General features: G+C 64.9%; 53 protein-coding genes (1 of these 53 running past the window's edge). 23 read left to right on the top strand and 30 right to left on the bottom strand.

Annotated elements, in window-relative coordinates:
* A protein-coding gene (locus AC5Y7D_RS10990) for a peptidoglycan-binding protein (RefSeq protein WP_499923844.1) crosses the window boundary here: on the top strand, positions 1–416 show its final stretch. Its footprint begins 736 nt before the window's first position; the window shows 416 of its 1152 coding nt (coding positions 737–1152); its start codon lies beyond the left edge, outside the window; it ends in the stop codon at positions 414–416.
* 88 nt (positions 417–504) lie between these two features.
* Here the strand turns inward: AC5Y7D_RS10990 and AC5Y7D_RS10985 are convergent, their stop codons facing one another.
* Positions 505–1185, bottom strand: coding sequence for a PE family protein (locus AC5Y7D_RS10985; protein ID WP_499923843.1), 681 nt, complete (start codon positions 1183–1185; stop codon positions 505–507).
* Here AC5Y7D_RS10985 and lipY (AC5Y7D_RS10980) point away from each other — a divergent pair.
* Positions 1106–2251 (top strand): triacylglycerol lipase LipY, encoded by a 1146-nt coding sequence (gene lipY, locus AC5Y7D_RS10980; protein ID WP_499923841.1) that lies wholly within the window; start codon positions 1106–1108, stop codon positions 2249–2251. The genes AC5Y7D_RS10985 and lipY (AC5Y7D_RS10980) overlap by 80 nt on opposite strands.
* A 20-nt stretch (positions 2252–2271) precedes the next feature.
* On the opposite strand, the gene AC5Y7D_RS10975 is transcribed toward lipY (AC5Y7D_RS10980), so the two are convergent.
* Both AC5Y7D_RS10975 and AC5Y7D_RS10970 read right to left on the bottom strand, forming a co-directional pair.
* Complete coding sequence (locus AC5Y7D_RS10975) at positions 2272–4023, bottom strand: serine/threonine-protein kinase (RefSeq protein ID WP_499923839.1); 1752 nt, start codon at positions 4021–4023, stop codon at positions 2272–2274.
* Positions 4024–4096: 73 nt separating this feature from the next.
* Entirely contained in the window at positions 4097–4429 is a 333-nt protein-coding gene (locus AC5Y7D_RS10970) for a hypothetical protein (RefSeq protein ID WP_499923837.1), read from the bottom strand.
* A 142-nt stretch (positions 4430–4571) separates the two neighbouring features.
* Between AC5Y7D_RS10970 and AC5Y7D_RS10965 the strand changes: the two genes are divergently transcribed.
* On the top strand, positions 4572–5735 hold the full coding sequence (locus AC5Y7D_RS10965; protein WP_499923835.1) for an NDMA-dependent alcohol dehydrogenase: 1164 nt from the start codon (positions 4572–4574) through the stop codon (positions 5733–5735).
* Between the two features lie 7 nt (positions 5736–5742).
* Here the strand turns inward: AC5Y7D_RS10965 and AC5Y7D_RS10960 are convergent, their stop codons facing one another.
* The 3 genes from AC5Y7D_RS10960 to AC5Y7D_RS10950 form a co-directional block, all read right to left on the bottom strand.
* On the bottom strand, positions 5743–6318 hold the full coding sequence (locus AC5Y7D_RS10960; protein ID WP_499923897.1) for an N-acetylmuramoyl-L-alanine amidase: 576 nt from the start codon (positions 6316–6318) through the stop codon (positions 5743–5745).
* On the bottom strand, positions 6305–6478 hold the full coding sequence (locus AC5Y7D_RS10955; RefSeq protein WP_499923901.1) for a hypothetical protein: 174 nt from the start codon (positions 6476–6478) through the stop codon (positions 6305–6307). Before AC5Y7D_RS10955 ends, AC5Y7D_RS10960 begins: the two co-directional genes overlap by 14 nt.
* 97 nt (positions 6479–6575) lie before the next feature.
* Positions 6576–8294 (bottom strand): PE family protein, encoded by a 1719-nt coding sequence (locus AC5Y7D_RS10950; RefSeq protein WP_499923833.1) that lies wholly within the window; start codon positions 8292–8294, stop codon positions 6576–6578.
* Positions 8295–8500: 206 nt separating this feature from the next.
* On the opposite strand from AC5Y7D_RS10950, the gene lipY (AC5Y7D_RS10945) reads away from it, so the two are divergent.
* The gene (gene lipY, locus AC5Y7D_RS10945) at positions 8501–9880 is read left to right on the top strand and encodes a triacylglycerol lipase LipY (protein ID WP_499923832.1); all 1380 of its coding nucleotides are present in this window, start codon (positions 8501–8503) and stop codon (positions 9878–9880) included.
* Between the two features lie 8 nt (positions 9881–9888).
* Here the strand turns inward: lipY (AC5Y7D_RS10945) and AC5Y7D_RS10940 are convergent, their stop codons facing one another.
* Positions 9889–10752, bottom strand: a complete 864-nt coding sequence (locus tag AC5Y7D_RS10940) for a phytanoyl-CoA dioxygenase family protein (protein WP_499923831.1) — start codon at positions 10750–10752, stop codon at positions 9889–9891.
* 82 nt (positions 10753–10834) lie between these two features.
* Here AC5Y7D_RS10940 and AC5Y7D_RS10935 point away from each other — a divergent pair, with 82 nt between their 5' ends.
* Positions 10835–12346 (top strand): serine hydrolase domain-containing protein, encoded by a 1512-nt coding sequence (locus AC5Y7D_RS10935; protein ID WP_499923829.1) that lies wholly within the window; start codon positions 10835–10837, stop codon positions 12344–12346.
* A 4-nt stretch (positions 12347–12350) separates the two neighbouring features.
* Here the strand turns inward: AC5Y7D_RS10935 and AC5Y7D_RS10930 are convergent, their stop codons facing one another.
* From AC5Y7D_RS10930 to AC5Y7D_RS10910, 5 genes are all read right to left on the bottom strand, one after another.
* Complete coding sequence (locus AC5Y7D_RS10930) at positions 12351–13043, bottom strand: M15 family metallopeptidase (RefSeq protein ID WP_499923827.1); 693 nt, start codon at positions 13041–13043, stop codon at positions 12351–12353.
* On the bottom strand, positions 13040–13897 hold the full coding sequence (locus AC5Y7D_RS10925; protein ID WP_499923826.1) for a VOC family protein: 858 nt from the start codon (positions 13895–13897) through the stop codon (positions 13040–13042). The genes AC5Y7D_RS10930 and AC5Y7D_RS10925 overlap by 4 nt, the downstream gene beginning before the upstream one ends.
* Before the next feature lie 71 nt (positions 13898–13968).
* Positions 13969–14340 (bottom strand): DUF4345 domain-containing protein, encoded by a 372-nt coding sequence (locus tag AC5Y7D_RS10920; protein WP_499923823.1) that lies wholly within the window; start codon positions 14338–14340, stop codon positions 13969–13971.
* A gap of 7 nt (positions 14341–14347) precedes the next feature.
* Positions 14348–15415 (bottom strand): DUF2855 family protein, encoded by a 1068-nt coding sequence (locus AC5Y7D_RS10915; RefSeq protein WP_499923821.1) that lies wholly within the window; start codon positions 15413–15415, stop codon positions 14348–14350.
* Between the two features lie 73 nt (positions 15416–15488).
* Positions 15489–16118 (bottom strand): hypothetical protein, encoded by a 630-nt coding sequence (locus AC5Y7D_RS10910; RefSeq protein ID WP_499923818.1) that lies wholly within the window; start codon positions 16116–16118, stop codon positions 15489–15491.
* Between the two features lie 142 nt (positions 16119–16260).
* On the opposite strand from AC5Y7D_RS10910, the gene AC5Y7D_RS10905 reads away from it, so the two are divergent.
* From AC5Y7D_RS10905 to AC5Y7D_RS10895, 3 genes are read left to right on the top strand one after another with little or no spacing between them, the layout of a single operon-like run.
* Positions 16261–16707, top strand: coding sequence for an SRPBCC family protein (locus tag AC5Y7D_RS10905; RefSeq protein ID WP_499923816.1), 447 nt, complete (start codon positions 16261–16263; stop codon positions 16705–16707).
* On the top strand, positions 16691–17242 hold the full coding sequence (locus AC5Y7D_RS10900) for a TetR family transcriptional regulator (RefSeq protein ID WP_499923814.1): 552 nt from the start codon (positions 16691–16693) through the stop codon (positions 17240–17242). Before AC5Y7D_RS10905 ends, AC5Y7D_RS10900 begins: the two co-directional genes overlap by 17 nt.
* Before the next feature lie 59 nt (positions 17243–17301).
* The gene (locus tag AC5Y7D_RS10895; protein ID WP_499923812.1) at positions 17302–19473 is read left to right on the top strand and encodes a hypothetical protein; all 2172 of its coding nucleotides are present in this window, start codon (positions 17302–17304) and stop codon (positions 19471–19473) included.
* Here AC5Y7D_RS10895 and AC5Y7D_RS10890 read toward each other — a convergent pair.
* Both AC5Y7D_RS10890 and AC5Y7D_RS10885 read right to left on the bottom strand, forming a co-directional pair.
* On the bottom strand, positions 19438–20271 hold the full coding sequence (locus tag AC5Y7D_RS10890) for a mycofactocin-coupled SDR family oxidoreductase (RefSeq protein WP_499923895.1): 834 nt from the start codon (positions 20269–20271) through the stop codon (positions 19438–19440). The two genes, AC5Y7D_RS10895 and AC5Y7D_RS10890, sit on opposite strands and share 36 nt — an antisense overlap.
* Positions 20272–20360: 89 nt before the next feature.
* Positions 20361–21005, bottom strand: coding sequence for a TetR/AcrR family transcriptional regulator (locus AC5Y7D_RS10885; protein ID WP_499923810.1), 645 nt, complete (start codon positions 21003–21005; stop codon positions 20361–20363).
* 145 nt (positions 21006–21150) lie between these two features.
* Here AC5Y7D_RS10885 and AC5Y7D_RS10880 point away from each other — a divergent pair, with 145 nt between their 5' ends.
* The 5 genes from AC5Y7D_RS10880 to AC5Y7D_RS10860 all read left to right on the top strand — a co-directional run bounded on the left by AC5Y7D_RS10880 (position 21151) and on the right by AC5Y7D_RS10860 (position 24316).
* Positions 21151–21939, top strand: a complete 789-nt coding sequence (locus AC5Y7D_RS10880; RefSeq protein ID WP_499923809.1) for a spirocyclase AveC family protein — start codon at positions 21151–21153, stop codon at positions 21937–21939.
* 105 nt (positions 21940–22044) lie between these two features.
* Complete coding sequence (locus AC5Y7D_RS10875) at positions 22045–22533, top strand: LppP/LprE family lipoprotein (RefSeq protein ID WP_499923807.1); 489 nt, start codon at positions 22045–22047, stop codon at positions 22531–22533.
* A gap of 243 nt (positions 22534–22776) precedes the next feature.
* Positions 22777–23607 carry a lytic transglycosylase domain-containing protein gene (locus AC5Y7D_RS10870; protein ID WP_499923894.1) on the top strand — a complete coding sequence of 277 codons (831 nt, stop codon included), beginning with the start codon at positions 22777–22779 and terminating at the stop codon, positions 23605–23607.
* A gap of 38 nt (positions 23608–23645) precedes the next feature.
* Positions 23646–23930 (top strand): ArsR/SmtB family transcription factor, encoded by a 285-nt coding sequence (locus AC5Y7D_RS10865; RefSeq protein ID WP_499923804.1) that lies wholly within the window; start codon positions 23646–23648, stop codon positions 23928–23930.
* Positions 23927–24316 (top strand): VOC family protein, encoded by a 390-nt coding sequence (locus tag AC5Y7D_RS10860; protein ID WP_499923803.1) that lies wholly within the window; start codon positions 23927–23929, stop codon positions 24314–24316. The genes AC5Y7D_RS10865 and AC5Y7D_RS10860 overlap by 4 nt, the downstream gene beginning before the upstream one ends.
* Positions 24317–24326: 10 nt before the next feature.
* Here the strand turns inward: AC5Y7D_RS10860 and AC5Y7D_RS10855 are convergent, their stop codons facing one another.
* Positions 24327–24791 carry a winged helix-turn-helix transcriptional regulator gene (locus tag AC5Y7D_RS10855; RefSeq protein ID WP_499923801.1) on the bottom strand — a complete coding sequence of 155 codons (465 nt, stop codon included), beginning with the start codon at positions 24789–24791 and terminating at the stop codon, positions 24327–24329.
* An 80-nt stretch (positions 24792–24871) separates the two neighbouring features.
* Here AC5Y7D_RS10855 and AC5Y7D_RS10850 point away from each other — a divergent pair, with 80 nt between their 5' ends.
* The 4 genes from AC5Y7D_RS10850 (at position 24872) to AC5Y7D_RS10835 (ending at position 30603) form a co-directional block, all read left to right on the top strand.
* Positions 24872–25999, top strand: a complete 1128-nt coding sequence (locus tag AC5Y7D_RS10850) for an acyl-CoA dehydrogenase family protein (protein WP_499923799.1) — start codon at positions 24872–24874, stop codon at positions 25997–25999.
* Positions 25996–26961: an LLM class F420-dependent oxidoreductase gene (locus tag AC5Y7D_RS10845; protein ID WP_499923797.1), complete on the top strand. Its 966-nt coding sequence runs from the start codon at positions 25996–25998 to the stop codon at positions 26959–26961. Before AC5Y7D_RS10850 ends, AC5Y7D_RS10845 begins: the two co-directional genes overlap by 4 nt.
* Complete coding sequence (locus AC5Y7D_RS10840; RefSeq protein WP_499923795.1) at positions 26958–27980, top strand: NADP-dependent oxidoreductase; 1023 nt, start codon at positions 26958–26960, stop codon at positions 27978–27980. Before AC5Y7D_RS10845 ends, AC5Y7D_RS10840 begins: the two co-directional genes overlap by 4 nt.
* Before the next feature lie 238 nt (positions 27981–28218).
* The gene (locus AC5Y7D_RS10835; RefSeq protein ID WP_499923793.1) at positions 28219–30603 is read left to right on the top strand and encodes an arylsulfatase; all 2385 of its coding nucleotides are present in this window, start codon (positions 28219–28221) and stop codon (positions 30601–30603) included.
* A gap of 26 nt (positions 30604–30629) precedes the next feature.
* Here the strand turns inward: AC5Y7D_RS10835 and AC5Y7D_RS10830 are convergent, their stop codons facing one another.
* Both AC5Y7D_RS10830 and AC5Y7D_RS10825 read right to left on the bottom strand, forming a co-directional pair.
* Positions 30630–31520: an alpha/beta fold hydrolase gene (locus tag AC5Y7D_RS10830; protein WP_499923791.1), complete on the bottom strand. Its 891-nt coding sequence runs from the start codon at positions 31518–31520 to the stop codon at positions 30630–30632.
* Positions 31521–31543: 23 nt separating this feature from the next.
* The gene (locus AC5Y7D_RS10825; RefSeq protein ID WP_499923789.1) at positions 31544–31930 is read right to left on the bottom strand and encodes a DUF1330 domain-containing protein; all 387 of its coding nucleotides are present in this window, start codon (positions 31928–31930) and stop codon (positions 31544–31546) included.
* A 258-nt stretch (positions 31931–32188) separates the two neighbouring features.
* Here AC5Y7D_RS10825 and AC5Y7D_RS10820 point away from each other — a divergent pair, with 258 nt between their 5' ends.
* Positions 32189–33220 (top strand): AraC family transcriptional regulator, encoded by a 1032-nt coding sequence (locus AC5Y7D_RS10820; RefSeq protein WP_499923787.1) that lies wholly within the window; start codon positions 32189–32191, stop codon positions 33218–33220.
* Between the two features lie 2 nt (positions 33221–33222).
* On the opposite strand, the gene AC5Y7D_RS10815 is transcribed toward AC5Y7D_RS10820, so the two are convergent.
* From AC5Y7D_RS10815 to AC5Y7D_RS10800, 4 genes are read right to left on the bottom strand one after another with little or no spacing between them, the layout of a single operon-like run.
* The gene (locus AC5Y7D_RS10815) at positions 33223–34446 is read right to left on the bottom strand and encodes a serine hydrolase domain-containing protein (RefSeq protein ID WP_499923785.1); all 1224 of its coding nucleotides are present in this window, start codon (positions 34444–34446) and stop codon (positions 33223–33225) included.
* 46 nt (positions 34447–34492) lie between these two features.
* On the bottom strand, positions 34493–36016 hold the full coding sequence (locus AC5Y7D_RS10810) for an acyl-CoA synthetase (RefSeq protein ID WP_499923783.1): 1524 nt from the start codon (positions 36014–36016) through the stop codon (positions 34493–34495).
* Entirely contained in the window at positions 36013–37431 is a 1419-nt protein-coding gene (locus tag AC5Y7D_RS10805; protein WP_499923780.1) for a WS/DGAT/MGAT family O-acyltransferase, read from the bottom strand. The genes AC5Y7D_RS10810 and AC5Y7D_RS10805 overlap by 4 nt, the downstream gene beginning before the upstream one ends.
* Positions 37432–37436: 5 nt before the next feature.
* Positions 37437–38873 (bottom strand): WS/DGAT/MGAT family O-acyltransferase, encoded by a 1437-nt coding sequence (locus AC5Y7D_RS10800; protein ID WP_499923778.1) that lies wholly within the window; start codon positions 38871–38873, stop codon positions 37437–37439.
* Between the two features lie 441 nt (positions 38874–39314).
* Between AC5Y7D_RS10800 and AC5Y7D_RS10795 the strand changes: the two genes are divergently transcribed.
* Both AC5Y7D_RS10795 and AC5Y7D_RS10790 read left to right on the top strand, forming a co-directional pair.
* Positions 39315–40367 (top strand): NAD-dependent epimerase/dehydratase family protein, encoded by a 1053-nt coding sequence (locus AC5Y7D_RS10795; RefSeq protein WP_499923776.1) that lies wholly within the window; start codon positions 39315–39317, stop codon positions 40365–40367.
* A gap of 68 nt (positions 40368–40435) precedes the next feature.
* On the top strand, positions 40436–41044 hold the full coding sequence (locus tag AC5Y7D_RS10790) for a TetR/AcrR family transcriptional regulator (RefSeq protein WP_499923774.1): 609 nt from the start codon (positions 40436–40438) through the stop codon (positions 41042–41044).
* Between the two features lie 16 nt (positions 41045–41060).
* Here the strand turns inward: AC5Y7D_RS10790 and AC5Y7D_RS10785 are convergent, their stop codons facing one another.
* The 5 genes from AC5Y7D_RS10785 to AC5Y7D_RS10765 all read right to left on the bottom strand — a co-directional run bounded on the left by AC5Y7D_RS10785 (position 41061) and on the right by AC5Y7D_RS10765 (position 47024).
* Positions 41061–42167 carry an NDMA-dependent alcohol dehydrogenase gene (locus AC5Y7D_RS10785; protein WP_499923772.1) on the bottom strand — a complete coding sequence of 369 codons (1107 nt, stop codon included), beginning with the start codon at positions 42165–42167 and terminating at the stop codon, positions 41061–41063.
* 19 nt (positions 42168–42186) lie between these two features.
* The gene (locus tag AC5Y7D_RS10780) at positions 42187–43017 is read right to left on the bottom strand and encodes an SDR family NAD(P)-dependent oxidoreductase (protein ID WP_499923769.1); all 831 of its coding nucleotides are present in this window, start codon (positions 43015–43017) and stop codon (positions 42187–42189) included.
* On the bottom strand, positions 43014–43937 hold the full coding sequence (locus tag AC5Y7D_RS10775; protein WP_499923768.1) for an alpha/beta hydrolase fold domain-containing protein: 924 nt from the start codon (positions 43935–43937) through the stop codon (positions 43014–43016). The genes AC5Y7D_RS10780 and AC5Y7D_RS10775 overlap by 4 nt, the downstream gene beginning before the upstream one ends.
* A 49-nt stretch (positions 43938–43986) precedes the next feature.
* Positions 43987–45465 carry a flavin-containing monooxygenase gene (locus tag AC5Y7D_RS10770; RefSeq protein ID WP_499923767.1) on the bottom strand — a complete coding sequence of 493 codons (1479 nt, stop codon included), beginning with the start codon at positions 45463–45465 and terminating at the stop codon, positions 43987–43989.
* Between the two features lie 119 nt (positions 45466–45584).
* Positions 45585–47024 (bottom strand): aldehyde dehydrogenase, encoded by a 1440-nt coding sequence (locus AC5Y7D_RS10765; RefSeq protein WP_499923766.1) that lies wholly within the window; start codon positions 47022–47024, stop codon positions 45585–45587.
* Between the two features lie 162 nt (positions 47025–47186).
* Here AC5Y7D_RS10765 and AC5Y7D_RS10760 point away from each other — a divergent pair, with 162 nt between their 5' ends.
* Positions 47187–48215 (top strand): AraC family transcriptional regulator, encoded by a 1029-nt coding sequence (locus AC5Y7D_RS10760; RefSeq protein ID WP_499923765.1) that lies wholly within the window; start codon positions 47187–47189, stop codon positions 48213–48215.
* A 60-nt stretch (positions 48216–48275) separates the two neighbouring features.
* Complete coding sequence (locus AC5Y7D_RS10755; protein WP_499923764.1) at positions 48276–51608, top strand: protein kinase domain-containing protein; 3333 nt, start codon at positions 48276–48278, stop codon at positions 51606–51608.
* Between the two features lie 415 nt (positions 51609–52023).
* Here AC5Y7D_RS10755 and AC5Y7D_RS10750 read toward each other — a convergent pair whose 3' ends face one another.
* From AC5Y7D_RS10750 to AC5Y7D_RS10740, 3 genes are read right to left on the bottom strand one after another with little or no spacing between them, the layout of a single operon-like run.
* Positions 52024–52173 carry a hypothetical protein gene (locus AC5Y7D_RS10750; protein ID WP_499923761.1) on the bottom strand — a complete coding sequence of 50 codons (150 nt, stop codon included), beginning with the start codon at positions 52171–52173 and terminating at the stop codon, positions 52024–52026.
* Positions 52174–53253, bottom strand: coding sequence for an NAD(P)H-dependent amine dehydrogenase family protein (locus AC5Y7D_RS10745; RefSeq protein ID WP_499923758.1), 1080 nt, complete (start codon positions 53251–53253; stop codon positions 52174–52176). It lies immediately after the preceding gene.
* Positions 53250–54281 carry a Rieske 2Fe-2S domain-containing protein gene (locus AC5Y7D_RS10740; protein ID WP_499923757.1) on the bottom strand — a complete coding sequence of 344 codons (1032 nt, stop codon included), beginning with the start codon at positions 54279–54281 and terminating at the stop codon, positions 53250–53252. The genes AC5Y7D_RS10745 and AC5Y7D_RS10740 overlap by 4 nt, the downstream gene beginning before the upstream one ends.
* 92 nt (positions 54282–54373) lie before the next feature.
* Between AC5Y7D_RS10740 and AC5Y7D_RS10735 the strand changes: the two genes are divergently transcribed.
* Positions 54374–55066: a TetR/AcrR family transcriptional regulator gene (locus tag AC5Y7D_RS10735; RefSeq protein ID WP_499923756.1), complete on the top strand. Its 693-nt coding sequence runs from the start codon at positions 54374–54376 to the stop codon at positions 55064–55066.
* A gap of 36 nt (positions 55067–55102) precedes the next feature.
* Here AC5Y7D_RS10735 and AC5Y7D_RS10730 read toward each other — a convergent pair whose 3' ends face one another.
* Complete coding sequence (locus tag AC5Y7D_RS10730) at positions 55103–55564, bottom strand: hypothetical protein (RefSeq protein WP_499923755.1); 462 nt, start codon at positions 55562–55564, stop codon at positions 55103–55105.
* Between the last annotated feature and the right edge of the window lie 153 nt (positions 55565–55717).

Below are 55717 nucleotides of genomic sequence, written 5' to 3'. Positions count from 1 at the left end.
TCACTACAAGAGAAACGCACGGGCTGGATCCTTACCGGCGGTTCGGTCTGCCTGGGTTCCCGATAAAGCCGGACAACTGGATGGACGTCTATCGCGAGGGTGACATCTTCGCCGAGAACGGTGACGACGACGCGGGCAAGGCCAAGGCGGCGGTCTATCAGGCCGTCGCTCGCAATGACTTTCTTTCGAATCCGATCTCGCTGGCCTTCCAGATCAGCAGGCTGTTCCGCAGGCCCGTGGAAGAGATCTGGGCGATCATCGAGGCGATCATCTCGGGCGTCGTGTTCTTGCACGACAAGCCGAACCCGCACTACTCGCCTTACGACATAAGCGGCGGGGTGAATTGGGCGCGGAGCCTGCTCTCGGGTCGCCTGGCGCCACCGGCCATAGCCCGTCCGGATAAACGCGTGACGTAGGCAACGAGAAAGACCACGCAGTTCAAACCGGATACCGTTGCGAAGGTATGAACTGGTTCCGCTGCGGGCTGAGGACCTCGCAGGAGCGTCAGGCGGCGCCGAGCACGATCTTGCTGAAGAGCATCGCTGCCCAGTAGGTGGCCAGCAGCGTCGATGCGAGGCCCAGCAACGCGAGGAAAATCGGCGGTGTCAGGACTAGCGCGCCCAACTGCACAAGGCCTACCCAGGGGTTGTCGTCGGCGGCGGGTGCGACGGACGACAACGCCGCGGCACTGGCCGCCTCCGCGCTCGCGTAGGCGTTCGCGCTCCCGGTGAGGGTCTTTGTGAACTGGTCATGAAAAGCCGCCGCCTGCGCGGAGACTTTCTCAAACTCCTCGGCATGTGAACCGAACAGGCCGGCGATAGCCGCGGATATTTCGTCGCCGGCGGCGCTGACGATATTGGTTGTGCGTGGCGCGGCTTTCAGATGGGCGAAATCGAGTTCGGATCCGATTACTCCCAAATCACGTGACGCGGTGATGAGACTTTCTGGCGCGATCTGCATCTTCGGCAGCATATCCACGACGGCAAAGGCGGACCGGGGTTTCCGGCAAACCGCTCCCTGAACATCAACCGCGGCATAAACTCCCGACAATCGGGCGATCGAAGGGTGGAGCGGCGCTGTGTCGTATGTTCTCGCATTACCTGAAATGATGTCCGCCGCCGCGACGGACGTTGCTTCGATCGGCTCGGTGGTGGCGACCGCTAACCAGGGCGTGGCGAGCGCCACCGTTGAGGTGTTGGCCGCGGCCGAAGACGAGGTGTCGGCGGCGATTGCGACGCTGTTTTCCGCTCACGGTCAGGGCTATCAGGTACTCAGCGCCCGGGTGGCCACCTTTCAGGAGCGGTTCACTGAGGCATTGACGAGCGCGGCCGGGAAATATGCCGCAGCCGAAGCCGCCGGCGCCGCGCCGCTGGCGGCCTTCGAGCAGGCGGCGTTCGTTGTGCAGCAACAGATTCAGCAGTTCCCCGCCACAGTGGCGGCCGGGTTCACCTCCCTGACGTCGGTGCAGGGTTCGCCGTTCCTGGCTTTGCTCGCCAGCGACCTCCCGCCCTTGTCCTGGGTCCTGGGCAACTCCCCGCCACCCTTGCTCAATGCGCTGCTCGGTCAGACGGTCCAGTACAGCAACTACGAGGGGATGAGCGTCGTACAGATCACGCCGGCCAACCCGACCGGCGAATACGTCGTTGCCCTGCACGGTGGGGCATTCATCTTCCCGCCCTCGCTGTTCCACTGGATCAACTACTCGGTGACGGCCTACCAGACCGGCGCGACCTTCCAGGTGCCGATCTACCCGCTGCTACAGGAAGGCGGTACCGCCGCCAACGTGGTACCCCGCACGGCGGGCCTGATCTCCTCGCTTATCGGTGAACATGGGGTGCAGAACGTCAGCGTGGTCGGCGACTCCGCGGGCGGCAACCTCGCTCTGGCGGCCGTCCAGTACATGGTCGGCCAGGGCGACCCGGTACCGGCGGCGATGGTGCTGCTATCCCCGTGGCTAGACGTAGGGACCGGCGGACTCGGCGCCGCATGGGCGGGAGGTCTGGCCGCCGACAACCCTATGGTGAGCCCACTGTACGGATCACTTGCCGGAATCCCGCCCACCTACGTCTACTCCGGGGCGCTGGATCCTCTTGCGCGCCAAGCGTCGATCCTTCAGCAGGCAGCCGTGACTCAGGGGGCCCCGGTCAGCTTCGTTTTGGAGATTTTCGGCATTCACGACTGGATCCTGCTCAGTCCGAACGGTCTGCCGTACTGGCCGCAGATCAACAACCAACTCGGTATCGCGGCTTAAGGCGGGGCGGGCGGCTGGCGCTACCCGGCCGCCTGCAAGGTGATGTCGGAGAGTTCCGTCCGGCTCTGGCCGTTTGTGGTGCCGAGGGTGGAGATCCACACCAGCACATTGGAGGTCTTGGTCCGGCTCTGCACGGTAATCCGGTTGCGTCCGGGTTGCAGCGACGCGGTGGGGGCCAGTTCGGTGGTGTCGGCCAATTTGGCTGGCTTCTCGGTGGGCGACGAGCGGATCTGCACTTGGGTTCCGGTGCTGGGCACCACAAGGGTCACGACGCTCAGCGCCGTCGGCTCGGGCAGGTGCAGCATCAGGCCCATGCCCTGGATGAACTTCGGGAACGGCACGGCGTCCTTGTAGGTGACGGTGGACCACCCCGTGTCTGGGTCGCCGTCGATCGCCAATTTGGCGTCCTGCGGATTGTCGGGGGCGCCGTCGGGTGCGAACACCGTGGCGCTCACCGGCTTGATGATGGGTCCCGGCCGCGCCTGGTGCCGGAAGGAGTGGGTGAAGTACAGGGCCGCGCCCGCGGCGAGCGCAACCACCACGACGGCGATGACCGCGAGTATCCAGACCTTGCGCCGCTTGGGCGCGGTAGCCGGCGGCGGCGTGTCGTGATGCTGGGCCGGGCGCCGTTTGGGACCTGCTGCGGCCGACAGATTGACGATCTTGTCCGCGTCCAGGGTGTCGCCGTCCCACATGCCGCTGACTTCGACTTCATCTCCGTCGGAGAGCTGACCCGGGACCAGATCGGTTTGAATTTCGACCGGAACGAGCCCGGGCAGGTCCGCCAGCGGCTCATGTGGGACCGCGTGGAATGTCAGGATCCCGACCTGATTCTGGGCGCCGACGCCGCCGGCGCGGACGCCGCGGGCTGTTCCGGTGAGCACCAGACGTTCCAGTCGCTGGGTTGCCGGGCGCTCCGAACCGCGGTTTTCGGCGGGACCTTGCTGGGTGAGGGCCCGGGCGAAGTCGCCACACGTCGGGTACCGGTCGCTCGGGTTTTTGGCCAGCGCCTTGGCCAGCACTGCGTCCAGGTGCGCGAGTTCGGGCCGGAGTTGCGATATCCGCGGCGGCGGCGAATTGAGATGGTGGCTCAGCACGACCGCGCGATTCGAGTCTTGAAACGGCGGCGCGCCGGTCAGGAGGTAGAAGGTGGTAGCGGCCAGTGCGTACTGATCCGCCCGCCCGTCAAGCGGCTTTCCCAGGAGCTGCTCGGGGGCCACGTAACTGATGGTCCCGATGGCGACGTTGGCCTCGGTGAGGTTGCTGACGTCGTCGATTTTCCGAGCGATGCCGAAGTCGGTCAACAACACCCGGCGGCGGTGGCCGTCGGCGGTGGTCACCATGATGTTCTCCGGCTTGACGTCCCGGTGGAGCAGGCGGCGATCATGCCCGAAGTCCAGGGCATCGGCCACCGCTGTGACAATCTCGCCCACATCGCCCACCGGCATGCCCTGCGGATGCCGTTCCCGGACCAGCTCGCCCGCATCAGTGCCGTCCACGTATTCCATGGATATCCACAGGCGGCCATTGAACTCGCCACGGTCGAGGACGCCGACGATGTGCGGGTGCCACAGCGTCGCCGCCAGTTCGGCTTCGCGTTTGAACCTCGCCTGAAACTCCTGGTCGGCGGTAGCGGCCAGGGACAAGATCTTCAACGCGTCGTGACGAGGCAGACGCGGATGTTGGGCAAGGTATACCTCGCCCATCCCACCAGTGCCGAGTAAGCGCTCGATCACGTAGCCAGCGAAGACCTCGCCGTTTTTGAACGGCATGCCCGAAAGCCTACAAACCGTCACCGCGGGGGAGCGAATTTCGCCTGCGGGAAGCGGAACCGGCGACCGGCGATTATTCAGCCGGCGGCTTGGCGTCGGCCTGCTTCTGTAGCGTGTCGTTTGCGCTGCTCACCACACTCCGGATGAACTCGTACTGGGTTTTGACGAGCTTGTCCGCCATGTCCAGGGCGGCGTCCACGATGGTGTTGCGTCGTGACGGGTGATCGTCGGCGTGCCCGGGCATCGAGTCTTCGACGGTGCCGACGAACTTGCGCACGGCATCGATGGCCGCCCGCTGTCCGGATTCCACCGACTTGAGGACTTCGTCGGACAGGCCGGCTGCTCGTTCGCCCAGGTCTGCCGCTCGTTCTGCAACGGTCTTATTCTCGGTGTCTGTCTCTGCCATGATGACGCTCCTCCAGGTTGATGCAGATCAGCATGCGCCCCGGCTTGGACCTTCTGTAGGGCCAATGGTCCCTGGCCGAGGGGAGCAATCTGCTGCAATGGCCCAAGCGTGTGGCGTAATGCGCCAGAAAGCAGGTGGTCCGATGAAGTGTCGAGGCGCGGTATTGCTGGACGCGGGCCGGAGTTGGGAGATATGCCAGATCACCCTGGACCCGCCGCGCGCCGGCGAGGTATTGGTACACATGGCCGTCGCCGGGATCTGCCACTCCGACGACCACTACGCGACGGGCGACGGCGTGGCCGGGCCGCGCCTGACGGCGATCATGGCGGCGAACGGTATTCCGGTGCCCGACCTGTACCCGATGCTGGGCGGACACGAGGGTGCCGGCGTCGTGGTCGAGGTAGGCCCGGGCGTTCGGTCGGTACAAGCCGGCGACCGCGTAGCGACATCGTTCATCCCGGCCTGCGGATCCTGCCGGTGGTGCTCCTCGGGTCTGAGTTATCTGTGCGACCTCGGCGCCGGGACAGTGTCGAAGGAGATGACGACCGACGGCACGCCGCGTCGTCACCTTGGTGATGAGCCCCTGACGGCGATGACACAGCTCGGAACCTTCGCCGAGTATGTGGTGGCCGCAGAGTCGTCGGTGATCAGGATTGACGACGACGTTCCCTTCCACGCCGGATCCCTGGTGTCCTGCGGGGTCATGACGGGATGGGGTTCGGCGACAGTCGCAGCCGGCACCGAGGCCGGTGACACCGTCGTGGTGATCGGCGTCGGCGGGGTGGGGATGAACGCCCTGCAGGGCGCGCGAGCGGTCGGGGCCAAATATGTGGTCGCGGTCGATCCCGTTGCATTCAAACGTGATTCGGCCGCCCTGTTCGGCGCCACTCATGCGGTGGCGGCCGTCGAGGAGGCGGCGGCGTTGGTGCGGGACTTGACGCGCGGTGTGATGGCCGACCGGGTCGTGCTGACGCCAGGGGTGGTGCCCACGGACCTGCCGTCGCCGGCGATGATGATGACCCGCAAGGGCGGCACGTGTGTGCTGACCGGGCTGAGCCGGTATGACGAGTTGTCGGTGCCACTCGTGCTCAACGACATGGTCTTGTCGGCCAAGCAGCTCAAGGGTGTGCTCGGTGGCGGATTGAATCCGCGCGCCGGCATGCCGATGCTGTTGTCAATGTATCGGGAGGGCAGGCTGAAGCTTGATGAGCTCGTCACCCGTCGTTACCGGCTCGAGCAGATCAACGAGGCAGTGGCCGACATGCGGGAAGGCCGAAATATACGCGGGCTGATCGACTTTCAGTGAGAGCGCGTCAATTGCCGGCTTCGATTGCCGCGACCCGGGCCGCGGCTTCCGGGCCGCAGAGAAGTGGAAGGTCCACCCCCCCGGCGGCCAGCAGATCGTCAATACGGTGCTTGAGCTCACCGGAGGAAAGGTAGGCATAAAGGTTCTTGCCGGGGCACGACGTGTCGGCCAGATCCCGGTGGCCGGCCAGAGTCGTGGTCGGGATGCCGAAAGTGGCTGCTGCCCAGGCGAATACCCGTGCGGCGCCCTGAACTTGAGCCGGCGGCACGACTTCGCGGTCGAAGTCACCCTCGCAGATGACGAGGAAGTGGCCGGTGGTGTCGTAGTCGGTGGCGGTGTCGCCGGCGATTGAGGGCGTCCGCAGCTGGTAGATGTTGCCATTGCCGTCGACTCCGACGTGATAGGCGATGTCGATCCAGCCCAGCTGGTCCTGGTGGTAGCGCTGGTCTGCGCGGAAGCGGGCCGGAGCGTTGCGGTTGTCGCCCAGCGCCACGGCGGCGTGGTGGAGGGTCATGCGGTTGACCGTTTGCGGTGTCCCGCCGGGGCGCGCGGGACGGGCCCCCCACGCTTCACGGCAGAGCATCGGGGCTGAAATGCCCGGCGCGGCTGCTGAAGTCGACGTTGTGGTAACCGAGGGCGTGGCCGTGAGGCTGACCGTGGCCGGTGCGGCTGCGTTCGGGTATGCGGTCAGAGTCGACGACATGGTCGAACGGGCCGCGTTCACGCCGGTTCGGCCGGAGCATGCATCGAGGGTGGTTGCCATGCCGAGACCGCCCACCAGGGAAATTAGCCGCCGGCGGGTGAAGGGGTGCTCGGGTGGGGGAAGGTCCATGCCAGCAGTCAGGGTAGCGGGTGCGGTGTCCCGGTGAGGATCGTGTCCAGTGCATACGTGATGACGATCAGCTGGAAACCGCCCGCGAGGGTGATCAGGCCGACGTTCGCGGCGAGTGGATATCCGATCGCGTTGAGTAGTCCTTCGACCGGCTGGCCATTGACCACCTGGATCATTCCGTCCAGGAAGAGATTGAGATCGTAACTCGGAAGGGTGAAGACGAGCTCGGATGCTATATCCGCGGTGGGCAGCAGTGTCGCGTACGCGGTCGAGAAGCCTTTGACGAAACCGCCGACGAGAGAGGTATTGGCCGCCTGCACGGCCAGAATGATGTCTTCGATTGTCCCTGCAGGGAATGTCAGCGGTGCCGGTGGTGAAAGCGATTCGAGCGGCAGCGAGGTGGGTAGCGGCGGTGGCCCCTGGGCCTGGAATTCCGCGGCGGCCGCGACAATTCCTTGTTGGGTACCGGCGGCCAGATGGTCGAACACCGTGATCGGACTGACCGGGGGGAACAATCCAAATGCTGTGGGCACGTTGGCGGGGCCGGTGGAATATCCATATGCCGGATCGCCGTAGCCCAAGTTCACCAGCACCCGCGCGTTCGGTTCCAGCAGTTCGGCGAGCGGATTGCCGACGTACGGGATCAGGCGGAGCGGCTCGAGCAACGGCAAGTTCTCGGTGGGAATGATGTAGTAGGTGCTCTGGGTGGTCCCGTCGGTGGGAAGTTGAATGGCCGCATCGATCTGGGCCTGCGTGAGCTGCTGATAGTCGCCGTGCACAAAGGGAATGCCCATGATGGCATTGAGATCGGCAAGCAGATTGAGCGGATACCGCGGAAAATCGGCGAAGCCGTCGTATTCCAGGGTGTAACTGACGGTGGGATACAGGTTGTCCGGCGTTGCGCCGTAGAACGTGAAGCCCAGGCTCGGCAGGCTGAGCCCCGGGAAGCGCGCGAGTACACCGCCATTGGGGTTCATGGGGTTGCCCAGCAATACGAAATTGACCTGCGAACTGGAGATGCCCCCGGCCAGCAGCTTCGGCATCACCAGGGAGGACACCACGGCGCTCTGGGAGTAGCCCAATACGGCAATCGAACTTCCGGGGTCAAGCGCGGCGAGCTGGCCCACGATTGCGTCGTTGAGGATCGTCACGCCCCGGGCAACGGAGATGTCGACGGTCAAGTCTTTGATTCCCGTGAACGGATACAACCCGTTCGGGGTGGACAAACCCTGCGGTGCGGTCGCGGACGGAAAATGCGGCGCGACATATTTGGTGTAGACGTCTTGGATGTAGTTTGCCGGAGGGGTCGGCACACCGCTCTCACTCAGGATCAGGGCAGCATCGACGGCAACCGGCGGGGGGTCGGCCAGCAGCGCATTCGCCGTTGTCGCCGCACCTTCAGCGCCGGCCATGAGCGGCGCGGCAAGCCCGGCGAGCGCCCGCGAGACAACCGCCTCGGTCTGCGCGTAGGCGGTGCTCGCGGCGGTCAGGGTCCGCACGAATGCATCGTGAAACGCAGCCGCTTGCCGACTGAGCATCTGATAGCCCTCGGCGTAGCCGTTGAACAAGGTTGCGATTGCCTCGGAAACCTCATCGGCGGCGGCCACCGTCACGCCGGTCGTCAGACCTGCCGCTGCCATGTCAGCCTGGTTCAACGCCATGCCGATATCGGCGACTTGCGCAGCCGCTGCGGTTACCAACTGCGGTGTGGCGAGTAAATGGGTCATCGCCGGTCCTTCCTAGGTGCTGAAAAGCGTACTGGCATCACCTGCATTCACCACCTAAGTGTTTGGGGGTGGGTCCGCGTTGATAGGTCGGAACAATTCGCGCAAACTGCTGGCCGATCGCCCGCCGTGGGCATAAGCTCCCGCTATTCGGCTATTGGTACTGGCTGGGCAGCGTGGGGGTGCCCGGAGGGGGTGTTAGCGGCGCGATGTCGTCTGTTCTTGCGCTACCAGAGGTGATGGCCGCCGCGGCAACGGATGTGGTTTCGATTGGCTCCGCGGTCGCGACAGCAAATAACAGCATGGCCGGCGCCACGACGGGATTGCTGGCCGCCGCGCAGGACGAGGTGTCTGCCGGGATCGCGGCGCTGTTCACGGCCCACGGCCAGAGCTATCAGGCAATCAGCGCACAGGTAGCGTTCTTTCACGAAGGGTTCGTGCAGGCACTGAGCGGCGCCGGTGGCGCGTATGCCGCCGCCGAGGGCGCCAACGGGGTACTGCTGGATTCACTCGAGTTCGTCGCGCTGGAAATTCAGCAAGCCCCCGCGGCTTTCGTCGACGGATTCAACCGGCTGGCCCAAGAGGTTGTCACGGGCATCTTCGGGGCGCCGGCCGCTCCGCCCTTCCCGGCGATCGTGGACGGCACTTTCACCGGGTCGCCGTCGCTGATAACCAGGCTGGAAGAGGCCGCGCTATACCCGGTGAAGCCCCTGTTGAGTTTGTCCGGGCTGGAGCCGCAACTGTCGATGACGGGGTCACCCATCCTGTCGCTGATCGCCAGTGACGTCCCACCGCTGTCATGGTTTATCGGTAACTCGCCGCCGCCATTCCTCAATTTGCTGCTCGGCCAAACGGTCCAATACAACACCTCCAATGGAATGAGCGTCGTACAGATCACGCCGGCTAACCCGACGGGTGAATACGTCGTCGCCATTCACGGCGGTGGGTTCATCTTTCCGCCGTCATTCCTGCACTGGATCCATTACTCGGTGATGTCCTACCAGACCGGCGCAACGGTTCAGGTGCCCATTTACCCGTTGCTGCAAGAGGGAGGTACCGCCGGCCTCGTGGTACCGGCGATGGCCAACCTCATCTCCGAGCAGGTAGGCCTGCACGGACCGGCCAACGTCAGCGTGATCGGCGACTCCGCGGGCGGCAACCTTGCGCTGGCGGCTGCTCAGTACATAACTGGCCAGGGTTTGAATCAACCCGGGTCGATGGTTCTGGTGTCGCCATGGCTGGACGTGTCGATGACCAACCCGAACATCGCATTCGTTGCCGATCCGCTGCTCCCGGTAGGTCCCGCCCAGCAAATCGGTCGGGCCTGGGCGGGCAATCTCTCCGTCACCAACCCGCTGGTGAGTCCGCTGTACGGGTCGATGAACGGCCTCCCGCAGACGTATGTCTACTCGGGCAACCTGGACATATTGTCACCGGACGTGTTCCGTCTGCAGGACGCAGCCAGAGCCGTCAACGCCCCGATCAGCTTCATCCTGGCCAACGGCCAGATCCACGACTGGATAATCCTTACCCTCGACGGCCCTCGGTACTGGCCGCAGATCAACCGTGAACTCGGAATCGCGGCCTGAGCCGCGGGCTAGCGGTCTTGCTCGATGCCCAACAGCCGCAACGGGTGCAGGCCGTCCACCGCGCCGACGAACGGTGGGTGGATGCTGTAGCCGAGCATCCGGCGGATGTCGTCGGAGACCGTCCTTGCGATGTCGCGCGACACCGAAAGAGTGAACGCCTCCATCGGCCGCAACCACGGTTGGCAGTACTGGGCGGTCACGGCCAATCGGTCGGCCGCACTGGTGTTGGCGCCGCCGCCGTGCCACAGCGTGCCCACGAAGAAGACGCACGAGCCGGCGGGCATCACGACAGGGACCGCGTCGTCGTCGGGGCCCGGAGGACGGTTGCCCCAGCGGTGGCTTCCGGGAATCACGACGGTGGCGCCGTTGTCCGCGGTGAAGTCGTCGATGGCCCAGATCGTCGCCGCCGCCAGCGGATCCCGCGGCCGCGGAACCGGATAGAACCCGTCGTCATGGTGAGCCAGCTGCGCCGCCTCTCCGGGCTGAATGTTGATGGCCTGCAATGCCGAAAGCAGGTAGTTGGGCATCAGCAGGCGATCCAGCACCGCGAGCACGCGCGGGTGGTCGACGAGCCGGTCGCACACCCGCGTCCTGGACAGCACGCTGTAGATGCGCTGCGTGCGCCGGCCCTCGAAGGAGTTGCGCCCGGTATGGCCCAGCCACGGGCGCACCACCTCGCGGATCTCTCGGCATTGGTCGGAGCTGAGCAGGTTCTCCCAGATGACGTAACCGTCGCGGGCCAGCGCTGCCATGTCGGCCTCGACCACCGCGCTGTCGACCGAGCCGCCACCGCTGGGCGTCCACTTGTACCGCTGCGCCAGATCGCCCCGCAGGTCTTCGAGCGTCGTGACGGACTCTTCGTCGGTGTTCATGCGGTCCGTGTCCTTCGGCTAGTACCTCTGACCACACTAAGCTGAAATCGCTCAGCTCTTAACCGTGAACACGGGGAATCACGTGAAGCAAATCGCCATCGCACTCGCAACATTGTTGCTGGCGGCCGTCCCCGCGTGCTCCCACGGCCCCACGGCTCAACCCGCGGCGAGCGGCCCGGGACAGCCCACGCAGGCCGCCGTCCGCGTCGAAGCTGCACCCCCTGAGCTGCCCGAAACGGCTGACGCACCGGCTTTTGCCCCCGTCTCCAAGCTGATCAACGATGCGATCGCCGCGAACGAGCTACCCGGAGCTGTGGTCGAGATCGGCCACGGCGGCACGATCGCGTTCCACCACGCGTACGGCTCACGCAAGAATGCCGGTGAACCCGGCCTGGACGGGTTGCCCGCACCCGCCGAGCCGATGACCGAGGACACGATCTTCGACCTGGCGTCGCTGACGAAAAGCCTGGCCACCGCGACTGCCGTCATGCAGCTGCACGAACAGGGCAGAGTCGCCTTCGACGACCCCGTGCAGCGGTATCTGCCGGACTTCAACCCGGCGAATGATCCCCGACGTGCCACGGTGACGGTCCGGATGTTGCTCACCCACACGTCAGGCGAACCGGGCGACGTCGAACTCAAAGACCCCTGGGGACTGAGCCGACCCGACAAAGCGGAAGGCGTGCACCGTGCACTCACCACACCGCTGCAGTCCGTACCGGGCGAGGGTTTTCGCTACTCCGACATCAACTTCATCGTGCTGGGTGTCCTGGTCGAACAAGTCACCGGCGAGCCCCTCGACGTCTATGCGCAGCAACACGTATTCGCGCCGCTGGGCATGGGTGACACCCGGTTCCTGCCTCCGGCCCGAGCGTGCGGTCCGCACGCCACGTATGGATCCGCGGTTGCCTGGGCTCCCGGGTCGGGGCAGTCGCCGCCGGCCTGTCCCGCGGCTACCTGGAGCACAGGTCTGCTACCGCGCATCGCACCGACTGCACGCGACGAAGAGGGCAGAGCCGATCCGGGCAAGAACCCCGACATCGATCACCTGCTTCGCGGCACCGTGCATGACACGACCGCACGGCGGATGGGTGGCGTGGCCGGCCATGCCGGAGTGTTCTCCACCGCCCACGACGTCAGCATCTTCGCCCAGGCGCTGCTTGACCGGCTGGCCGGCCGTCCGAGCGAATTTCCTTTGGCAACAACGACTTTGCAGCTTATGACGTCGCCGCAGCAGCCCGGTCACGCGGCCCAGCAGGTCGACACGGCCAACGACGCCGCCCGAAGGGCCGTTGCCCAGCGGCCGAATACCGCACATCCGCTGCTCGCTCCGCGCTATCCGGCCATTGCGGGACAGAACCTGCGCGGCTTCGGCTGGGACATCGACACGGGCCAGTCCACACCGCGCGGCGCGGTCTTTCCCATCGGCAGCTTCGGCCACACCGGCTTCACCGGAACGTCGCTGTGGATCGACCCTGGGTCTGACACCTTCGTTGTGCTGCTCTCCAATTCGATTCACACGCGGGGCAGTCCGCCGATGTCGAATCTGCGAGGCGAGGTTGCGACTGCGGCAGCATGGGCCCTGGGCCTGTGATGGGTCACGGCAGCTCGAAGTGCTGGTAGTCAATGGGCGTCCGCCAGTCGCCGCCCCACCGCCAGCCACGGTCTGTGAAGGCACGTACCGCCGGGTCGCCGCTGTGCAGAAGCCCGGGGTCGGTGCGACTGCGGTCCAGATAGGCTGCCGCATTGTATGGTTCGACCAGGCCGCTGGCGTACAGGCACGGGTTGACGAGCGGGTTGAGGTCGATGGCCCGACCGTACGCGTGCGGTGACCAGTCGTCGGTCCCCGGCACGAGTCGGCAGTTGAATCCCGAAGTGTTGTTGTCCTCCATGGACAGCTCGTCATCGGCGCCCGGGTAGCGCTCGACGGTATGCATTTTGTCGACCCGATAGCCCAGCCGGAAGAGTTGCTCGAAGATCTCGATGACCTCCGCGACCAGGTCTTCGTGCACGATCAGCTGCCCGCGGTGGGGCCGGCCGTCGAAACCCAGGTATCCGATATCGACCCGCCGCAGCTGCTCTGCCGCAACGGGGCAGCCCGGCTGCCAGGTCGTATCGAGTTCGGCGACAGTGACCGGCTGCACGATCGCAGCCGCAGGCGCTGTAGTCGCCGCCGACGACGACGGTGGGACGGCGGGCGGCGCAGCCGGATGCGGCGGCGGCGCGGGGGAGCACTGCACCAGCACGGCAAGCGTGGCCAGCACGGTAAGGAGTCGCCCGGATGGCGTCACGTCGGCTCGAGCAACAGCGTCGGTACACCGCAGGTGCCGTCTTTCACGCTGATCACCCGTGTGCCGGGCTTGCGCCCGGGCCGAACCTCGGAGACGTCGAGCCCTGCGTCGGCGAGCCGCGCTCGCGCCACGTCGGCATTCGGAACGCGCCAGGAAAGTCCCCACAGCTGATCGGTGTGCGCCGGCAATTGCGGCTCGCGCAGCGGCTGAGCGATCTCCACCGTCACGTGACCCACCCGCAGAAAGGCCAACCGCATACCCCAGTCGGGGAAGCTGCGGTCAAGCGCGAGACGCAGGCCGAGCCCGTCGCGGTACAGGGCGATCGCCGCATCGGCGTCGGACGTCTGCACGACCGCGTGGTCGATCCCGGTGACCACACCATCTGCCGGCCCGACAGGACCCGCCTCGGGAAGGTGCGCCGGGGATTCGTGCTCGATCGCGATGATCAGCACGCCGCGGGTGTGGGTTTGCGGTAGTAGCATGCTGCGCCAGTGCCGGACCATTCCCGTCTCGGTGTCGCGGCCCTGTGCCGGCGAGACAGGAGGCGGCTCAAGGCCGTTGGCGACGAGCCGGGCGCGCGCGGCGTCGAGATCAGCTGCGGCGAACGCGAGCCCGATCGGTCCGTCGCCTCGTAGGTTCAGCTGCGCGGTGACCGCGCGGCCAAGAGTCCCCTCTCCGTGTGGCGCAATCAGCTCGAGATAGGTGTTTTCGAGTTTGAACAGCGCGTTGGCCGTGCCCCAGCCCGGATGTTCGCCGCGCCAGGACGGGCTCCGGGACAGCAGCGTGGCGTAGCGGCGCGTGGCGTCGCTGAGGTCGCGCACGGCGACTATGACGTGGTCGAGCGCGTCGAACACGAACTCAGCATGCCTGATCGCCTGTCGGCGATCTGTTTGGGTCGCAGTTAGGCCGCCGCTAGCAGATCCAGTCACCCCTGGGCGGACAGCAGCAGTGCTCCGGCGACTACCGCTTCAACGATGAAGTAGAACCAGTTGGGATAGAACGGGGTCAAGCCATCGACGACGGCCGATACGATGCGACCGAACGCCATGCCGGCCAGTGCCAATCCAACGGTGATGACGATTCCCGTTCGCATCGGGCCTGCGCTGACCGCCGCAAACGCCAGCACGCCTGCGATTGCCAGACCGAATCCGCCGTATACGGCCCGCACTTCTGAGCGGGACTCACGCTCGGGCAACGTGATTGCGAACACCTGGATCATCCGGCCCGGAGCGGCCAACGCGTAGACGCCCATGGCAAGGAAGAACATCGCGGCTAACGCGATCACGGCGACGGTCAATGGAGCCTCACAAATCGACGATGGTGCCGGCCGTGGGATCGACCCTGCCGTCGAGTAGCTCGAGGTAGGCCCGCTGGATCTCGTCCTGGCTTGAGATTCGTTCGACGCGAAGCCATTTCGATGCCCACTCGGCGAATGGCGCCCATGACTCGGCGACGTTCTGGTCGAGTTGCGCGGTGCCCCAGTCGGCTCCGCGCTTCTTGATGCGGTCCGGGGCGAAGAAGAACACGGGCCTGGGACCGGCAAGCTCTTGGCTGTCCTGCCCCATCCGGGTCCAGTGCGTCATGCCGACCGCCGCGCTGTGGGCCAGGCGATCACCGTAGTGGGCGTGGACGTCTGCGCGGACCGCGGCGTCGCCGGAAATGTCGATGTATACGGCACGGTCGCCCGGCAATTGAGAGACGTTGTCGTACAGCTCAACTGAGTCGTAGGTGTGCAACCCCTCGACAAATTCGCGATTGCCCCCGGACGTCAGCCCCACCACTTCGATGCCGTCGCGCTTGGCGAGCAGGTAGGCGGCGATGATCGCGGTCTTCGAAGAGGCGCTGGAGATCACGATGGTGTCGGCGCCGAAGAATCCTTCGTCGGCGACGAAGTCGTCGATCAGGAACGAGGTGAAGAAGAGCGGAAAGAACAGGATGTGCGCGGCCTCCCGGTCGGCCGCATACACCGGATCGGTCGTGACGTCGCGGTAGCCCTGGTAAGCCGAGGGCAGCTGCTGCCGATGTGGCGCGGCGTCGATGAATCCCTTGTCATTGATGCGGTCCGGGACGACCAGTAGGTGACTTGCGCACGGCAGGTAGCCGTAGACGCGCATGCCCTCCGCCAGATCGGGGTGTCGCGATTCCTCGACGTGGGCGTACCCCCAGACGTTCAGCTTTCCCCAGTCCGGGTCCGATGCGGGGAAGAAATCCCAGTACCGCATCGCGTCGCCGAAGACGGCGTAGGTGATGTTGTTCGACGTCAGCCCGAAGGACTCGACACGCAGCACAGCCTCGCCGTCTGCAGGTGCCGGCGCGTCGGCGGAGAGGAAGCGGGTCTGGTGGAGGTCTCTGCGGAGCAACTCGAAGTCCATGGCCGAAGCCTAGGGGCCCGTCCGGCTTGTCGAAAGCATGCCCGGCTGAGCGCACTCGGTGGCGCCGGCGTTGTCACAACATCGAGTCGACCATCATTGTGCCCTGGCTGTCAGCCCGGCTGGTCGAGTCGCCGTTCTGTGCGAACACGATGAAGGCGGACTGGTGCGTCGAAGTGTTCAGCAGCTCGACGAACGTGCCCACGACCGGGATCGAGCCCATCGCCGATGTCCCGTCCGCGCTGTAGTCGATTGCGGCTTCCCGCTGAAAGTGCGCGCTCTGCAGAGGTTTCGAAGTGGGGACACTCAGGTCTCGGACGTTGGTCAAACCGGTTGTCGACACGTTGCTCAACTGATCGATATCGGCCTGCAAGATGGCTGCGGCGTCGGTGCCGTCGGCGGGTTTGATCTTGATCTCCATCTCCGCGGTGGCGAAGGTGTTGCGCAGCGCCACCCAGCCGGGCCCCTGGTCTCGGACACTCCAGCCGGGCGCGGGCGTGACGGAGATCCCCTGCCCCAAGTCGATGGCGCCGGCAGTGGTCAGTGTCACCGATGCTCGGTATGTGTTGGCGTACAGGGCGATTGCCAGCATCGCCGCGACCACGACCGCCCCGCGATGATGCCATTCCCAGTGGTGGTGGTGTGCCGTGGCAGGGGCCTGTGTCGGCAGCCGTTGCGCTGTGCGTTCGACTCCTGGAGACTGCATAGTCGGCATGTTCTCAGCTCCTCTACTCACCGGGGGCAGACGGGGTCGATCCCATTTCAGTCGGTGGGGCCGCAGATGTCCATGGCCGGCTTTCCGGTCGATCGCGTGCGCTCGACTCTAGTAATCATGTACCATCTGGTACATGATTACTGAAAGTGGCATCGAGATCGACGCACCGGCCGCCCTGGTGTGGGAGGTGTTCGCCGACGTCGAACGCTGGCCCGAGTGGACCGCCTCGGTAACCCGCCTGGTTGCGCTCGACGGGCCCGGCCTCGCCGTCGGCAAGCGGTTTCAGATCAAGCAACCCAAGCTGCCGACGCTCGTCTGGAAAGTCACCGATCTCGTGCCGGGGGTGTCGTGGACCTGGGTGCAGCGTTCTCCCGGCGGCAGCACCGCGGCTGTGCACTCGCTTACGCCGGTCGCCAATGACCGGACGCTGGTGCGACAGCGACTCGACCAACAAGGTCCGGTAGGTGCGCTCATCGGCCGACTCATGCTCCGCACCACGCGTCGCTACCTGGAGATGGAAGCCCAAGGCCTCAAGGCCCGCAGCGAGCAAGTGCGGCTTTCGCTTGGCCCGCACTCCTGACGTCAGGCGGCGCGGGCAGCTTCTCGATGCCTTGATCGAAGAGTTCGCTGGCGCCGGCATCGGGGACCGCCCGTTGCGCGAGGTGGCGGCCGCGGTGGGCACTAGCCACCGGATGTTGTTGCACCACTTCACCTCTCGAGATGAGATGTTGCTGGCAATCGTCGAGGAGGTGGAGCTGCGACAGATGGCGGTGCTGGCTGAGTTGCCTACCGGGTCGGCCGACGGGTTCGCTTCGATGTGGGCCACCCTGTGCCGACCGGAGTTGCGGCCTTTCGAGCGCCTGTTCTTCGAGTGCTATGCCCGCGGCGCCCAAGGCGAGGAGCCGTTCGCCCGCATGGTGCCGGGTGCCGTCGACGCCTGGCTGGCCGAGGCGGCGAAGGTGGCCGGTCCGGCAGACGACCCGGCACTGATACGACTGGGTCTCGCGGTCACCCGCGGGTTGTTGCTCGACCTGGCGGGCACCGACGACGACGCCGGGGTGAACACGGCGGCGCAAGCCTTCGTCGATCTCCTACGGCATGAGGGACGCAACTAGGGGTGCCGTGGCTTTCTCGTTGGGTTCACCGCGGTCCCTTTGTGGGTACAGCATCGGACATGGACCGCCCTGACACGATCATCGAAATCCATCGTGAACGCGTCCAGGACCAGACGGCCGAGATGTTCAGCGGTGAGACGTACACCGAGTCTGTGGAGGGCACCGGTTACTCCGCGACCGCCACTCTCGATCTCACCCTGGACCGGGTCTGGTTCATCACCGACTCCCACCAGCGAGCTTGGCAAGAAGAAGCTGGTGGCGAAAGACGCTATCCGCTAAGGCATTTCGCGATCGACCTGATGATCTTCGATTCGAGAATCGTCATCGATTCGGTGAGTTGCATCCCGTTGGTCGAGCTTCCCCCGGCGACGATCACCGTCCCGGACGGCCCGCGGGCGGGGGAGTCGCGGGAGATCCCCTACAACGAGATCCCGCTGTTCGGGCGCCTGACCATCCACGACCAGCTCGAACCGCACCAGACCGAGCCGGGCAAGCAGACCATCGCGCTGAACTTCACCGCTCAAGACGCTCCGGTGCTGGTGGCCGATGCGCTCTCCGGCCAGTGCGCGGCCAGGCTGTTCGGGCCGAACGTCGAACGCCGCGCCGACGGCACCACCGTGTTCACCGGACAAGACCCGCGGATCAGCTGGGAGCTGGATTACGCCGAGGCGTATTGGATAACCCACAGCATCGCGGGCCAATTGCTGGTGGGCATGGAAAAACTGCAACACCCCGGCATCTCCGACGACGATGCGAGAACCAGAGTGCTCGACTCGCTCGCCACGCAGATCGCCGACGCAGTCCGCCCACAGCTTGCCGACATGGGGGACGACGGCATCCAGAGCCTGTTGCCGGCTCCGCTGGACGTCGACCCGGCGGCCCGCGACGACAGCACGGTCAAAGCTCTCGACGCCGTCGTGCACCGCTTCCAGGTCGGCGAGACCACACACGAGGCGATGGTCGTTCAACTCCAGACGCTGCGTGAGCTGCCCGCCGGTGAGCAGCTGCCCGCGTCCATACTTGCGGAAAACCCCCGCGAGAAGACGGGGTTGGCGGTCACCGGATGGAGCGTCCTGCGGCAGGTGCGGGACACCGTGATGAACACCTTCGACCTCGACGAAAGCGACTTCGATCCGGATGTACCGTGTCTGTTGCGGGGTCCCAGGACCATCGACATCGGGGGTGAAGAGCGCAGCCTCGACGCCCTCGACGCCGACATCCTGCCGCGAACCGAGGATGGCCGGCTGGTGGTCGACGGCACCGTGAGCGCCGAGACGAAGCTCTACGATTTCAAGGCGAGCTTCAAGGTCACCTACGAGATGCGGCTGGACGAGATTCCGCGCGACCCGAAGGTGCAGGAGACCCGGCGAGCCAACTACAAGACCGTCGAAAGCCTGGAACAGGCACTGCAGTCGGCGGGACAGCGGAAACGCGCGGGTGAGCTCAGCGGCGAGGAGTACGAGGCGGAAGTCAAGCGGGTCAGCGAGCTGTTCGACGAGCTGCCGCGGACCGTCGGGGTACGACCGGTGCAGAATCCCCCAGAGCCCGAGGTGAATCCGGATTTCAGCCTCACGGCGGCCGGCAAGGTCGCCACCGCCGCGGGCGCCGCGGCCGTCGCCGGTCTCGTCGCGCTTCCCGTGACCGCCGCGGCGGGGGCCGCCGGTGTCGGGGTTGCCGGCGCGGGCGGGCTGCTGAGCCTGGCGATCGTTCAGTACCTCACTACGGTGCTGACGATCGACTGGTTCGGCACCGGAATCGGGTCCCGTCAGGTCAAGAAATCGCTGAACGACCAACCCGAAGGGACGTCCCTGCCTCCGATCGGCATTCCGGTCGACGTCGATCTCAACCGCCAGCGCCTCGCCGTGTACTTCCGTCCCCTGCCCGGCAAGCTGTGGGTGAGTTGCCTGCAGGCCGAGGAGTCCGAAGGCGCTGAGCATCAAGGTGTTCGGATTGTCGGCGGCCAATGGCCCACCGACGGGCTGCCGTGGAAGCTGTCCAACGACGACGCATTGATCTACGTCGGCTCCGGAGAGTTGGAACTCCTGGTGCAGCCCGACAGCCCCGGGGCCAACGAACTCCCAGTCGGTGTCGGCACGGCAGCGGACGGAAAGCCCTACCTGTGTGTGGAGGGCGACCGCGACAGGCTGCGCCGGCTTCCGCGCTGCTTGGCCGACGGCGCGAGCGACGACGAGCAGTCAGAACTTCGCGACGGCGCCCGCGTCGACAGGTAATGCCGCCCCGGTGATGTACTGCGCCTCGTCGGAGGCGAGGAAGAGCACCGCGTTGCTGACCGCGCGCGCTTCGATCACCGGCTTGGGCAGCATATGGAAATGCCCGATTACCGCCCCGGCGTCGGCCATGGTGGGTTCGGCCAGGTCCGGCCGCAAGGTGCGGCGGAACCAATCGTTGTCGATCATCGGCGTCAGGATGTTGCCCGGATGAATGGAGTTCACCCGAATCCATTGCGGTGCAAGTTCATTGGCCAGCGAGTTCATCAAGCCGACCACGGCGTGTTTGGCCGAGGCATAGTGGGCCATGTAACCGCCGCCGCGAATTCCCAACATCGAGCTGACCAGAATGATCGATCCGCCACCGTTGGTCATGTGCGGCAGTGCCACTTTGACGGTGTGCCACACGCCGGTCAGGTTGATGTCGAGCATCGTCTGCCACGCGGATTCCTCGATCAGCGCCGCCGGGGCGGGAGAGCCGCTGATGCCCGCGTTCGCCACCACGATGTCGAGCGGCCCCAACGCGTCCACACCTTGGGCCACCGCAGTGCGCAGACCCGCCACGTCCCGCACATCGGCTATGGCTGTGACGATGCGGCCCCCCGACTTCTCGACCAGGTCCGCGGTATCGGCGAGGTCGGTTTCGGTCGCGCCCGGATAGGCGACGCCGTCGATGTCTTCACACACGTCGACCGCGATGATGTCGGCGCCCTCCTCGGCGAGTCGGATCGCGTGTTCGCGACCCTGGCCACGTGCCGCTCCGGTGATCAAAGCGACCTTGTCAGCGACCCTGCCGACCATATTGCCTGCCATCGCGACCTTTCCCTGGGTCTGAATTCGCGATCAATCCTTGTGGTGTTGAGTATGCCCGCGCCAGGCGAACGGCGAACTCACCTTTGCCGGTGCAGGAATCCGTGCAGACTCGCTTGCACCAATTCGTCGATGATCGCGTCCCGCGACGGCTGCGAGTCGCCGAAGAAGGTCGAACGCAACGCCACCATGCCGACGATCATCGCCACCGTGGAGTGCGCCGGAAGCTCGGGCCGGGGCGAGCGTAGTCCACGCAACTGCATGCCTTCGCTGCTGATCTGTCCGAGCACCGCGATGGCCCGCCGGATGTCGGCGATACCGGCTTCGGCGATCTCGTCTTCGCTGAACGCCTCCGCTGCGGCCAGGGTCAGCAGCAAGCCGCGGTGTTCGACGATCACGTCGTACAGCTGCCCGACGAAATGCCGGGCCAATTCGTCTTCGTCGGTCTCCTCGGGTACCACCTCTCGCCAGGTCCGGCCGAATTCGTCGACGAAGCTGGTGAACGGAACGACGAGTGCCTCCCGGAAAAGGCCGGCCTTGGAGCCGAAGTTGCGGAACAAGAGGTATTCGGTGACACCGGCGGCGGTGGCGATCTCGCGTGTGGTGGTGCTGCGATAGTCCTTGCGGGCGAAGAGTTCTCGGGCCGCGTCGAGCAGGAGTCGGCGCGGCTCGCCCCGGGGCCGGCGCGCGGCGGCCTGCCTGCGCTCGGTTGGGTTCTTGCGCACGATCTTTCACCCTAGTCGGCTTGACCTGACACTTAAGATAGTGTCCACTATTAATTGTGGGCGCAGTCATCATGCTCGCTACCCTGATCGCGCTGATCGTCCTCATCTACGGCGTGGTCATCTATTTCGACCCCGAAGCCCGGCGATGAGCAGCGGGCTGACCCCATTGCTGACGGGCGCCGTCACCTTCGGCTGGGGTAGCGGCATCGTTCTCACCGCTGCCGGTGGATATCTGAGCATCCGTCGCCGTCGCCTGCACCCGTTACTGCTGCTGTGCATCTCGGCGATCTCGTTCTCCTGGATCGAGGCGCCCTACGACTGGGCGATGTACGCGCAGTTCCCGCCGGCGCTGCCGCGCATGCCGTCCTGGTGGCCGCTGAACATGACATGGGGCGGCCTGCCGTCGTCCGTTCCTGTCGGCTACATCGGCTATTTCGTGTTGCCCGCCACCGTCGGCGCCGCACTAGGGCAATGGGTGACCAAGCGGTTCGGATTGCGCAGACCGATCACCCTCCTGACGGTCGGCCTCGTCGTCGGTTGCTGCTGGGCCTTCGTTTTCAACGCGTTCATCGGCGCGCGGCTGGGAGTCTTCTACTACGGCTACGTGATCCCCGGGCTGGCCGTCTTCGAAGGGACCAAGCACCAGTACCCGATCTACGACTCGCTGGCGATGGGCGTGCAGATGATGGTGTTCACCTATCTGCTCGGACGCACCGATCCGGAAGGGCGAAATGTGATCGAGGCGTGGGCCGACAGGAAGTCGGCGGGCCGGCTCCAGGCGGCACTCCTGTCCATCGCCGCCGTGGTGATCATCGGAAACCTGACGTACGGGGCCGTATTCGCGCCACACCTGGTGACGAAGCTGGGCGGTTGGGTGACATCGGGTTCGACCGAACAGCTGTTTCCCGGGGTGCCGAACCAGCCCGCGCGATAGTCGGCCGCATTGGTCACTTCTTCGACACAATGTCATTGCGGTCCTATGGGCCGGGATCAAAACAGCGCGACGATTGACTGCAGCCGACAGGGAGGCAGAGTTTCGATGCGAGTAGTTGTCTTGAGCGCGCTTGTCGCCGCACTCTGCGTGTTGAATCCGCTGGCATCGCCCGCATACGCCGATCCGACGTGCGGGGTCAACCTGAATGCGCCTCAGATCGAGGCGGCGCTCGGCTCGCTACCGACGCTGCCGCAGGGCTCGGCGTGGGATCACAACGTGAAGAGTTTCGATCCGAGCAGCAACTACAACCCTTGCGCAACGCTGTCGACGGTGATCATCACCGTGGTCGGAGCCACCGGCAGTTCGCCCGACCTGGCGATGCTGTTCCACAAAGGCGACTACGTCGGTGTCGCCACCTTGAAGGCCTACGCGTTCACGACCGTGAATGCGGCCAAGACAACCGACGACACCGTCGCCCTCGACTACAAGGACGGCAGAGAAGTCTGTACGGCATGCCCGGGGCCGACCACCACCGTTCGGTACCAGTGGCAGAACGACCACGTCGTCATGCTGGACCCGGCGCCGGCGTGGTGAGTGGTGAAGATCGAGAAGGACACACCTGCGCCTGGGCCAAGACCTGCCCCCAGCTCGACGTCGCGGGATTATTGCTGCCTTAGCTTGGTCAATCGGGACTCAGCGGACAAGATGTAGAGCGGAATACCCACACGAGCCGACGGCGTCGGCCTGCATGTCTGCTTTGAGGTCGAGACTATGGATTTTCGGGGTGGTTCGCCGCAAACCTGGCTGCTGCGCTGGCATGCAGTCGTTTTCGCTGTCATGGCCACGCTGGTGCTTAATCCGCCGGGACAGTCGGCGGCGGCCCCCCTCCCTGCGCAGCCGGCGCTGGCGGCCGAACCGGCGCTGCTGGCCCGCGACCTGGTCGCCGACGAGCAGGCGCTGCGGGACCCGTCGTCGTCTGATGCGGTGTTGCAGGCGGCCGCGCTTCGCCAGCAGGCGGCCTACCGCGCTATTGGGCGACACCCCGAATGGGAGCCCACCATCCGGCCGATCATTCCGGCATCGCTGATCGGGATCTACGACCTCAACGTCGACGCCCGCCACCATCTGATGGCTTTGAACGCGGGGGAAGCAAAACCCACACTGCCTGCGTGGCGTATCGACGCCCCGGCGCCGGTCGGCGAACTCGTGGGCTACTACCAGGCCGCCGCCTCGGCTACCGGCGTGGACTGGAACTACCTCGCGGCGATCAACATGGTCGAAACCGCTTTCGGTCGCATCAACGGGGTCAGCACGGCGGGTGCTCAGGGGCCCATGCAGTTCCTGCCCTCCACCTTCGCCGCATACGCCGAGGGTGGTGACATCCACTCCCCGCGCGACAGCATCATGGCCGCCGGCCGGATGCTGGCCGCCAACGGCTTCGCCGGCAATCGCGACGGTGCCGTGTACAGCTACAACCACTCCAATCACTACGTCGGAGCGGTCAAGGATTACGCGGCGGCGATCGCCGCCGATCCGGCCGTCCTGCCCGGCTACCACCGGTGGGATGTGTACTACCTGACCACTTCGGGTGACGTGCTGCTGCCGGCCGGCTACTCGGCGTCTGAGCGAATTCCGGTCGGCGACTACCTGACAAGCCATCCGCAGTGACCTTGACAGGCAAGTCACCACTTGCCTAACGTGAGCCTGTGGGTGACGTCTTCAAGGCCCTGGCCGACCCCACGCGGCGCACCATCCTCGACGAGCTGACCGAGCGGAACGGGCAGACGCTCTTTGAGATCTGCGCTCGGCTGGCGACCAAGCACGGGCTCGGCTCGTCTCGGCAGGCGGTGTCGCAGCATCTCGACGTACTGGAGGGCGCGGGTCTGGTCGAGACCCGGCGCGAGGGCCGATACAAATTCCACGACATCAACACCGCGCCGCTGGAACCGATCGTTGAGCGGTGGCTCACCCGGGGGAAGGAATCACCATGAGAATCAATCTGGCCAGCATCCTGGTCGACGATCAGGACAAAGCACTGCGGTTCTACACCGAGATACTGGGCTTCACGCCGAAAAACGACATCCCGATGGGCGGGGCCCGCTGGATCACCGTGGTGTCACCAGAAGACCCGGACGGCACCGAACTCGTTCTCGAGCCGGACGGACATCCGGCGGTCCGGCCCTTCAAGGAGGCGCTGGTTTCCGACGGCATCCCGTTCACATCCTTCGCCGTCCAGGACGCCCAGGCCGAATACGAGCGGTTGACCGGTCTTGGCGTCCGCTTCACCCAGGAACCAGTCGCTATGGGGCCGGTGATCACCGCAGTGCTCGACGACACCTGCGGAAACCTGATTCAGATCGCGCAACTGACCGGCTGACCGAGGCGGCTCACAGAGACGAGAAGCCCGCACCCGGCTCGGGTGTCACGTTGCGTGCCGTGATTTCTTCGCTGCAATGGGCACAGATCAGCCGTGGATCGACGAGCTCGCCACAAGTCTGATGGCGCAACAGAATCGGCGGCCCGTCCGGGTTGGGCAGGTGCTCGTCGCCCCACCGCATCAACACCACGACCGCGCCGAACAGGTCGTGCCCCACCTCGGTGAGGCGGTACTCGTAGCGTTCCGGATCCCTCGAATAACGCACCCGCTCGAGCAGTCCCGCATCGACGAGCATGCGCAGGCGCGACGACAGCGTCGGCCGGGGAATGTTGAGGTTGCGGGCGAGCTGACCGAAGCGCTGCACCCCGAAAAACGCCTCACGCAGAATCAGCAGCGTCCACCGCTCGCCCACCAGTTCCAGCGCCCGGCCGACCGATTCGCCCTGGAAGCGGTGGGACAGATCGGCGGCAGACATAGTTCAGTTACTGTACCGGTTCAATAGCTGAACCGCAGGTGGTAACTTGACTGCACTGTCACCGTCACCGGGAGCCACCGATGAACCATGCAGACACCCCCGAGGTCCTCGCGGAGAAGATTGCGCTGTCGGCGCGCGACCTGGCGCCCGAGATCGATCGGGAGCGCAGGCTTCCGCCCGAACTCGTGGCGCGTCTCAACGAGGCCGGCATGCTGCGCGCCACCATGCCGCGCGAGGTGGACGCCCTGGAACTCTCGCCGCCGGCCGCGTTGCGGTGCGCGGAGGCGATCGCGCGGGGCGACGCGGCGACAGGGTGGTGTGTGTCGATCGCGATCACCAGCGCCCTGCTGGTGGCCTACCTTCCGGATGCTGCGCGTGACGAGATGTTCGGCGGCGGACGCGGCGTCGCGGCCGGGGTGTGGGCGCCGCGCGGCAAGGCGAAGTCAGTCGGCGGCGGCGTCGTCGTGTCCGGGCGCTGGCCGTTCTGCAGCGGAATCACGCACGCGGACATGCTCTTTGCGGGTTGCTTCGTCGACGACAGCCGGGTGCCGTCCGTTGTCGCGCTGCCGAAGGGGGATCTGCGGGTGCTCGACAACTGGCACACCCTGGGTCTGCGCGGCACCGGTAGTCACGACACCGTCGCCGAGGAGGTCTTCGTGCCCGCCGACAGGGTGTTCTCAGTGTTCGACGGGCCGGCCGTGGACCGGCCGCTGTATCGCTTCCCGGTGTTCGGGTTCTTCGCGTTGTCGATCGGCGCGGCCGCGCTGGGCAATGCCCGTGCCGCGATCGACGACCTGGTCGAGTTGGCCGGTGGCAAGAAGGGACTCGGCTCGACGCGCACCCTGGCCGAACGTTCGGCCACCCAGGCGGCGGTGGCCACGGCCGAGTCGGCGCTGGGCGCGGCCCGCGCGCTCTACTACGAGGCAACGGAAGCCGCATGGCAGGCCAGCCAGGAAGCCGACCCGGTACCCGTTGCAATGCGCAACCGGCTCCGACTGGCCGCCACCCACGCCGCACGCACCTCCGCCGACGTGGTGCGCACCATGTACGACCTCGCGGGGGGCACCGCCATCTACGACAGCTCGCCCCTGCAACGCCGGTTTCGCGATGCTTTCACCGCCACCGCCCACTTCCAGGTGAACGAGGCATCTCGCGAACTGCCCGGCCGGCTGCTGCTCGATCAGCCCGCCGACACCTCGATGCTGTGACGAAACTCGAAGTCGTCCTTCCGTTTTGGCTGGACCGGCCCGATCGGGAAGCGCTGGATGTCGCGCGGACGGCGGCCGAAGCCGGGTTCGGCGCGCTGTGGATCGGCGAGATGGCCACCTACGACGCGTTCGCCCTGGCGACCGCGGTCGGGATGGGTGCACCGGAGCTGACGCTGAAGATCGGGCCGCTGGCCGTCGGCGTCCGCGGCCCGGTGACGCTGGCGCTGGGTGTGAGCACCGTCGCCTCCCTTACCGGGAACCGCGTCGACCTCGCCCTGGGCGCATCCAGTCCCGCGATCGTGACCGGCTGGCACAACCGCAGCTGGGCCCACCACCTCTCGGTGATGCGCGAGACCATCGAATGCCTGCGGCCGATGCTGGCCGGCGAGCGCGTCGATTACGCCGGGCGGTACGTCAGCAGTCATGGGTTCCGGCTGCGCAACCCCGTCCCGGCAGCGCGAATTGCGTTGGGTGCGTTCGGTCCCGGCATGATCGCGCTGGGCGCGCGACACGCCGACGAGGTGGTGCTCAATCTCGCTTCGCCCGACCGCGTGGCCCAGGTGCGTCAGGCCATCGACCGGGCCGCGGCCGGCCGGCGCGCCCCACGTCTCACGGTGTGGGTGCCGGTCGCGCTCGACCCCGGGCCCGCCGCACACGCGCAGTTGGCCGGTCAGCTCGGCGTCTATCTGGCACCGCCCGGATACGGAGAGATGTTCAGCGCGTTGGGTTTCGGTGATCTCGTCCAGCGGGCCCGGGCCGGCGTCACCCGTCGCGAGTTGGCGGCCGCTATTCCGATCGAGCTGCTCGATGCGGTGTGCGCGCTGGGTTCTGGGACCCGGATAGCGCAGCGGTTACGCGCGTACCGGGAGGCGGGGGCCGACTGCGTCGCGGCGGTGCCCGGGACGGCCGAAGACCCTGGCGGCAAAAAGGTTCTCACCGCACTGAGTCAGGAGATGTCATGACGCTCACGAACACCGTATGCCGGTTGGCCGCCCGTCCGGTCGGCCTGCCGAAGGTTTCCGATTGGCAGATCGACGACGAACCCGCAGCAGCTCCCGCCGACGGTGAGTTTCTGGTGCACGTCGAGTATCTGTCCGTCGATCCGGCGATGCGTACCTGGATGAACGCCGGCCGGTCCTATGTGCCGGCGGTGGAGATCGGCGAGGTGATGCGCGCGGGCGGGATCGGGCGTGTCATCGAGTCGCGGCACCCGGATTTCGCGACCGGCGACGAGATGTTCGGCACCTTCGGGGTGCAGCGCTACGCGGTCTCCGACGGCCGCGACGTGACGCCGGTCGACACCACGCTGGCGCCCGCTCCGGTACACCTCGGCGCATTGGGCATCAGCGGGTTGACCGCCTACTTCGGACTACTCGACGTGGGGCGGCCGGAGGAGGGCCAGACCGTCGTCGTCTCCGGTGCCGCCGGATCGGTGGGCAGCATCGCAGGCCAGATCGCCCGCATCAAGGGTTGCCGGGCGGTCGGCATCGCCGGCGGGCCGGACAAGTGCCGCTGGCTGGTGGACGAACTCGGCTTCGATGCCGCCATCGACTACAAGGCCGGCGATCTGCGCAAGCAATTGAGAACCCACGCTCCCAACGGCATCGACGTCTTCTTCGACAACGTCGGGGGCGCCACCCTGGAAGCCGCGCTGTCCCGGCTGGCCCGCGGCGCACGGGTCGTCATCTGCGGGGCCATCTCGCAGTACAACGCCGATGGAGAACTTCGCGGCCCGGCAAACTATATGCAGCTGTTGGTGGCCCGTGCGTCCATGACCGGCTTCGTGATCTTCGACTATGCCGACCGTTACCGCGAAGGCGTTGTGCAGCTGGCAGAGTGGCTGCGCAGCGGTGAGCTGCGTTCGCGTGAACAGATCATCCACGGCGATGTCGGTGACTTTCCCGAGGTGCTGCTGGCGCTGTTCCGCGGCGACAACACCGGCAAATTGGTGCTGGCCCTCGATGGCGCCTCCGGTAGTTGATTTTCCGAACTTCTCATGCACAGCCATGTCTGCAGGAGGACGCCGGCGAGGAGTTGGCGAAGCATGTCGTTGACTTCCTGGGCTGAGTTGAGACGAGAAGCGTTGTAGCGCAGCGCATACCGCGCTACCCCGCTCTTCACCCCAAGCCGCGTATACGGTTGCCGCAGATAAAGAGCACAATGGGTCTGAGCGCCTCGGATCTGAGCCGCATCGTGCCAGACCTCTCGAGAGGACCGCTATGCCAAGCTCGTCAACTCCGAACAACGAGCATGATGCGTCGTTGTCGTCGGTCCGTCGTGACATCCTGCCGATTCCGGATCCCCAACACGTCGGCCTGACCACGTATGACGCGAAGGACCCCAACACCAAGTACCCGCCGATCACGACGCTGCGCCCGCCCGAAGGGGCACCGAACGTGCTCATCGTGTTGATCGACGACGTGGGCTTCGGCGCGTCCTCGGCCTTCGGGGGCCCGTGCAATACGCCGGTGGCCGAACGAATGGCGGCAAATGGCCTGAAGCTCAACCGTTTTCACACGACCGCCCTGTGCTCGCCCACGCGTCAGGCGCTGTTGACGGGCCGCAACCATCACTCCGTGGGGATGGGCGGGATCACCGAGATCGCGACGTCGGCGCCGGGTTACAGCAGTGTGCGGCCGAAGGAAAAGGCTCCGATCGCGGAGACGCTGCGGCTCAACGGCTACTCGACGAGTCAGTTCGGCAAGTGCCATGAAGTGCCGGTGTGGGAGGTCTCCCCGGTCGGGCCGTTCCATCAGTGGCCGACCGGTTCGGGGTTCGAGCATTTCTACGGTTTCGTCGGCGGTGAGGCCAATCAGTACTACCCGGGTCTGTACGAGGGCACCACGCCGGTCGAGCCGGAGACGACGCCCGAGGAGGGCTACACGCTCACCGAGGACCTGGCCGACCGAGCGATTACCTGGGTACGCCAGCAGCAGGCGCTCGCCCCCGACAAGCCGTTCTTCATGTACTTCGCGCCGGGCGCGACCCATGCGCCGCACCACGTGCCAAAGGAGTGGTCGGACAAGTACAAGGGCAAGTTCGACGGTGGCTGGGACGTGCTGCGTGAGCAGATCTTGGCGCGGCAGAAGGAACTTGGCGTGGTACCCGAGACCGCCGAACTGACGAGGCGGCACGACGAGATCCCCGCCTGGGACGACATGCCGGCGGAGCTCAAGCCGGTGCTGGCCCGGCAGATGGAGATCTACGCGGGCTTCATGGAGCAGACGGACTTCCACGTGGGCCGGGTGGTGGACGCGATTGAGGAACTGGGGGTCCTCGACAACACGCTCGTGTATTACATCATCGGGGACAACGGCGCTTCGGCCGAAGGCACGCCGAACGGTTGCTTCAACGAGATGTGCACGCTCAACGGCTTGGCGGGCATCGAGACGACCGAGTTCCTGTTGTCCAAGATCGATGACTTCGGCACGCCGAAGGCCTACAACCATTACGCGGTCGGTTGGGCCCACGCGCTGTGCGCGCCCTATCAGTGGACCAAGCAGATCGCCTCGCACTGGGGCGGCACCCGCACCGGCACCATCGTGCACTGGCCCAACGGATTCACCGATAAGGGACAGCAGCGCAATCAGTTTCACCATGTCATCGACATCGCGCCGACGATCCTGGAAGCCGCGAACCTGCCGGCGCCGATGGTCGTCAACAGCATCACGCAGGCACCGCTCGAAGGTGTCAGCATGATGTCTACGTTGCGCGACGGCAGCGCCCCCGAGACTCACGAGGTGCAATATTTCGAGATGTTCGGCAACCGCGGCATCTATCACAACGGCTGGACGGCGGTGACCAAGCACCGGACGCCTTGGCTGGCCGACCAGCCGTCGCTCGACAATGACGTCTGGGAGCTGTACGGACCCGACGACTGGTCACAGGCGCACAACCTGGCCGCCGACAATCCCGAGAAATTGGCCGAGTTGCAACGGCTTTGGCTTATCGAGGCGGTCAAGTACAACGTGTTGCCCCTTGACGACAGGTCGTTCGAGCGCTTTGACGCCGACATCGCCGGCCGCCCGAAGCTGATCAAGGGAACCTCGCAATTGCTCTTCTCCGGAATGCGGGTCAGCGAAAACTGCGTGGTGAACGTGAAAAACAAGTCCCACTCGGTGACCGCGGCGGTCACGGTGCCCGAATCCGGCGCCGCAGGTGTGATCGTCACCCAGGGCGGCGCCGTCGGCGGATGGGCCCTGTATGCGCATGAGGGGCGACTGAAGTACTGCTACAACTTCTTCGGAATCCAGTACTACTTCGTCGCCGCCGATGATCCCATCCCGGCAGGCAAGCACGAACTGCGGATGGATTTCAGCTACGACGGCGGCGGCATGGCCAAGGGCGGCGACGTCACGCTGTACTACGACGGGAGGGCGGTGGGCAGCGGCCGGGTGGAGCAGACCGAGCCGATGGCCTTCTCCGCCGACGAAGCATGTGACGTCGGCTCCGACAGCGGATCACCGGCCTCGCCCGACTACGGACCCAAGGGGAACAAGTTCTCCGGTGAGGTTCATTGGGTCAGGCTCGACATCGGCCAGGACAGCCACGACCACCTCGTCACCGCGGAGGACAAGCTCAACATCGCGATGTCGCGGCAATAGCAAGCGCCTGCAGCGCGGGTTCGAGATCAGACGGGTTCGCGCAGAAACGCGCGAAGTCTGGCCAATACCAAGTCCGGCCGCTGTTCGGCGATCCAATGTCCCACGCCGGGCGCCAGTTCGATGTCGAAGTCGTCGATCCGCCCGTGAAGTTCTCGCAGCAGGGTTGGTGTGATCACGGGGTCGGCGGTGCCGTGCAACCAGCGGACCGGAACCTTGACGCGTTCGTCGGCGAATTCTCCGCGCAGCCATTGCCGGAACTCCCGGCTGAGGAATGTGCGGTACCAGCGCGAGCAGGCTATCGCGTGGTTACGATCGCGCAGTGCGTCGGCATAGAGCCGGAAGTCGTTTTCCGGCAACATATATCCCGCGCCCACCCACTTCATCAGCAGTCGCAGGTAGCGCCCCCTGGGATCGGCAATGATGCGCGGTCCTACGACCGGAAGCGCCAACGGGATCTGGTACCAGAACCGCCAAAGATGCCGGATCAATGCCCGATCCAAGGCCAGCCAGGGTGCACCCGTGTTGAGCCCGAGGAAGCCGGTGACCTTCGCCGGGTGGCGCAGCATCATGATGAACGCCACGAAGCCGCCCCAGTCGTGGGCGACAAGCGTCACCGGGCCTACCTGTAACCGGTCGAGCACGGCGGCCAGGTCATCGGCCATGTCATTCTTGCGGTAGGCGCCTGCCGGTGCTGAGCTCCAGCCTGCTCCGCGCAGGTCGGGGCACAGCACCCGGTAGCCGTCGGCGGCCAGCGGGCCGATGAGTTCTCGCCATTCCCACCAGTGCTGCGGGAAACCGTGAACGAGCATCACGGGTGGCCCTTCGGGAGGCCCAGCCTCCGCGACGTGAATCGTGACACCGTCGCCAAGGTCGACGAAACGGTGTTGCACGCCATCGAGGTCGGGTAGCGCGGTCATGTTATCTCCGGTGAGCGCGGGGTTCAGTCGGCGAGTGACCATGCCGACGTCGCGATCAGGTCGCCCCGGACGAGGGCGGCCGCGCGGTGTTCGTGCACTTTGGCGTATGCCTCACTGGTCACCATGTCGACGAATGCGGCCGGCGTCGGGTACTCGACGATGAGAATCGCGTCCCACCAGGGTCGTTCGCCCTCGCCGAGGACGACGGCGGGCATGGTCCCGCCGTAGCGGATGGTCGCGCCAACGCGCTGAAGGTGCGGAGCGGCTTCCTCGCCGTACTGCTGGTAGCGCTCCAGCCCGCCGGGTTCGGTGAACTTCAACAGATTGACCATCACCACCGGTGCGTCGGCAGGTCGCGCCGCCAAGGCTGCGATGACCTGTTCGGGGGTGACTTCCAGCGTGGTGCTCATGTGTATCTCCTTGGTTGGGTTAGTGGTTGAGCATTCAGTTCGGCCGACTCGGCCATCACCGTGTCGGGTCGAGCAGGATTTTCGCGTGGGACGGTGAGTTCCTTGGTTCGCAACGCCTTTCGCCGAAGGGCGGCGGCGGGGCGGTGGTCTACCGCTGACTCAACAATGCGAGTGGACGACTGCCGAAGTCTTGACCGATCGGGACAACCTTTTAGCTTTTGGGGACATGGCGGTGCTGCGCGGTTAGCATCTTCGGACATGTTGCTGGTGCGCGGCACGGCGCTGTCGAACTATCCGGACCTGGTCACCGAACTTGGCGGTGACCCGGCAGCGCTGCTGCGCCGGGCCGGGATCCGCACCCAGGACATCGGCCGATACCACGTGTTCGTGCCGCTTCGGGGTGTGATCGACGCGGTGGAGTCGGCCGCCGAGGCAACTGGCACAGCGGATTTCGGCCGGCGCCTCGCGCAGCGGCAGGGCATCGAAATCCTTGGCCCGGTCGGCGTGGCGGCCCGTACGGCGGCCACCGTGGGCGACGCCTTCGGGATCTTTGCCAACTTCATGGCCGCCTACAGCCCGGCCTTGTCGGCTCACGTCGCGCCACTGTCCGAACGAGGAGATCTGTCGTTCTTCGAGTTCCGCGTTCTGCTGGACGGCTTGCCCGCGCACGCCCAGAGCATCGAGCTTTCCCTGGGCGTCACGCTGAAGGTGTGTCGGCTGTTGCTTGGGGCGCAGTATCGGCCGCTGTCGGCGCATCTGACTCATCGCCCCCTCGTGCCGGTCGACGAGTATCGCGAGTACTTCGGCTGTCGAGTCCGTTTCGCAGAGCCGCGCGCCGGCTTCACCATCCGGACCGCAGACCTGAGCCGACCTGTCAGCCACGACGAACTGGCACACCAGTCGGTCGTGGAATATCTCACCAGCATGGTCGGGTCACGCATGCCGGAGATGAGCCATTCGGTGCGCACCATCGCACGGCAGTTGCTGCCCACCGGCGCGGTGAGCCGGGAGGTGATCGCCGCGCAGTTCAATATGCACCCGAAGACGCTGCAGCGGCGGCTCTCCGATGAGGGCACAACGTTTTATCAGGTCATCGACGACATCCGGCGAGAAACCGCCGAGCACTATCTTCGCGACACCGACATCGACCTGTCGCACCTCACCCGCGAACTGGGCTACACCGAGCAGAGCGTGCTCACCAGATCGTGCAAGCGGTGGTTCGGGATTGGGCCCGCCGCCTACCGACGGGCGGCTCGGGGCGATCCGCCGGCTTCCCGTCGCGGTCGTTGAGTTCAGTGTTGTGGCCTGGCCCCGACGATGTCGCGGAACAGGACCTGACGAAGCGCGAGCTCTCGTGGATCGTTGTAGAGATGGAAGCCGGCTCTGTTCATCGCGTAGGCGAACCCAATGCCGGTATCGGGATCGGCGAACCCGAACGATCCACCCGCTCCGGGCGTTCCGAATGCTTTGTCGGACGAACCAAATCTGAACTTGGGGAAGGGTTTGATGTAGCCGAGCGAGAATGTTGTGTCGACATGGAGCACTCGGTCGCGCAACCCCTTGGCCGGCGGGATCGCGGGATTGGCCAGGGCGTCCAGGGTGCTCGCGGTGAGGGCGAGATCCGCACCGCCCGTTGCGACGCAGCCGTAGGCTTTTGCCACCGAGCGTGCGGTACCGATGCCGTTGGCGGCTGGTATCTCGACCGTGCGCACATCTTCTCGGTTGAAGGCGTGCAGGCCGCCGATGCCCCTGGCAGTAAAAAGTGCTCGGGCTGTCAGGCCGCGCGAATTCAATACTGCAGCAACAAATCGGGGCGGCATCGTTTTGAGGTGCAGCAGCAGCTCGGCTCTGGAGTAGCCGTGTAGGTGTGCGATGCGGTTGCGGTCCACGTGGGCGGGCAATCCGATGTAGAAGTCCAGCCCGAGTGGTTCGGCAACCTCCTGTGCGAAGAACTGTCCAAGAGAACGCCCCATTGGGTCCGCATGGCGGATTAGTTCCGATTCATACCAGCCGAGCGTGACGGCGTGGTAGCCGTGTCTGGTCCCGGGAGACCATGCCGGCGCCTGCGCCGCCAGTACCGCCGACATCTTCGCCGGGTCCGCCAGGTCGGGCAGGGTCAGGGCCGCGTCAAGGACCGGCAGCCCGGCCTGATGGGAAAGCAGCTGTCGCACCGTGATAGCGCCCTTCGACGCCTGCGCAAACTCCGGCCAGTATTGCGCCACCGGCGCGTCATATGAGATCAGTCCCTGAGCCACCGCGACTGCGATCGCAAGCGACGAAACACCCTTCGTGGTGGAGAACATGTTGACGATCGTGTCCTCTTCCCACGGCAGCCTGGTGATCCCATTGCGGTAGCCACCCCAGAGATCGACCACTTTGACCCCATCGCGGTAAACGGCGATGGCTGCCCCAACCTCTTTGCCGTCGAGCATGTTACGGCGAAAAACGTCGGCAACTCTGCCGTACCCCTCGTCGACGTCCCCGCCGATGAGATTGGATGACACTCTGAGGACCACGTTCTTCCTTACTGACTTGAGGTGACGTGCGACGGCGGGCTGCGCGTCAGGTCGGGACCGACGCCGAATACTGTTCACGCAATACAGTTTTGAGGATCTTTCCGGTTGGGTTGCGGGGAATGGCCTCGGCGAAGACCACCTTTTTCGGCAGTTTGAAGCGCGCGAGCCGTGTTCCGCAGAATTCGATGACTTGTTGCTCGCTGACTTCGCCCGGGTCGGCAACCACAATGGCGCAGGCGATCTCGCCCCACTTCTCGTCGGGCAAGCCGATGACCGCCACCTCGCTGACTCCGGGAAGGCCGATGATCACGCTCTCGAGCTCCGCCGGGTAGATGTTCTCGCCACCGGAAATGATCATGTCCTTCAGCCGATCCTTGATGTAAAGGTAACCCTCATCGTCGATTTCGCCGATGTCGCCGGTCCGGAACCAACCGTCGTCGAAAGCGTCGCGGGTGGCATCCGGGCGGTTCCAATATTCCTTGAGCAGGATGTCGGACTTGATCACTACCTCGCCTTCTCCCCGTGCGCGTATCACGCCATCGTCGCCGCGCACGCGAACGTCGGTGAACATGGTGGCGCGTCCGGCCGAACCGGCCTTGCGCAGGGCGTCTTCGCTGAGCAGCAGGGTGCCGCCGCCACACGACTCGGTGAGTGCGTAACCCTGAACGACCTCAATGTTTTTCGCGGCATACATGTTGATCAGAGCCTCTGGCATGGGTGCACCGCCGGTGATGAAATAGCGGAAGTCAGGCGCGTTGAGTTCGGCGAACTGAGGCACCTGGCGCATGAAGTTGAGGATCGCCGGCACGGCACCGCCGATGGAAACCCGTTCATCGACGATCAGCGACCACACCGTCATGGCATCGAATTGCGGCATCGAGATCAGGGTGGCACCGCGCATGGCGCAGAAGATGACCGTCGTCAGTGCTGCCACGTGGAACATCGGCAGCGGTAGCAGGAGTCGGTCCCGGTAGCGCACATCAATCGTCGAGCACCAGGAACTCGCCGCCGAGTGCACCGAGTCGTGGGTGTGCACCACCCCTTTTGGACGTCCGGTGGTGCCCGATGTGTACATGATGAACAGGTTGTCGGTGCCGCCGTATTCGCCGGCAGGTTCGTCGGCGGCCGCGGTCCTCATGCGTTCGCGCAGGCTGTCGTCGGTATCGCCTACCGGTACCCAGGCGGTGACGATGCGGGAAGAGTCGGTATCCGCCTTGATGGCGTCGACTACCGTCGCCGACCCCGCACCGTAAACGACCACCTTGCTGCCGCTGTCGGACAGAATGAAATCCACCTCAGGCGCCGCAAGGCGGGTGTTGACGGGCACCGCCACGGCCCCGATCTTGGCTGCGCCGTAGAACAGGCAGCAGAACTCCACGCAGTTGGTCATCAGCAACGCCACTCGGTCACCTGCGCCGATCCCGAGCGAGGTGAGCACGTTTGCGCACCGGTTCGCCATCGCGTTCATCTCCGCGTAGTCGATGCGCACGTTGGTGGACGGCTCGACGTAGGCCTCGAGCCGCGGCGAAACGGTGGCGCGTTGTCTGAGCATGGAACCAATGTTCTTCATGGGGTTCTCAACTTCGGTGTGTTGTGGTTGACGTTCGTTGTGCCGGCTTCGATTTGGAGCGCCCGGAATGCTTGCTCAATGAGTTCGCCAAGCCGGAACGGCTCGTGGACGGCTTCCGGCGCTGCGCCGACGGCGATGCACAGCTCGGTATTGAAGCTGGCAAAGGAAACGTTGAGACCGGCGCCGGGCGGCACGATGGGCAGGCCATGGAATGCAACCAGCGGCGCACCGGCGAGGTAGAGCTGCTCGGTCGGCCCCTTCATGTTCGAGATCACCAGGTTGGCGCTCGGTACTTTGTCGAGCCACGGCACGGTATCCGACAGGGTCAGGCTGCTCAGTAGAAACAGCGCGTAGGCCTGGCGCGACGCGGTTTGCATGCCGCGCCCTTTGTCCTTCGCGCTGTTGGTCGCTGTATTTATTTCCTTAAGGCGTGCAAGGGGACTCGCCCCGGGTGTACCCATGGGGACCAAGTCGGCGCTGACCTGATTACCCCCGCCACCGCCCGCTTTATCGCGCAGTGACATGGGCATGAAGGCCACCAGCGGCCGGTCGGTGGGAGCTTGGTGTTCGTCCAGGTAGTGATGCAGTGCGTCGTCGATGATGGTCATGACCACGTCGTTGAGGGAGGTGCCGGTCGCCTTGGCGAGGGCCTTGACGTCGGCGAGTGGCAACTTGACGTCCGCGTAGGCGCGCGCCGCCGAATTCGGTGTGTTATTGAAAAGTGTGCGTTTCGCCATGAAAGGCGGGGACGCCTTGCGCTCCTTGAGGTTCAACGATTGCGCGCCGAGGTCCACCAGGTCGGCGCCCACGCCGAGAACGCCGCCGGGCAGCTTGGTCAGTCCGCTGAGCATGCCTTGCAGGCGCTCTCTTCCAGATATGGCGGTGTGTGTACGGCGTGGCCGGTCAGCGTTTTCAAACGGCATCCAGGGACCGGCCAGCGTCTTGTCGTCTGGTGAATCGCTCAGGAAGTTGCGCATCGCGCGGAGCCCACCTTCACCGTCGATGAGCGCATGGTGCACCTTGAGCATGACGGCGATCCGGTCGTTCTCGATCCCGTCGATGATGTAGCACTCCCAGAGCGGGTGTCCCCTGTCCAGCAGGCTGGTGTTCAAAAACGCCACCGTTTCATCGAACTGCCGCATGGAACCCGGTGCCGGCACGGCAATGTGCCGAATGTGATATTGCATGTCCGGCTCGACGGTCTCCCACGCCGCGACATCTCTGCCCAGCCATTTCAATTTGTGGTTGAACGGCTTGGCCGCCTGGCTGTGCCGATATGCCTCCAACAGGCGCGGCCCGAACGAAGACTCCTGTCCTGGCGGCTTTTGGAAGATGGTGTAGGCAGCCATGTGATTTGGCCGGTTGGCTTTCTCCAGCAGCAGGAATGACAGGTCGATCGGGCTGATGCGGGTCATGTAGCTCAACCGCCTGTGGTCGAAGTTGCGGGGGAGGGGCTCACGGTGGGCTGCGCGCGTGCGATCGCGAGCAGCTCCTCTAGCGAGTTTTGGAAGCCGCGGACCAATTCCCAGGTATCGGGAACGGCGACGGCGTCGGCGAGAACGCAAAGGTTGAACTGGTCGCAGTAGCTCCAGACGGTCATGTTGAGCGTCGCACCGTGCGAGATCTGCCCGGTGGAGAACCACTTATCGACGCGCCACCGGCCGAGGTAGCGAGGCTCGCGTGGCCCCGGCACGTTCGACACGACCACGTTCTTGAATGTGTCGAAGCGGCCCTTGGTCCGCGCATTGGCACGGGCAAGGCTCGAGATGAGGCGTTCGGGCAGGAGCTCGATCACCGCGCCGACGTCGGCGTCCTTGGTCTGGGCGAAGTGCTGCTTCGTGGCCTCGGCGGCGACGTGTGTGGCGCGCAATCGCTCGAGCGGGTCGGCGATCTCGGCGTGCAGCCACACGTAGTCGACCGACGAGTAGTTGCCCGGGTTGACGCGCTCGGCCGCCGGTGTGACCGCAAGCGGCATCGTGGCCACCATCGCCTCGTCGGGCGGCGTGCCCAAACGTTCGAGGTAGTGACGAACGCTGCCTGCGACGCAGGCCATGAAGACGTCGTTGATCGTGACTCCGAGCGTCTTGTTCACCTCGCGGATGTCGGCGAGCGGGAACGTCTCGCAGGAAAAGCGCCGGCTGCGCGACAGCCCACACTGGAAGGGGCCGGGCGGCGTCGAGCGGTCGATGGCGGATGGGACTCGCCGCGCGCCATCTTTCGCGAACTCCCGCTCGATGCGCACCCGATCGCGCAGGGCCCGTGCAGTCGGCGCGACCCGGCCGAGCCGCGAAGGCAGGTCTCGTAATGCCCAACCCAGTCGCTGTCTGGCCGACGGCAGCGGCGGGGGTTTCCACGCGGGCGGAACTACCGCGGCATCCTCAGGCGTGTCGTTGTAGAACGCGGCCAGCATGTCCAGCACCCCGACGCCGTCGGAATATGCATGGTGCAGCAGCGTCACGAGTGCTACCCGGCCGTCTTCGAGGCCCTCGACGACCCAGACCTGCCACAGCGGCCGGTCGCGATCCAGTGGGTGGGCGTAAATCTGCTCGACAAGCTCGCAGAACTCCTTCAACCCACCCGGGGCCGGACAGACAACGCGGCGCACGTGTGCGTCCAGATTGAATTCGGGGTCCTCCACCCAGATCGGGTGATGCAAGCCGAGGGGCGTTGGCAGATATCGCAGACGGAAGACCGGAAGCAGGTGGGCCCGCTCCTCGAACATCCGCCGCGCCTTCGGCCATGACCAGCCCTCGGGGTCGGTCGAAGGGTCGAGCACGCTGATCTTGAGCGTGTGGTTATAGGCGCTGCCGCCATCGAGGTAGAGCATCAATGCGTCGACGCCGTTGAGTCTTCTCATCGGGTTCGGGCCTCCTCGCGCGCTCGCTGGCGCGGTTTCCCCACGGTCAGCCTAGATGCCTGTGGCACGGAATTCGACATTTTCGTTCTGGCTCCCTTCATGGTCGATTGCGCGCTGATGTCTTTCGAGCGCAAGGCCCGGCGTTCGTCGGTGTGGTACCCCCAGAATGGACCCCGACTCTGGGGAAAGTATTGCCATTGCGCGACAACTTTTTATCCTTCTGCGACACGGCGATCGGCTCGGTGCGGCAGGCTGATCTCGCGGCCGGAGTGGCCAAGTGCATCTTTCTGCAGATCGACGTGTGTTGCTCTGCAATGGTTTTCGGCAAACTCTTGCTTACATCGAGAGGATTGCAGGGTCTCGGTGGCGCCCCGCCTTGATTAATGACGTGATGTCATTAATTATTGACGCTGTGTCATTAGCACCCTACGATCGACAACCATGACACCAACGAAAAAGCCATCAAATGCACAGACTCGCGACACAAGTCTCACGGTGGCCGTGACCGGGCCCACCGGGGAGGTGGGGCGCTCACTGCTTGCGGCGCTGGAAGGCTCAGATCGGGTCAAGCGTGTGCTCGGCATGGCGCGCCGGCCCTTCGACCCGGCCGAATACGGTTGGGAGAAGGTCGAATACCGCAGGGGTGATGTGCTCGACCGGTCGACGGTCGACGAGCTGGTCGCCGACGCGGACGTCGTGGTGCATCTGGCGTTCATCATCTTCGGCAATCGCGAGGAGACCCGCACGGTCAACTTGGAGGGCACCCGCAACGTGTTCGAGGCGTGCGTCAAGGCAGGCACGCGCCGGCTCGTCTACACGTCATCCATCGCGGCATACGGCTTTCACCCCGACAACCCCGAGGTTCTGACGGAGGACGTCGAGCCATGGGGGACGGAAGAGTTTTACTACTCGGCGCAGAAGGCCGAGCTCGAGGAGCTGTTTCACGAACTGATCGACGGCACCGGCATCGAGCAGTACGTGTTCCGGCCGAGCATCGTCGGTGGGCGCGACGCGCCGGCGCTGGTCAACGACCTCGTCAAGCGTTTCCAGCTCGGCGGGCGCCTGCCGCTGGAACGCGATCTCATCCGGGTCATCCCAGGTGCGTCTCCGGTGCTGCCCGAGCCTGGGACGTCTTTTCAGCTCGTACACCACGACGACTGCGCCGAGGCGCTGCTCGCTGCGGTCGAGGGCCGTGGCGCCCCGGGCACCTATAACCTCGCCGGAGACGGCGTGGTCACCATGACGGATATCGCGCGAGAGCTCGGCTGGCGGGCGGTCCCAGTGCCGGGTCTGGGGGTCAAGGCCCTGGTCGGGTTGGTGACCCGGCTCGGGCGGCTGCTCCCGCAGGAGCTTTCGTGGATCCACGTAACACGGCGATCGGTGATCATGGACACCACCAAGGCGCGCCGCGAACTCGGCTGGCGCCCGCGCCACGACGCGGCCGATACCATGCGCGAGACGATCGCGGGAGCGAAAGCCGCTGGGATTATCTGAGCGCATCGGTAATTGGTGACGTCATGTCATTAACTTCGGTTACCGGCCCGGGCGCTACGCTGACATCGATGACCGCGAAGCCGCGCGTACGACGCAAACCCGAAGACGCCGAGCGCGAGATACTCGACGCGGCCGAGCGGTTGCTCAAGGAGATTCGCTTCCGCGATCTCACGGTCGATGCCGTCGCGGCGGCGGCGAACATGCGGAGATCCAACTTCTACAACTACTTCAAGGACCGCAACGAGCTGATCGTGCGACTCGTCGATCGGATCGGGGACGAGATGTTCGCGGCGACGCGACTCTGGCTCGAAAGCGAAAACCCCGATCGCATAGCCGCATTGCGGCAAGGGTTGCGCGATGTCGTCCGGATCTGGAGCCGGCACGCCGACGTGCTGGCGGCGATGAACGAAGCGTCCTATCACGACGAGGTCGCACAGCGTTACTACCGCGGCGGGGTCGTCCAGGAGTACATCGATCAGATCGCCAAGCTGCTTCGCCGCGAGAAGCGCCAGGGACTTACGAAAGTCGCCAATCCGAACGAGGTCGCCCGCGCGCTGATCCTGCTCAACCTCAACTACATGACGGAACGGGTGACGATGGACCACGCCCGCCCCGAAGCGGTCGCGTCCGTGCTGGCGGAGATCTGGATTGGCACCGTGTACCCGGACGCGACCTGAGCGGGATCCGTTCTCGTCAGTGAATGATCACGCCACGGATGTTCTTGCCGTCCCGCAGGTCTTGGTAGCCCTGGTTCACCTGTTCGAGCGTGTAGGTGGAAGTCACCAGCTCGTCCAGCATCAGCTGACCGGCGTCGTAAAGCCGCAGCAGCCGGACGATGTCGTACTGCGGATTGCACGAACCGAACAGCGACCCCCTGATCGTCTTCTCGTGCAGCGTCAGGTCGGTTCCGGAGATGTGCACGGTGAGCTTGGCCGGATTAGCCAAACCGGTGATGACGACGGTGCCGCCCTTGCCGATCACCGCGGTCGCCGCCGAGACAACCTCTTCATCCACGGTGCCCACCAGGATCAGTGCCGCGTCGGCGCCCTGCCCCCAGGTGAGCTCGTTGACCTTGTGCGCCGCGCTGGCGGCATCGGCGAACGCGTGGGTGGCGCCGAACTTGAGGGCCATGTCGCGCTTGAATGCCACCGGGTCCACGACCACCACGTATTTGCACCCGGCGGCGATCGCGCCCTGGACCGCGTTGATGCCCAGGCCACCGACGCCGTAGATGACGGCCGTGTCACCCGCCCGCAGGTTTCCGGCGTTGACCGCGGTGCCCCAACCGGACGGTACCCCGCAGCCGACCAGCACCGCAGTCTCCAGTGGCAGCCAGTCGTCCACCTTCACGACCGAGTGTTCTGAGATGGTTGCGCGCTCGGAGAAGGTGCCGAGCATGCACACGGCACCGAAATCCGTTCCGCTGGAATGCAATCGGAAACTACCGTCCGGCATGCAGCCGTCGAGTATGGTGGCACCCATATCGCAGAGGTTCTGCCGGCCGGTCGAGCAGTAGCGGCAGGTCCCGCAACTCGGGATGAAGCTGCACACCACGTGATCGCCGGGCTTGACCTTGGTGACGCCGGGGCCCACGTCCTCGATGATCCCGGACCCCTCATGTCCACCCACGATGGGGTAGCGCGGTGGCAAGTCGCCGTCGGTGAGGTGCAGGTCCGAATGGCACAGTCCCGCAGCGGTGTACTTGATCAGCACCTCGCCCGGACCCGGTCCATCGAGATTCAGTTCCATCAGCTCGAACGGCTTGCCCGCCTCGAGGAGCACTGCGGCAGTGGTTTTCATTCTGGTGTCCCTTTCTGGATTACTTGGCCCATGGGAAGAATTTCGCCGCGCCGGCGGCGACGATCCGCTGATATGACGAACCCATGATTCGCGCGAGCACGTCAATGGCTTTTGCCTCCAAGCCGATGATGACCCGGGCGCGGCCCTTGCTGACTCCATTGACGATGGTCTCTGCGGCCATCTCCGGCGTATGGATGAGGAGCCATTTGTCGTAGAACGCCGCAAGGCTATGTTGGTCCTCGTTGTCGGCGACCGTGGCGTTTCGTGCGACGGCGGTCTTGATGCCGCCGGGATGCACGCACGTCACCTTGACCGGGTGCTTGGCGACCAGCATCTCCTGGCGCAGCGCCTCGGTGAATCCGCGCACGGCGAACTTGGCTGCGTTGTAGGCGCTTTGGCCGGGCACCGCGATCAGCCCGAACAGACTGGAGATGTTGACGATGTGCCCGTCGCCGGACGCGATAACATGCGGCAGAAAGGCTTTCGTGCCGTTGACGACACCCCAGAAGTCGACATCGATGATCCGTTCGATGTCCTTGAACTCGGACTTTTCGACGTTGCCGTTGTATGCGATGCCCGCGTTGTTGTAGACCTGGTGGACCTCACCGAAGTGTGCGACGACTTCGTCGGCGTAGGCCAGCACTGCCTCGCGTTCGGCGACGTCGAGCCGGTCGGATTTCACGTGCGCGCCGAGTGCTTGGGCCCGGCGGACGGTTTCGTCCAGTCCGCGCGTGTCGACATCGGAGAGCGCGAGTCTTGCGCCCTTGTTCGCCAGATTGAGAGCCAGCGCCCGGCCAATGCCGGAGCCGGCTCCGGTGATGACGACGACTTTGCCTTCGAATGAGCTCATTTGGCTGCGACCTTCCGATGCTGGATGTTGGTGTGGTTGCCTAGTTTTGCGCCGAGGTCGGTGATCGCGGTGCGGGCTTCGGGGAGCAGGCTGACCTGGAGGTGGAAGTCGTGCCACATGCCACCGAACCGGCGGTGGTCCGGTAGGAGCGACTTCGCAGCGGCACAGGCGGTTTCGATCTTGTCCGCGTCCACGGAGACCGGATCGTCGCCGGCACTCTGCATGACGATCGGCGGCAGGCCCGCCATATCGCCGTACACCGGAGAGATGCCGGGCGACCGCGGATCGCAGGACCCGACGTAGCGCGGCGCCCACTCGGCGCACATCGACGGCAGGATCAGCGGATCGCGCAGCACCGGTCGTGTCTGGTCGATGTCGAGGGCGAGGTCGGCCCAGGGGCAGATCAAGCCGAGTGCGGCAGGAGCGGGGAGTTCGCGATCGCGCAAGACCATGGCGAGTGCGAGTGTCAGGCCGCCACCGGCTGAATCACCGGCGATTACAGCGGTGTTCGGGTCTAGTCCGTCCTCGAGCAGGCGGGTGTAGACGGCGACCATTTCCTCGAGGGCAATGGGATAGCGCGCCTTCGGCGCGCGTGAGTAGTCGGGAACCAATGCTGTCATTCCGGCGGCCGCGGCGAGGTGCGCGACCATGCCGCGATAGCCTCTGGCGCTGCCCAGGGCGTAGGCGCCGCCGTGCAGATAGATCAGTGTGCCGTGGGTTGCCGATTGCGGGGGGTGCACCCGTTCGACGGGGACGCCCGCAATCGTGACGCGCTGGAAGCGGGTGCCCTTGGGAGGGCGGGCGGCAGCCGTCAGCGCTTGGAGCATCAGGCGCCGCCCGCCGACACCCAGGTGGCGAGACCCGAACGCCGGTCGCGCGCCCCGCAGCACGGCGCGGATCACATTTTTACTGAGCTTCATGATGACCTCTCATCAGGCAATGTCGAGATATGTTGGCGAACAGACATGCTCAGGCCACCGCGGCGCCAACAGACGTCCGGTCGAACCGCAGTACTCCATCGTCGACAGGGTCTTCGAGCAGGGTCTTGCTGTCCTTCTCGTAGTGCATCAGCACCTGCCACGGGTGCTTGGAACCCTGACGCGGCAAGGTGTCCTTACCGCGCTTGACGTAGCCGGATTGCAGTTGGTCGAACATGTCGATGTCCAGCGCGCAATTCTCGACATCGCGGGGCGTCGCCACCGCGTACCCGTTGTCGTCCATGTACTTGAACAGACGACACAGGTAGGTGCCGGCGATGTCGGATTTCAGCGTCCACGACGCATTGGTGTAGCCGATGATCCAGGCGAGATTGGGAATGTCCTCTAACAGCACGCCCTTGTAGGTCATCCGGTCGTGCAACTCGTGCGTCACACCGTCCACCGAAAGTTCCACACCACCCAGCATCTGGATGTTGAGGCCGGTCGCAGTGACGATGATGTCCGCCTCGAGTTCTCGTCCGGACTTGCACAGGATCCCCGTCCGGGTGAAGGTTTCGATCTGATCGGTGACCACCGACGCCGAACCTGATGCCAGTACCTTGAAAAGATCGCCGTTTGGCACGGCGCACAACCGCTCGTCCCATGGCAGGTACCTCGGGGTGAAGTTGCTCATGTCGACCGACGGCCCGACGCGGCGGCGTACCTCCCAGAGCAGAAGTCGGCGCATCAGATTGGGCCAGCGGCGGCAGGCCTGGTACATCCGGCGTTGGATGGCGATGTTCCGCTTGCGCCCGAACGCATATACCCATCGGTCAGGAAGGAAACGACCCAGGACTTCGGAGATCTTGTCGACCGCCGGCAACGAGAAGACGTACGACGGTGAGCGTTGCAGCATGGTCACATGCTCGGCGTCACCGGCCATAGCCGGCACCAGCGTGACCGCCGTTGCGCCACTGCCGATCACAACGACCTTCTTGCCGCTGTAGTCCAGATCTTCGGGCCAGTGCTGGGGGTGAACGCATTGACCCTGGAATTGGTCCACGCCAGTGAAGTTCGGGAGGTAGCCGGCGTCATAGTTGTAGTAGCCGGTGCAGCTGATGAGGTAATTGCAGCTGTAGGTGCGGGTTTCGCCGCTCGCCTCGTGAACGGTTGTCACGGTCCAGCGGCTCTGCGCACTTGACCAGTCCGCGTTGACGACCTTCAGGCCGTAGTGGATCTTCTCGTCGATGCCGTAATCGGATGCGGTGTCTTCAATGTATTGCCGGATGGACGGGCCATCGGCGAGCACCTTCGAGTCCTGCCACGGGCGGAACTGGTAACCGAAGGTGAACATGTCGGAGTCCGAACGCACTCCGGGGTAGCGGAACAGGTCCCACGTGCCGCCCAACCGTTCCCGTCGCTCCAGCACGGCGAGGGTCTTGCCTGGGAACTCCGCCATCAGGTGACAGGCGGTACCGATGCCGGACAGGCCGGCGCCGATAATCAGGACGTCAAAGTGTTGTGCGGTCATGGCTTCCTCGGGCTTATGGCTGCGGTGCTCGCTGGACGGTATAGAAGAAGCATCTCCGAGGCCGGCGTCGCACGTCTTGACACTGTCCGACAGATTTTTATCATTTGCGGACACGCGGACTAGGAGATGTACATCGATTTGAGGTCCAGGTAGCTGCTCAGCGTCTCTGGGCCGAACTCGCGGCCAAGGCCGCTCTGTTTGACTCCGCCGAACGGCGAACCGATGGCGATCGGGTATCCGTTGATGCCGATGGTGCCAGTGTGTACTCGGCGCGCAATGTTCTTGGCACGCTCGGTGTCCGCGCTGAACACCGTGCCGCCCAGGCCGTACACGGAGTCGTTCGCGATTCGCACCGCGTCCGCCTCGTCGGTGTAGGGGATGACCGAGAGCACGGGACCGAAGATCTCCTCCTGGGCGATGGTCGCGTCGTTGGTCAGGTAGGCGAATACGGTCGGTTCGACGAACCAGCCTTTGTCGATGCCGTTGGGCCGGCCGCCACCGGCGACTAATCGTGCTTCGCCCCTGCCCTTTTCGATGTAGCGTTCGACACGATCCCGGTGTGCCGCAGTCGCCATGGGTCCGATCTCAGTCTCCGGGTCCAGGGGGTCACCGACCCGCAACATCGAGACCCGGGTCGCCAGCGCGTCAACCACCTCGTCGTAACGTCCTGTGGGGGCGAGGATTCGGCTGCACGTCACACACGTCTGTCCGTTGTTCATGAAGGTGATGAACTGCAGGTTGGGCATGATTGTGTCCATGTCGACGTCGTCGAGCAGTATCGCGGCCGACTTGCCCCCGAGTTCCAGCGTCACCGGACGCAGCAGTCCCGCGCAGACTGTGGCAATCGACCGTCCCGCTGCTGTCGACCCGGTGAAGGCGACTTTGTCCACGCCTGGGTGTGAGACCAGATACGCGCCGATATCGGGCCCACCCGGAACCCAGTTCAGCACACCAGGTGGAATTCCGGCTGCCGCAGCGGCTTCGGCCACGATGATCCAGTCCAACACCGTCGCCGGCGGTGAGGGTTTGACGACCACGGCGCACCCGGCCGCGAGCGCCGGAGCGATCTTGCTCATCGCGAGCACCACCGGGTAGTTCCACGGCACGATCGCGGCAACAACACCCACCGGTGATCGCCGGACCACGGTCTCGTGGCCCAGCTGGGATGGCCGCACCTCCTCGACCGACATTGTCGCCGCAAAATCCGCGTAGTACCGGAGTAACCCGATCGCGAAGCCGCCCTCGAACGCCTCGCTCAGTCCGATCGGCATCCCATTTTCTTGGCTCACCAGTGGCGTCAATTCGCCAGAACGCGTTTGCAATTCGTCCGCGAAGCGGTTCAGCAGCGCAGCCCGATCCGCCGGTGACGCCTGCGACCACTCTGAGTTCTCGACCGCGTTTCGCGCGGCGGCCACGGCTCGATCCACATCTGCCACATCGGCTTGCGGAACGCTGCCGAGGACCTCCTCTGTCGAGGCGTTCAGCGCGGTGATGCGGGTGGAGGTCGACGGCGCCACCCAGCGACCGTCGATATAGAGAGCGTCGCGGTCGACGGCCATGGTTGATCTCCTGCGGCTAGGTGTGATCTGCGGGCGCCACGCGGCGCCTTGCCTGCTGTCGGTTGCAGGACGTGTAGACACAGGATGGTCGAGGATGGCGGCGTAGGTCTTGACATCTCCCGACAGGGTTTTATCATTTTGCGACACAGGAAGGTAGTCGAAATGGGTAGTCTGATCCGCGCCACCAACCTGTGGGGATACAGCGACCTGATGTGCGAGCTTGGCGCCGACCCGAAGCGGTATCTGAAGCGTTTCGAGATCCCGCCGGGTATCGAGCATCAGGAGGACGCGTTCATCTCGTTGGACGCATTCGTTCGGATGCTGGATGCCAGCGCCGACGAGCTCGGTTGTCCGGACTTTGGACTCCGTCTCGCACGCTGGCAGGGCCTGGACATCCTGGGACCCATCGCGGTGATCGCGCGAAACGCACAAACCTTGCTCACCGGATTGGAGTCGATCGCCCGCTACCTCTACGTTCATTCGCCCGCCTTGAACCTGACTGTTTCGCCGTCCACCGCCGGGGACAACGTGAAATTCAGCTACGAGGTAACCGATCCGGGACTCCCTTATCCGCTACAGGGATACGAGCTGAGCATGGCCAACGCAGTCCGCATGATCCACCTTCTGGGCGGACCGGAGGCGCGAGCCCGTGCTGTCTCCTTCATGCACGACCAACAGGGACCGGACGCCGCGTACCAGGAAGCGCTCGGTTGCACCGTGCGGTTCGGCCAGACGTGGTGTGGATTTGAGGTACCCCGTCGTCTGGCCGGCAGACCCATCGACAACGCGGATCCGGAAACCAGACGCATCGCCACGAAATACCTCGAGTCCAATTACCTGCCAAGCACCGCCGCGCTTTCCGAACAGGTTGCCGAGTTGGCCCGCCGCCTGCTACCCACCGGCCACTGCAGCGCCGAGATCATCTCCGACCAACTCGCCATGCACCCTCGAACGCTGCAACGACGCCTGGCCGCCGAGGGCGTGCGATGCGGGGACCTCATCGAGCGCGAACGTCGTGATCAAGCGGAGAGGTACCTCGCCGAACCGGGGCTGTATTTGAGCCAGATCGCGGTCTTGCTCGGCTATTCCGAACAGAGCGCACTCAACCGTTCATGTCGACGCTGGTTCGGCAAGACACCGCGGCAGTACCGAGCCGACCTGGTGGCGTCGCCTCGATCGGCGCGCCGATAACCGGCGAGCACTGTCGATGAGACTGGTGGAGAGCCTCCCGGCAGAGGATAGTGACCGTCGATGAACGATGTCGATCCGCTAGCGACCCGCAGGGACCTGGTCCCGGACTTTCCCGCGGAACTGCGTCAAGCGGGATTCGACAAGGTGGAGGAGATCGGGCGCGGCGGATTCGGTGTCGTCTACCGCTGCGATCAGCCGATGCTGGACCGCAGCGTTGCCGTCAAGGTATCGATCGCCGACCTCGACCCCGACAATCTTGCCCGCTTTCTCCGTGAACAGCGCGCGATGGGCCGCCTGTCCGGACATCCCCACATCATGAACGTGTTGCAGGTGGGCGTGTTGGCGAGTGGCCGGCCCTTCATCGTGATGCCTTACCACGCAAAGAATTCGCTGGAGGTGCTGATCCGCCGGCATGGACCCCTCGACTGGCGCGAGACGCTCACCATCGGCGTGAAGCTCGCGGGTGCATTGGAAGCGGCGCATCGCGCGGGCACGCTGCATCGTGATGTGAAACCCGCGAACGTGCTGCTGACCGATTACGGCGAACCGCAGTTGACCGACTTCGGAATCGCCAGAATCGCCGGAGGTTTCGAGACTGCGACGGGGGTGATAGCCGGTTCGCCGGCGTACACGGCGCCTGAAGTGCTCGGGGGCAGATCGCCGACGCCGGCCTCGGACGTGTATTCGCTTGGCGCGACGCTGTTTTGTGCGCTGACCGGTCATGCCGCGTTCGAGCGCCGCAGCGGCGAGCAGGTTTTCGCTCAGTTCGTGCGGGTGACTTCGCAACCCATTCCAGATCTGCGGGCCCAGGGGCTGCCCGCCGACGTTGCGGCGGTGATCGAACGCGCGATGGCTCAGGATCCGGCGGATCGTCCGGCAACCGCGGCAGAGTTGGGCGACGAGCTGCGTGCGGTGCAGCGCCGCAACGGCGTCGCCGTCGACGAGATGCCCCGTCCCGTCGAGCTGGGGGTGGAGCGCCGAAGCTCGCGCGTGGCACATGGGGTTCAGCGCGATACTGGCGGCACGACCACGCTCCCGACGCCTCCGACACCCGCGACCAAGTACCGGCCCCCGGTCCCCAACAGGTCACTGGTCGCCCGCGGCCGGCTCACCGACGTCCTTCGCGCCGGCGGACGGCGGCGGCTGATCCTCATCCACGCCCCCTTGGGGTTCGGCAAGAGCGCGCTGGCGGCGCAATGGCGTGAGGAGCTCTCGAGCGACGGCGTCGCGGTTGCCTGGCTGACGGTAGACGACGACGACAACAACGAGGTGTGGTTCCTGGCGCATCTACTCGAGTCGATCCGCCGGGTCCGTCCCGCTCTCGCCGGGTCGTTGGGACAGGTGCTTGAAGAACACGGCGATGACGCCTGCCGGTACGTCTTGACGTCGCTCATCGACGAAATCCACGACAAGGACGATCCGATCGCGGTAGTGATCGACGACTGGCATCGGGTGACCGACAGTCAAACTGGCGCCGCCTTGGGATTTCTGTTGGACAATGGATGTCACCACCTGCAGGTCATCGTCACCAGCTGGTCGCGCGCCGGATTACCTCTGGGCAAGCTGAGAATCCGCGACGAACTGGTCGAGATCGATTCCGACGCTCTACGTTTCGACACGAGCGAGGCGGCGTCGTTGCTGAAAGATATTGGTGGCCTGCAGCTCTCACCTGGTGACGTGGCGGCGTTGACCACATCGACCGACGGGTGGGCCGCGGCCCTGCAGCTGGCCGGATTGTCGCTGCGTGGCGGCGGCGATGCGACCAGTCTCCTACGCCAACTGTCCGGGGCCAGCGACGTGATTCGCGAGTTCCTGGGCGAGAACGTGCTGGATACCCTCGACCCCGATTTGCGTGACTTCCTTTTGGTGACATCGATTTCCGAGCGGACCTGTGGCGGACTGGCCGCCGCACTGGCGGGGGTGACCAACGGGCAAGCCATGTTGGAAGATGTCGAGCAGCGCGGCTTGTTCCTGCAGCGCGTGGACGACGACCCAAATTGGTTCCGCTTCCATCAGATGTTCGCCGAATTTCTCCGCCGTCGCCACGAACGTGACCGGCCCGACCGCATCGGAGAACTCCACCGCACCGCCTCTGCCTGGTTCGCCGAGAACGGCCATCTCAACGAGGCCGTCGACCATGCATTGGCCGCAGGCGATCACGCGCTAGCTGTCGACCTTGTCGAGCAGGATGAGACGAACCTGCTGGAGCAATCGAAGATGACGACGCTGCTGGCGGTCGTGAGCAAACTACCGCAGCACCTGGTGGCGCCCCGGCCCCTGCTCCAACTCGTAATCGCCTGGGCGAATATTCTTTTGCAGCGTTCGGCGCGTACCGACGGCGCACTTGACCGCTTCGAAGCGGCCGTGGGCCGAGCGGAGCTCTCTGACGCGGTGCGTGCGGACCTGCGTGCTGAGGCAGACGTTTTGCGGGCCGTCGCCGAAGGCTTGGCCGATCGGGTCGAGCGCGTGGACGATCTGGTCGCCGAGGCAATGTCGCGACCCGACACCTTGCCTCCGCGGGTGCCTGGGTCTGCCGCGAACGTCGCGGCGTTCGCGGCGATCTGCCGCTTCGACTTCGAAGCCGCCGACCGGCTGCTTGACTGGGCTACGCCTTATCAGGAGACGATGGGACCGTTCGCCACCGTATACGGGCGCTGCTATCGCGGCATGGCCGCGAGGTATCGGCTCGACATCCCCGCGGCCCTGGAGTACTTCCGCGAGGCCGCAGAGATTGCCGCCAGCGTTGGGCAGCAATCGCACGCGGCCCGGCTCGCGGGTTCGTTGCTTGGCGAATTGCTCTACGAGACTGGCGACTTGGCCGAGGCCACGCGTCTGGTGGACGAGAGCTATCTGCTCGGGTCCGACGGTGGCGCAGTGGATTACCTGGCGGCCAGGTTTGTGATCGGTGCGCGGATCAAGGCGGCGCAGGGCGATCACGGCTCCGCGGCCGGTCGTCTTTCCGCCGGTGCGAAGGCAGCAGTCCACCTGCGATTGCCTCGCCTTGCCGCGCGGATCAACAATGAGCGCATCCGGCTGGGCATCGAACTACCTCAGGATGTTGCGACCGCTTTGCGGTCACCCCGCACTATCGATCCCGACAACGGAATCGCCACGATGACAGCCGAACTCGACGAAGACTCCGCGATCCGCCTCTTATACGCAAGCGAGTCTGCGGACGACCACGAACAAGCATGCCGACGGGCTAAAGGTCTGGTCGCCGCGATCGACGGCGAGCGTAGACCGCTGGCGGCGCTGCAGGCGAAACTGCTCAACGCCGAAACGCTCGCCGCCGTCGGCCGAAAAGATGACGCCCGCGACGCTCTGGGGCCGGTAGCCGCACAGTGTGCCGAACTCGGGTTGTCACGTCTGCTAATCGATGCGGGGCTCGGATAGCGCCGGGGGTTTGACATCGCGAGCATGCCTGCGGCGCAGGCTCCTTGAGTTGGTTGGCGCGAGATCAACTGCCCACCAATAGATCCGACACGTAACCCAGCCGGTTGGTGATCCGTTCGCGCCTCCGCCGGCGAGCGTCGGTGATCGCGCCGACTGAGCTCACGGCCGCTGGGATGAGAAGTGGGAACATTATGATGAAGAGGACTATGGCGATCGAGAACATGGTGTACTCAGCTTTCTCCGTAAGGCGAACGACTATTTTTCGCGGCGTGCAGACTCCGGATGAAGGGTCCCGCAGAAACAGGATCGTCGACGGTGCCGCTGCGGGTCTTGGCAGTTCCCGACATACTTTTGTCATTTCCCGACACGCACATCACGCCGCGCAATGCCATTCATCAACTCGATGGGCTGGCAGCTATCGTGAGCTGGCCTGTCCGGTCGCGAGGCCGCCGTTGGGATCACCCGCGATGCGCATGTCGTGGCCGTGGCCGTGGCCGTGGTCGAGGATCGCGGTGAGCAATTCCGCGGCCGACGGCGCCGGTGCCCAGGCGATGACGCGGAGCATTCAGATGTTGAACCGGCCCGCGAACGCGCGCAGGGGCAGATCCGCGCTGGTGATCAGCCCTGGGGGAGCGGCGACCACCGACTTGATCGAATTGAGTGCCGGCAACCCGGTGACCGTCATGCCGATGGACGCGAAGTTGTCGGGGTTGGACATATCGACGCCGGGCTTGGGGAAGATCATGTGCTTGTTGTAGATGCACGGGTCGCCCTTGATCTGAGTGATGTAGCAGCCCTTGATGTCCCAGCTCGGGTCGGTGTGGGGGGTCATCTGCCACTCCAGGTGCGTCTCGACCCGCGGCACCCCGTCCACCATGCCCTGGTACTTGATGTAGTTGCCGCCCAATGAGCCTTTGGGCAGCGTGTACCAGCCCAGGTCGACATCCTTTGTGCAGGATCCCAATTCGTAGTCGAACTTCACCTCGTCGAGTTGCAGGTCGAAGCAGTCGGCCATCATCAGAACGCTGTCGGCGAAGACGCGCGTGTACTTCTCCAATTTGCCCGGGATGGACGGATCGTCCACGGGTAAGCCGTAACCCACTTCGATCCAGGTGTCCTTGGAGTGATGGCAGGAGACATCGACCGACTCGATGGTGGTGACATTCTCGATCTCGGCGACGTCGGCCGAACACACCACACCGAGGATCTGGTTGACGCCCGGGTTCATGCCCGTCCCGTAGAACGTCGAGCCGCCCTTCTCGCACGCCTCGGCCAGTAGCTGGGTGACCGGTTTGCCGGAGTGGTGCGGGTGGTTGCGGTCGCGGTGCCAGCCGGTGATCCAGTCCGCAGTGGTGACGATATTGATCCCGGCCTCAAGGACTTTCACATAGAGGTCCTCGTCGGGGAACACGCCGTGGAAGGTCAGCACATCGGGCCGCGCGGCGATGATCTCTTCGACGCTGCCGGTCGCCGTGACACCGTTGGGCGCCAGTCCGACCAGTTCCCCGACGTCGCGGCCGACCTTATCCGCTGAATAACAATGCACCCCAATCAGTTCCAGGTCGGGGTGGGTGGCGATGCGCTTGATCATCTCCGAGCCGACGTTGCCGGTGGCGACCTGGAAGACTCTGATCGGGGACGTCATTTTGGTGCCTTTCCGGAGCTGCTCGCGGCGAGTTCGGCGGTGCCGCCCTTTGCGTCGGGATAGAACTGCTTGGCCCAGTTGCGGATCGCGGTGAACCCTTCGTACTCGGCGTTCGCGAGTGCCGGTGGGTCGGAGTAGCGCTGGTGTGCCCAGATGTGCACGTCCTGGGTGAACTGCCGAATCACCTCTTCGCCGAACGTGCGGGCCTTGGCGTGAGCCCGTTCATCGTCGCGACCCGGCACGCGCCCGATGTAGACCATGAACCTGACATCGGAGGTGCGCTCGTCGACCGGTGTGATTGCCGAGATGGTGCGGTTGTCGACCATGCCCCAACTCCTGGTGACGGCCACGCCCAGCCCGCCGTTGACGGCCTCGACGCCGCTGCGAACGTTGTCGATGCTCTGTTGGTCGTCGCCTTCGAAGGTGATGGTGAAGTCGACGTAGGACACCGGTTCGTCGAAGTCGTGCCGGGTGAAGATCGGCACGATCGGCGTGTTGTGGACGTACTTGAAGTGGGCGAAGTCGACACCGTTCTCCAGCACGTACTGCGGATGTAGCTCCAGGCCCTGCCGGAACAGTCGCTGCTGCGGGTAGTAGTTGTCCGGACTGGTGGCGTCGCCGAAGCTCGCGAAGACGTCCGGTGCGTCGAAAAACGGTGCGCGACCTTCGATGTCGTGCCAGATGTAGACCGATTCGTTGCGCTCCACCACCGGGTAGGTGCGGATTCGTCGTCCCCGGTTGGGCCGGTCCTGATAGGGGATGCGTACGTTGCGACCCTCCGGGCTCCATTGCCAGCCGTGGAACGGGCACTGCAACGCTTCGCCGACGACCTTCCCGCCGTAGCCCAGGTGAGCGCCGAGGTGTTCGCAGTACGCGTTCATCACGGTGAGCTGACCCGAATCGGCGCGCCAGGCGACCATTTCCTGGTCGAAGTACTTCATCGTGTGGACATCGCCGATGTCGATCTCGTCGGACCACGCGACCTGGAACCAGCCAGTGGGTTTCATCGACAAAGGTGGCTTCGCCATGCACGTGGTCCTCTCGATGCGATCATCAAGAACTCTATGAAAAAGTCATAGATGAGTCAACGAAACTATGTTTCGCGCGTTACGATGCCGGAATGGCAGTGGCGGACAGCGCGAATCGCAGAGCGAACAAGCGCGGGCTGGCCACGCGGGAGGCCATGCTGCACGCGGCGGTGACCGCTCTGGCCTCGGGCGATCCCGGAGCGGTCTCGGCGAATCGGATCGCCAAACAGATCGGGGTCACCTGGGGCACCGTGCAGTACCAGTTCGGCGACGCCGACGGGTTCTGGGCGGCGGTGCTGCACCACACGGCCCAGCGGCGGGCCCATGTATTCGCCAATCCCGATACGGGCGCGCCGTTGCAGGCTCGGGTGGCAGAGATCATCGACACCCTGTACGACGGTTTGACCGCACCCGATTCGCGCGCAATCGAGAACCTTCGCGCGGCGTTGCCCCGTGAACCAGACGAGCTGGATCGGCTTTACCCGCGCACCGCCGCGGAATTGCGGTCGTGGGGGCAGGGTTGGCATGCGACCTGTCAGAAGGCATTCGCCGACCTGCTGGTCGATCCGCAGCGCGTCCGGGAGATCGCCACGCTGATCCCCGGCGCGATGCGCGGTCTGGTGTCGGAACGTCAGCTGGGCAGTTACGCCGACCTGGACGAGGCGCGCCGCGCATTGACCAATGCGATCGTGGCTTATCTAGGGGAATCGGCGGACAGCAGGCCGGGCAGTGCGCCGGCGTCGACATCATCGGTGCTCATCACGAATCCATCTCTGCCGCAGTGATTATGGGATTAGCGGCTTACTGCAAAAGTTGAAGCCCTACGCCGGGGCCACAATTTCAGACCACTGATCTGCGGCAGCGATTGCATTCGCCTGCGCCGCGGTCTGGCCGCAAACATCCCTGGTGAAGTTGACGTCCAACCCAATGTGTATGCCGTCGGTGGTGTAGTAGATCTCCCGCCCGGCCTGCGCTCCGCCGGCGCAAGGCGCGTCGTAATCCTTGGGGCCGTTTTCCCACCGATTGCTCACTGCGTTGTAGCGGTACTGCCCTCCGACTTGCTCGTCGCTCAAATCATCGAGTGTGTAGCACCCCGGCCCGCAGTCATGCCGGATCTGAAGGTACGGGTGAAAACTTGCTTTGCTGGCGCTCAAGATGGTGCCCGCATACATACCCGCGGGCAGCGGCGGTGCCGGTTCCGTTTCGGCACTGGCGTTTGGTGCCAACCCGACGCCGGCCCCAGCGAACATGACCATAGTTGCGAATAATGCGCCGAGCTGCATTTGCCCATCCCATTACCTCGGTTGTGTTGCCCGGTTGGGGCCGCAACGAGCTTACTATTTCGTCGGTCTTCTCGGCGCGCGAAGCGTTATTCGCGGAGCGCATTGCGGTAGTCCCGCGCCCGCCGTTGGCTAAGCTGACCAATGGTGATCTCC

This window comes from Mycobacterium sp. NGS49, assembly GCF_059812565.1.
This window is presented reverse-complemented; position numbering and strand designations above follow the sequence as displayed.

What these genes read in the sequence shown, in the direction of transcription:
- lipY (WP_499923841.1), top strand. Translation starts at nt 1,106, where the DNA reads ATGATGTCCGCCGCCGCGACGGACGTTGCTTCGATCGGCTCGGTGGTG.
- AC5Y7D_RS10820 (WP_499923787.1), top strand. Translation starts at nt 32,189, where the DNA reads ATGTTGCTGGTGCGCGGCACGGCGCTGTCGAACTATCCGGACCTGGTC.
- AC5Y7D_RS10835 (WP_499923793.1), top strand. Translation starts at nt 28,219, where the DNA reads ATGCCAAGCTCGTCAACTCCGAACAACGAGCATGATGCGTCGTTGTCG.
- AC5Y7D_RS10915 (WP_499923821.1), bottom strand. Translation starts at nt 15,415, where the DNA reads ATGGACTTCGAGTTGCTCCGCAGAGACCTCCACCAGACCCGCTTCCTC.
- AC5Y7D_RS10765 (WP_499923766.1), bottom strand. Translation starts at nt 47,024, where the DNA reads ATGGCCGTCGACCGCGACGCTCTCTATATCGACGGTCGCTGGGTGGCG.
- AC5Y7D_RS10770 (WP_499923767.1), bottom strand. Translation starts at nt 45,465, where the DNA reads ATGACCGCACAACACTTTGACGTCCTGATTATCGGCGCCGGCCTGTCC.
- AC5Y7D_RS10970 (WP_499923837.1), bottom strand. Translation starts at nt 4,429, where the DNA reads ATGGCAGAGACAGACACCGAGAATAAGACCGTTGCAGAACGAGCGGCA.
- AC5Y7D_RS10895 (WP_499923812.1), top strand. Translation starts at nt 17,302, where the DNA reads ATGGACCGCCCTGACACGATCATCGAAATCCATCGTGAACGCGTCCAG.
- AC5Y7D_RS10785 (WP_499923772.1), bottom strand. Translation starts at nt 42,167, where the DNA reads ATGAAAACCACTGCCGCAGTGCTCCTCGAGGCGGGCAAGCCGTTCGAG.
- AC5Y7D_RS10730 (WP_499923755.1), bottom strand. Translation starts at nt 55,564, where the DNA reads ATGCAGCTCGGCGCATTATTCGCAACTATGGTCATGTTCGCTGGGGCC.
- AC5Y7D_RS10875 (WP_499923807.1), top strand. Translation starts at nt 22,045, where the DNA reads ATGCGAGTAGTTGTCTTGAGCGCGCTTGTCGCCGCACTCTGCGTGTTG.
- AC5Y7D_RS10775 (WP_499923768.1), bottom strand. Translation starts at nt 43,937, where the DNA reads ATGAAGCTCAGTAAAAATGTGATCCGCGCCGTGCTGCGGGGCGCGCGA.
- AC5Y7D_RS10735 (WP_499923756.1), top strand. Translation starts at nt 54,374, where the DNA reads ATGGCAGTGGCGGACAGCGCGAATCGCAGAGCGAACAAGCGCGGGCTG.
- AC5Y7D_RS10810 (WP_499923783.1), bottom strand. Translation starts at nt 36,016, where the DNA reads ATGAAGAACATTGGTTCCATGCTCAGACAACGCGCCACCGTTTCGCCG.
- AC5Y7D_RS10965 (WP_499923835.1), top strand. Translation starts at nt 4,572, where the DNA reads ATGAAGTGTCGAGGCGCGGTATTGCTGGACGCGGGCCGGAGTTGGGAG.
- AC5Y7D_RS10740 (WP_499923757.1), bottom strand. Translation starts at nt 54,281, where the DNA reads ATGGCGAAGCCACCTTTGTCGATGAAACCCACTGGCTGGTTCCAGGTC.
- AC5Y7D_RS10800 (WP_499923778.1), bottom strand. Translation starts at nt 38,873, where the DNA reads ATGAGAAGACTCAACGGCGTCGACGCATTGATGCTCTACCTCGATGGC.
- AC5Y7D_RS10910 (WP_499923818.1), bottom strand. Translation starts at nt 16,118, where the DNA reads ATGCAGTCTCCAGGAGTCGAACGCACAGCGCAACGGCTGCCGACACAG.
- AC5Y7D_RS10880 (WP_499923809.1), top strand. Translation starts at nt 21,151, where the DNA reads ATGAGCAGCGGGCTGACCCCATTGCTGACGGGCGCCGTCACCTTCGGC.
- AC5Y7D_RS10860 (WP_499923803.1), top strand. Translation starts at nt 23,927, where the DNA reads ATGAGAATCAATCTGGCCAGCATCCTGGTCGACGATCAGGACAAAGCA.
- AC5Y7D_RS10840 (WP_499923795.1), top strand. Translation starts at nt 26,958, where the DNA reads ATGACGCTCACGAACACCGTATGCCGGTTGGCCGCCCGTCCGGTCGGC.
- AC5Y7D_RS10760 (WP_499923765.1), top strand. Translation starts at nt 47,187, where the DNA reads ATGGGTAGTCTGATCCGCGCCACCAACCTGTGGGGATACAGCGACCTG.
- AC5Y7D_RS10830 (WP_499923791.1), bottom strand. Translation starts at nt 31,520, where the DNA reads ATGACCGCGCTACCCGACCTCGATGGCGTGCAACACCGTTTCGTCGAC.
- AC5Y7D_RS10750 (WP_499923761.1), bottom strand. Translation starts at nt 52,173, where the DNA reads ATGCTCCGCGTCATCGCCTGGGCACCGGCGCCGTCGGCCGCGGAATTG.
- lipY (WP_499923832.1), top strand. Translation starts at nt 8,501, where the DNA reads ATGTCGTCTGTTCTTGCGCTACCAGAGGTGATGGCCGCCGCGGCAACG.
- AC5Y7D_RS10950 (WP_499923833.1), bottom strand. Translation starts at nt 8,294, where the DNA reads ATGACCCATTTACTCGCCACACCGCAGTTGGTAACCGCAGCGGCTGCG.
- AC5Y7D_RS10755 (WP_499923764.1), top strand. Translation starts at nt 48,276, where the DNA reads ATGAACGATGTCGATCCGCTAGCGACCCGCAGGGACCTGGTCCCGGAC.
- AC5Y7D_RS10825 (WP_499923789.1), bottom strand. Translation starts at nt 31,930, where the DNA reads ATGAGCACCACGCTGGAAGTCACCCCCGAACAGGTCATCGCAGCCTTG.
- AC5Y7D_RS10975 (WP_499923839.1), bottom strand. Translation starts at nt 4,023, where the DNA reads ATGCCGTTCAAAAACGGCGAGGTCTTCGCTGGCTACGTGATCGAGCGC.
- AC5Y7D_RS10780 (WP_499923769.1), bottom strand. Translation starts at nt 43,017, where the DNA reads ATGAGCTCATTCGAAGGCAAAGTCGTCGTCATCACCGGAGCCGGCTCC.
- AC5Y7D_RS10940 (WP_499923831.1), bottom strand. Translation starts at nt 10,752, where the DNA reads ATGAACACCGACGAAGAGTCCGTCACGACGCTCGAAGACCTGCGGGGC.
- AC5Y7D_RS10870 (WP_499923894.1), top strand. Translation starts at nt 22,777, where the DNA reads ATGGCCACGCTGGTGCTTAATCCGCCGGGACAGTCGGCGGCGGCCCCC.
- AC5Y7D_RS10850 (WP_499923799.1), top strand. Translation starts at nt 24,872, where the DNA reads ATGAACCATGCAGACACCCCCGAGGTCCTCGCGGAGAAGATTGCGCTG.
- AC5Y7D_RS10890 (WP_499923895.1), bottom strand. Translation starts at nt 20,271, where the DNA reads ATGGTCGGCAGGGTCGCTGACAAGGTCGCTTTGATCACCGGAGCGGCA.
- AC5Y7D_RS10955 (WP_499923901.1), bottom strand. Translation starts at nt 6,478, where the DNA reads ATGCTCCGGCCGAACCGGCGTGAACGCGGCCCGTTCGACCATGTCGTC.
- AC5Y7D_RS10805 (WP_499923780.1), bottom strand. Translation starts at nt 37,431, where the DNA reads ATGACCCGCATCAGCCCGATCGACCTGTCATTCCTGCTGCTGGAGAAA.
- AC5Y7D_RS10745 (WP_499923758.1), bottom strand. Translation starts at nt 53,253, where the DNA reads ATGACGTCCCCGATCAGAGTCTTCCAGGTCGCCACCGGCAACGTCGGC.
- AC5Y7D_RS10795 (WP_499923776.1), top strand. Translation starts at nt 39,315, where the DNA reads ATGACACCAACGAAAAAGCCATCAAATGCACAGACTCGCGACACAAGT.
- AC5Y7D_RS10855 (WP_499923801.1), bottom strand. Translation starts at nt 24,791, where the DNA reads ATGTCTGCCGCCGATCTGTCCCACCGCTTCCAGGGCGAATCGGTCGGC.
- AC5Y7D_RS10790 (WP_499923774.1), top strand. Translation starts at nt 40,436, where the DNA reads ATGACCGCGAAGCCGCGCGTACGACGCAAACCCGAAGACGCCGAGCGC.
- AC5Y7D_RS10905 (WP_499923816.1), top strand. Translation starts at nt 16,261, where the DNA reads ATGATTACTGAAAGTGGCATCGAGATCGACGCACCGGCCGCCCTGGTG.
- AC5Y7D_RS10960 (WP_499923897.1), bottom strand. Translation starts at nt 6,318, where the DNA reads ATGCTCTGCCGTGAAGCGTGGGGGGCCCGTCCCGCGCGCCCCGGCGGG.